This is a genomic window from Mucilaginibacter sp. cycad4, from assembly GCF_034263275.1.
Lineage (GTDB): Bacteria > Bacteroidota > Bacteroidia > Sphingobacteriales > Sphingobacteriaceae > Mucilaginibacter.
Genome location: NZ_CP139559.1, coordinates 4,151,179 through 4,208,849, shown reverse-complemented (window position 1 = coordinate 4,208,849; position 57,671 = coordinate 4,151,179). Strand labels below are relative to the sequence as shown.

Annotated in this window: 51 protein-coding genes and 1 pseudogene (1 of these 52 running past the window's edge); 33 read left to right on the top strand and 19 right to left on the bottom strand. The window is 42.4% G+C overall.

Going from position 1 to position 57,671, the window contains the following annotated elements:
- The 7 genes from SNE26_RS16925 to SNE26_RS16895 form a co-directional block, all read left to right on the top strand.
- On the top strand, nt 1–41 hold the final stretch of the coding sequence (locus SNE26_RS16925; protein ID WP_090533890.1) for a hemolysin family protein. Its footprint begins 1,300 nt before the window's first position; 41 of the gene's 1,341 nt are visible here — the last part of the coding sequence; its start codon lies off the left edge, out of view; it ends in the stop codon at nt 39–41.
- Between the two features lie 15 nt (nt 42–56).
- On the top strand, nt 57–767 hold the full coding sequence (locus SNE26_RS16920; protein WP_321555105.1) for a 16S rRNA (uracil(1498)-N(3))-methyltransferase: 711 nt from the start codon (nt 57–59) through the stop codon (nt 765–767).
- Between the two features lie 44 nt (nt 768–811).
- Nucleotides 812–1,426, top strand: a complete 615-nt coding sequence (locus SNE26_RS16915) for a DUF4159 domain-containing protein (protein ID WP_373695603.1) — start codon at nt 812–814, stop codon at nt 1,424–1,426.
- A gap of 162 nt (nt 1,427–1,588) precedes the next feature.
- The gene (locus SNE26_RS16910; RefSeq protein ID WP_321555103.1) at nt 1,589–2,089 is read left to right on the top strand and encodes a biotin/lipoyl-containing protein; all 501 of its coding nucleotides are present in this window, start codon (nt 1,589–1,591) and stop codon (nt 2,087–2,089) included.
- A 128-nt stretch (nt 2,090–2,217) separates the two neighbouring features.
- Nucleotides 2,218–5,310: a TonB-dependent receptor gene (locus SNE26_RS16905; protein ID WP_321555102.1), complete on the top strand. Its 3,093-nt coding sequence runs from the start codon at nt 2,218–2,220 to the stop codon at nt 5,308–5,310.
- A gap of 18 nt (nt 5,311–5,328) precedes the next feature.
- Nucleotides 5,329–6,693 carry a RagB/SusD family nutrient uptake outer membrane protein gene (locus SNE26_RS16900; RefSeq protein ID WP_321555101.1) on the top strand — a complete coding sequence of 455 codons (1,365 nt, stop codon included), beginning with the start codon at nt 5,329–5,331 and terminating at the stop codon, nt 6,691–6,693.
- Between the two features lie 169 nt (nt 6,694–6,862).
- Nucleotides 6,863–7,249, top strand: coding sequence for a hypothetical protein (locus SNE26_RS16895; RefSeq protein WP_321555100.1), 387 nt, complete (start codon nt 6,863–6,865; stop codon nt 7,247–7,249).
- Between the two features lie 66 nt (nt 7,250–7,315).
- Here SNE26_RS16895 and SNE26_RS16890 read toward each other — a convergent pair whose 3' ends face one another.
- Nucleotides 7,316–8,974, bottom strand: coding sequence for an SUMF1/EgtB/PvdO family nonheme iron enzyme (locus SNE26_RS16890; protein WP_321555099.1), 1,659 nt, complete (start codon nt 8,972–8,974; stop codon nt 7,316–7,318).
- Nucleotides 8,975–9,217: 243 nt separating this feature from the next.
- On the opposite strand from SNE26_RS16890, the gene porV reads away from it, so the two are divergent.
- Both porV and ispF read left to right on the top strand, forming a co-directional pair.
- Nucleotides 9,218–10,387 (top strand): type IX secretion system outer membrane channel protein PorV, encoded by a 1,170-nt coding sequence (porV, locus tag SNE26_RS16885; RefSeq protein ID WP_321555098.1) that lies wholly within the window; start codon nt 9,218–9,220, stop codon nt 10,385–10,387.
- Nucleotides 10,387–10,869, top strand: coding sequence for a 2-C-methyl-D-erythritol 2,4-cyclodiphosphate synthase (ispF, locus tag SNE26_RS16880; protein WP_321555097.1), 483 nt, complete (start codon nt 10,387–10,389; stop codon nt 10,867–10,869). Before porV ends, ispF begins: the two co-directional genes overlap by 1 nt.
- On the opposite strand, the gene SNE26_RS16875 is transcribed toward ispF, so the two are convergent.
- Nucleotides 10,839–10,985, bottom strand: a complete 147-nt coding sequence (locus SNE26_RS16875; protein WP_321555096.1) for a hypothetical protein — start codon at nt 10,983–10,985, stop codon at nt 10,839–10,841. The two genes, ispF and SNE26_RS16875, sit on opposite strands and share 31 nt — an antisense overlap.
- A gap of 924 nt (nt 10,986–11,909) precedes the next feature.
- On the opposite strand from SNE26_RS16875, the gene SNE26_RS16870 reads away from it, so the two are divergent.
- The 5 genes from SNE26_RS16870 (at nt 11,910) to SNE26_RS16850 (ending at nt 22,230) form a co-directional block, all read left to right on the top strand.
- Complete coding sequence (locus tag SNE26_RS16870; protein ID WP_321555095.1) at nt 11,910–15,524, top strand: hypothetical protein; 3,615 nt, start codon at nt 11,910–11,912, stop codon at nt 15,522–15,524.
- A 20-nt stretch (nt 15,525–15,544) separates the two neighbouring features.
- Nucleotides 15,545–19,300, top strand: a complete 3,756-nt coding sequence (locus tag SNE26_RS16865; protein ID WP_321555094.1) for a DUF6443 domain-containing protein — start codon at nt 15,545–15,547, stop codon at nt 19,298–19,300.
- Complete coding sequence (locus SNE26_RS16860) at nt 19,300–19,866, top strand: hypothetical protein (protein WP_321555093.1); 567 nt, start codon at nt 19,300–19,302, stop codon at nt 19,864–19,866. The genes SNE26_RS16865 and SNE26_RS16860 overlap by 1 nt, the downstream gene beginning before the upstream one ends.
- 572 nt (nt 19,867–20,438) lie before the next feature.
- Nucleotides 20,439–21,770, top strand: coding sequence for an RHS repeat-associated core domain-containing protein (locus SNE26_RS16855; RefSeq protein ID WP_321555092.1), 1,332 nt, complete (start codon nt 20,439–20,441; stop codon nt 21,768–21,770).
- 4 nt (nt 21,771–21,774) lie between these two features.
- Nucleotides 21,775–22,230 carry a hypothetical protein gene (locus tag SNE26_RS16850; protein ID WP_321555091.1) on the top strand — a complete coding sequence of 152 codons (456 nt, stop codon included), beginning with the start codon at nt 21,775–21,777 and terminating at the stop codon, nt 22,228–22,230.
- A 184-nt stretch (nt 22,231–22,414) separates the two neighbouring features.
- On the opposite strand, the gene SNE26_RS16845 is transcribed toward SNE26_RS16850, so the two are convergent.
- A complete protein-coding gene (locus tag SNE26_RS16845) occupies nt 22,415–22,756 on the bottom strand; it encodes a helix-turn-helix transcriptional regulator (RefSeq protein WP_321555090.1) in 342 nt (113 codons plus the stop codon).
- A gap of 310 nt (nt 22,757–23,066) precedes the next feature.
- On the opposite strand from SNE26_RS16845, the gene SNE26_RS16840 reads away from it, so the two are divergent.
- The 3 genes from SNE26_RS16840 (at nt 23,067) to SNE26_RS16830 (ending at nt 26,154) form a co-directional block, all read left to right on the top strand.
- Nucleotides 23,067–24,476, top strand: coding sequence for an RHS repeat-associated core domain-containing protein (locus SNE26_RS16840; RefSeq protein ID WP_321555089.1), 1,410 nt, complete (start codon nt 23,067–23,069; stop codon nt 24,474–24,476).
- A gap of 2 nt (nt 24,477–24,478) precedes the next feature.
- Nucleotides 24,479–25,159 (top strand): hypothetical protein, encoded by a 681-nt coding sequence (locus SNE26_RS16835; RefSeq protein WP_321555088.1) that lies wholly within the window; start codon nt 24,479–24,481, stop codon nt 25,157–25,159.
- Between the two features lie 632 nt (nt 25,160–25,791).
- Nucleotides 25,792–26,154: a hypothetical protein gene (locus SNE26_RS16830; protein ID WP_321555087.1), complete on the top strand. Its 363-nt coding sequence runs from the start codon at nt 25,792–25,794 to the stop codon at nt 26,152–26,154.
- Here the strand turns inward: SNE26_RS16830 and SNE26_RS16825 are convergent.
- From SNE26_RS16825 to SNE26_RS16795, 7 genes are all read right to left on the bottom strand, one after another.
- Entirely contained in the window at nt 26,147–29,602 is a 3,456-nt protein-coding gene (locus tag SNE26_RS16825; protein ID WP_321555086.1) for a glycosyltransferase, read from the bottom strand. The two genes, SNE26_RS16830 and SNE26_RS16825, sit on opposite strands and share 8 nt — an antisense overlap.
- Before the next feature lie 65 nt (nt 29,603–29,667).
- Entirely contained in the window at nt 29,668–29,829 is a 162-nt protein-coding gene (locus tag SNE26_RS16820; protein ID WP_090533873.1) for a FeoB-associated Cys-rich membrane protein, read from the bottom strand.
- A gap of 59 nt (nt 29,830–29,888) precedes the next feature.
- Nucleotides 29,889–31,082 (bottom strand): hypothetical protein, encoded by a 1,194-nt coding sequence (locus SNE26_RS16815; protein ID WP_321555085.1) that lies wholly within the window; start codon nt 31,080–31,082, stop codon nt 29,889–29,891.
- A 63-nt stretch (nt 31,083–31,145) separates the two neighbouring features.
- Complete coding sequence (locus SNE26_RS16810) at nt 31,146–32,006, bottom strand: GMP synthase (RefSeq protein WP_321555084.1); 861 nt, start codon at nt 32,004–32,006, stop codon at nt 31,146–31,148.
- A gap of 132 nt (nt 32,007–32,138) precedes the next feature.
- Entirely contained in the window at nt 32,139–33,236 is a 1,098-nt protein-coding gene (locus SNE26_RS16805; RefSeq protein WP_321555083.1) for a carboxylate-amine ligase, read from the bottom strand.
- A gap of 125 nt (nt 33,237–33,361) precedes the next feature.
- A complete protein-coding gene (locus SNE26_RS16800) occupies nt 33,362–34,534 on the bottom strand; it encodes a hypothetical protein (protein WP_321555082.1) in 1,173 nt (390 codons plus the stop codon).
- A 177-nt stretch (nt 34,535–34,711) separates the two neighbouring features.
- Nucleotides 34,712–35,419, bottom strand: coding sequence for an alpha/beta fold hydrolase (locus SNE26_RS16795; RefSeq protein WP_321555081.1), 708 nt, complete (start codon nt 35,417–35,419; stop codon nt 34,712–34,714).
- Nucleotides 35,420–35,584: 165 nt separating this feature from the next.
- Between SNE26_RS16795 and SNE26_RS16790 the strand changes: the two genes are divergently transcribed.
- The 6 genes from SNE26_RS16790 to SNE26_RS16765 all read left to right on the top strand — a co-directional run bounded on the left by SNE26_RS16790 (nt 35,585) and on the right by SNE26_RS16765 (nt 39,954).
- Nucleotides 35,585–36,373 (top strand): alpha/beta hydrolase-fold protein, encoded by a 789-nt coding sequence (locus SNE26_RS16790; protein ID WP_321555080.1) that lies wholly within the window; start codon nt 35,585–35,587, stop codon nt 36,371–36,373.
- Nucleotides 36,374–36,413: 40 nt separating this feature from the next.
- A complete protein-coding gene (locus tag SNE26_RS16785) occupies nt 36,414–36,629 on the top strand; it encodes a DUF2281 domain-containing protein (RefSeq protein ID WP_321555079.1) in 216 nt (71 codons plus the stop codon).
- Nucleotides 36,629–37,012: a type II toxin-antitoxin system VapC family toxin gene (locus SNE26_RS16780; protein ID WP_321555078.1), complete on the top strand. Its 384-nt coding sequence runs from the start codon at nt 36,629–36,631 to the stop codon at nt 37,010–37,012. The genes SNE26_RS16785 and SNE26_RS16780 overlap by 1 nt, the downstream gene beginning before the upstream one ends.
- A gap of 93 nt (nt 37,013–37,105) precedes the next feature.
- Nucleotides 37,106–38,917 (top strand): translational GTPase TypA, encoded by a 1,812-nt coding sequence (gene typA / locus SNE26_RS16775; protein WP_114938920.1) that lies wholly within the window; start codon nt 37,106–37,108, stop codon nt 38,915–38,917.
- A 96-nt stretch (nt 38,918–39,013) separates the two neighbouring features.
- Complete coding sequence (locus SNE26_RS16770; RefSeq protein WP_321555077.1) at nt 39,014–39,625, top strand: DUF1801 domain-containing protein; 612 nt, start codon at nt 39,014–39,016, stop codon at nt 39,623–39,625.
- Between the two features lie 32 nt (nt 39,626–39,657).
- On the top strand, nt 39,658–39,954 hold the full coding sequence (locus tag SNE26_RS16765) for a YciI family protein (protein ID WP_321555076.1): 297 nt from the start codon (nt 39,658–39,660) through the stop codon (nt 39,952–39,954).
- Between the two features lie 3 nt (nt 39,955–39,957).
- Here SNE26_RS16765 and SNE26_RS16760 read toward each other — a convergent pair whose 3' ends face one another.
- The gene (locus tag SNE26_RS16760) at nt 39,958–41,043 is read right to left on the bottom strand and encodes an alpha/beta hydrolase-fold protein (protein WP_321555075.1); all 1,086 of its coding nucleotides are present in this window, start codon (nt 41,041–41,043) and stop codon (nt 39,958–39,960) included.
- A gap of 180 nt (nt 41,044–41,223) precedes the next feature.
- Here SNE26_RS16760 and SNE26_RS16755 point away from each other — a divergent pair.
- Together SNE26_RS16755 and SNE26_RS16750 are read left to right on the top strand one after the other, a co-directional pair.
- Nucleotides 41,224–41,364 (top strand): annotated as a pseudogene (locus SNE26_RS16755) (peptide-methionine (S)-S-oxide reductase); the annotation flags it as partial.
- 226 nt (nt 41,365–41,590) lie between these two features.
- The gene (locus SNE26_RS16750) at nt 41,591–42,610 is read left to right on the top strand and encodes a hypothetical protein (RefSeq protein WP_321555074.1); all 1,020 of its coding nucleotides are present in this window, start codon (nt 41,591–41,593) and stop codon (nt 42,608–42,610) included.
- On the opposite strand, the gene mtgA is transcribed toward SNE26_RS16750, so the two are convergent.
- The 4 genes from mtgA to rpsF all read right to left on the bottom strand — a co-directional run bounded on the left by mtgA (nt 42,590) and on the right by rpsF (nt 44,558).
- Nucleotides 42,590–43,261: a monofunctional biosynthetic peptidoglycan transglycosylase gene (gene mtgA, locus SNE26_RS16745; RefSeq protein ID WP_373695602.1), complete on the bottom strand. Its 672-nt coding sequence runs from the start codon at nt 43,259–43,261 to the stop codon at nt 42,590–42,592. The genes SNE26_RS16750 and mtgA overlap by 21 nt on opposite strands.
- Before the next feature lie 206 nt (nt 43,262–43,467).
- On the bottom strand, nt 43,468–43,911 hold the full coding sequence (rplI, locus tag SNE26_RS16740) for a 50S ribosomal protein L9 (protein ID WP_091166691.1): 444 nt from the start codon (nt 43,909–43,911) through the stop codon (nt 43,468–43,470).
- A 15-nt stretch (nt 43,912–43,926) separates the two neighbouring features.
- Nucleotides 43,927–44,190, bottom strand: coding sequence for a 30S ribosomal protein S18 (gene rpsR / locus SNE26_RS16735; protein WP_022833472.1), 264 nt, complete (start codon nt 44,188–44,190; stop codon nt 43,927–43,929).
- Complete coding sequence (gene rpsF, locus SNE26_RS16730) at nt 44,190–44,558, bottom strand: 30S ribosomal protein S6 (protein WP_121224209.1); 369 nt, start codon at nt 44,556–44,558, stop codon at nt 44,190–44,192. Before rpsF ends, rpsR begins: the two co-directional genes overlap by 1 nt.
- A 169-nt stretch (nt 44,559–44,727) precedes the next feature.
- Here rpsF and SNE26_RS16725 point away from each other — a divergent pair, with 169 nt between their 5' ends.
- The 5 genes from SNE26_RS16725 (at nt 44,728) to SNE26_RS16705 (ending at nt 51,354) form a co-directional block, all read left to right on the top strand.
- Complete coding sequence (locus SNE26_RS16725; RefSeq protein ID WP_321555073.1) at nt 44,728–47,076, top strand: hypothetical protein; 2,349 nt, start codon at nt 44,728–44,730, stop codon at nt 47,074–47,076.
- 31 nt (nt 47,077–47,107) lie between these two features.
- A complete protein-coding gene (locus tag SNE26_RS16720; RefSeq protein ID WP_321555072.1) occupies nt 47,108–48,532 on the top strand; it encodes a hypothetical protein in 1,425 nt (474 codons plus the stop codon).
- Between the two features lie 22 nt (nt 48,533–48,554).
- Nucleotides 48,555–49,049, top strand: a complete 495-nt coding sequence (locus SNE26_RS16715; RefSeq protein WP_321555071.1) for a hypothetical protein — start codon at nt 48,555–48,557, stop codon at nt 49,047–49,049.
- Nucleotides 49,050–49,126: 77 nt separating this feature from the next.
- Nucleotides 49,127–49,366, top strand: a complete 240-nt coding sequence (locus SNE26_RS16710) for a hypothetical protein (protein ID WP_321555070.1) — start codon at nt 49,127–49,129, stop codon at nt 49,364–49,366.
- Nucleotides 49,367–49,563: 197 nt separating this feature from the next.
- Entirely contained in the window at nt 49,564–51,354 is a 1,791-nt protein-coding gene (locus tag SNE26_RS16705; protein WP_321555069.1) for a DNA polymerase III subunit gamma/tau, read from the top strand.
- A gap of 61 nt (nt 51,355–51,415) precedes the next feature.
- On the opposite strand, the gene SNE26_RS16700 is transcribed toward SNE26_RS16705, so the two are convergent.
- Both SNE26_RS16700 and SNE26_RS16695 read right to left on the bottom strand, forming a co-directional pair.
- Entirely contained in the window at nt 51,416–51,850 is a 435-nt protein-coding gene (locus tag SNE26_RS16700) for a hypothetical protein (RefSeq protein ID WP_321555068.1), read from the bottom strand.
- Nucleotides 51,851–51,933: 83 nt separating this feature from the next.
- Entirely contained in the window at nt 51,934–52,644 is a 711-nt protein-coding gene (locus SNE26_RS16695) for a hypothetical protein (RefSeq protein ID WP_321555067.1), read from the bottom strand.
- A gap of 212 nt (nt 52,645–52,856) precedes the next feature.
- On the opposite strand from SNE26_RS16695, the gene SNE26_RS16690 reads away from it, so the two are divergent.
- From SNE26_RS16690 to SNE26_RS16680, 3 genes are all read left to right on the top strand, one after another.
- Nucleotides 52,857–54,086: an NADP-dependent isocitrate dehydrogenase gene (locus SNE26_RS16690; RefSeq protein ID WP_321555066.1), complete on the top strand. Its 1,230-nt coding sequence runs from the start codon at nt 52,857–52,859 to the stop codon at nt 54,084–54,086.
- A 138-nt stretch (nt 54,087–54,224) separates the two neighbouring features.
- Nucleotides 54,225–55,205, top strand: a complete 981-nt coding sequence (locus tag SNE26_RS16685; protein WP_321555065.1) for a type I phosphomannose isomerase catalytic subunit — start codon at nt 54,225–54,227, stop codon at nt 55,203–55,205.
- A 25-nt stretch (nt 55,206–55,230) separates the two neighbouring features.
- On the top strand, nt 55,231–55,701 hold the full coding sequence (locus SNE26_RS16680) for a hypothetical protein (protein WP_321555064.1): 471 nt from the start codon (nt 55,231–55,233) through the stop codon (nt 55,699–55,701).
- A gap of 49 nt (nt 55,702–55,750) precedes the next feature.
- On the opposite strand, the gene SNE26_RS16675 is transcribed toward SNE26_RS16680, so the two are convergent.
- Together SNE26_RS16675 and SNE26_RS16670 are read right to left on the bottom strand one after the other, a co-directional pair.
- Nucleotides 55,751–56,158 carry a response regulator gene (locus tag SNE26_RS16675; protein ID WP_321555063.1) on the bottom strand — a complete coding sequence of 136 codons (408 nt, stop codon included), beginning with the start codon at nt 56,156–56,158 and terminating at the stop codon, nt 55,751–55,753.
- 15 nt (nt 56,159–56,173) lie between these two features.
- Nucleotides 56,174–57,646, bottom strand: a complete 1,473-nt coding sequence (locus SNE26_RS16670) for a PAS domain-containing sensor histidine kinase (protein ID WP_321555062.1) — start codon at nt 57,644–57,646, stop codon at nt 56,174–56,176.
- Between the last annotated feature and the right edge of the window lie 25 nt (nt 57,647–57,671).

The window sequence follows — 57,671 nt, the reverse complement described above, 5'->3', positions numbered from 1 at the left end:
AATTACTGATAAATGAAGAAGATGCAGTAGATTTACATTAATCTGCTTTTTCCATAATGCAACTTTTTTATACACCCGATATTGACGCCTCGCATCCCCAATACTTTCTAAGCGAAGAGGAAAGCAAACACGCTATCCGTGTACTGCGCCTTGAAGCAGGTGATGAAGTACAGTTGATTGACGGCAGGGGAGGCCTGTATACCGCCCAGATCCATGACGCCCATCCTAAGCGTACCATTCTTAAAATTACATCCGTAACTACCGAATTTGATAAACGCAACCATTACCTGCACCTCGCGGTAGCGCCAACCAAAAATATAGAACGTTTGGAGTGGTTTTTAGAGAAGGCTACAGAGATAGGTATTGATGAGGTGTCGTTAATTATCACCCAACGTTCGGAACGTAAGGAGGCCAAGGCAGAGCGTTTAAATAAAATTATTACAGCGGCTATCAAGCAATCCCTTAAAGCATATCACCCGCTATTAAATGAGCCATTAACGCTAAACCAACTACTCGACAAGCCTTTTGAAGGGCAAAAATTTATTGCCCATTGCGGACCCGGAGATAAATTCAGCCTGAAAGACGAAATAACTCCGCAAGGCCGTTATTTAATATTGATAGGCCCGGAAGGGGATTTTGCTCCTGCTGAGATTGATAAGGCTTTGCACAACGGGTTTAAACCAATATCTTTAGGTACAAGCCGCCTGCGTACGGAAACTGCTGCGCTGGAGGCTTGTTTTGAGGTGAACTTTTTAAACAGGGTATGAAAAGGGTAGCGTTAGCATTGGTTATTTTATTTGCGGCTATAGCCATGAGCGCCTTTAATGCGCCTGCCTATAAAATTGCCCGCCTTAAATACAGCGGCGGCGGCGACTGGTATGGCGACCGCACAGCCTTACCTAACCTGATCAAATTTTGTAATGAAAACCTAAAAACCAATTTTGATGATGACGATGAGGTAGTTGAAGCAGGTAGTGCTTCTTTGTTTAATTATCCTTTTACTTTTATGACAGGGCACGGCAATGTGATCTTCTCCGACCAGGAAGCCCGTAACCTGCGTAAATACCTCACGGGCGGAGGCTTTTTGCATATTGATGATAATTACGGACTCGACCAATACATTCGCCCGCAAATGAAAAAGGTATTTCCCGAGCTCGATTTTGTTGAGTTACCGGTTAATCATCCCATTTATCATCAAAAATATGACTTCCCGAACGGCTTGCCCAAAATTCATGAGCATGACGGCAAGCGTGCCCAGGGCTTTGGTTTGATATACAAAGGCAGGCTGGTTTGTTTTTACACCTATGAGTGCGATTTAGGCAACGGATGGGAGGATTATGGTACATATGCCGGCGATACCCAGGAAGCCCGCCAAAAAGCCCTTAAAATGGGCGCAAATTTAATTCAATATATTTTCACTCAATAACAGCCGCTTTCAGCCTGTAGTCTTTTACGCATCTTTTTTTATACTATCAAATAAGGGGGCAGTTTGCTTATTCAATATTTGTGGTTAATAATAATATGTTTAGCTTTATAGCAATCCCTAAACAAATTATATATTAACCGCTTATCTTCAAATCTAAATCCTATGTATAAATTAAGTATTAATGACCAATACAATATTGAAGCTGAAAGAACCGTTGCAGCAGGCCTACTTATTAACGGGGTTAAAAGTGAAGCCGACATTAAACAGTTAAGGCCGGGAATCTACCATATTATTGAGAGCAACCGCTCATACAATGTCGAGATAGCTAATTTTAACGGTGACGAAAAAACGGCTGAAATAAAGGTTAATAATAATATCTATCATGTTACCGCTAAAGATCAGTTTGATATACTGCTTGATAAACTTGGATTTAGCGATTTAAACAGTGCCAGGATTAGCGAAATAAAAGCCCCTATGCCGGGTTTAGTTTTGAAAGTATTTGTAAATAAAGGAGATATCATAAAAAAAGGTGATAATCTCTTTGTGCTTGAAGCCATGAAAATGGAGAATATTATCAAATCGCCGGCCGATGTAACGGTAGAAAAAATATTAATAAAGCCCGGCGATAAAGTTGAAAAAGGACAAATATTAATGCAATTTTAACTGAGTGTTATTGTCTTAATGTGCGATAATAACATTTTTGCAATGGATGCAACGTGATTTTAAGGCTTTTGTTGTTTTTGCACATTTTTTTTACGAACTTACTTTCTTAATTAACAATATTAACTTTTATGAAGAAACATCTACTAACAGTCATGTTACTGGTTTCTTGTATGACTATGGTTTTTGCTCAAAACCGGGTTATTACAGGTAAAGTAACCGACCAGAAAGACGGCTCGCCCTTACCGGGAGTAAGCGTAACCGTAAAAGGCGTAACCGGGTTGGGCACCCAAACCGACATTAATGGCAGCTACAAATTAAGCGTACCTGCTACCGCCAAAGTTTTGGCTTTTAATTTTTTGGGATTTAAACTATCCGAACAGCCAATCAGCGGTAACGTCGTTGATGTCCAGCTAACCAGTGATTCAAAACAGTTGACAGAAGTTGTGGTAGTTGGTTACGGTACTCAAAAAAAGGCTAATATCACAGGGTCAATATCCTCAGTATCTGCAAAGGAAATTGAAGGCACCCCAACCACCTCTATTGAGCAGGCTATCCAGGGTAAAACAGCCGGTGTATATATTCAATCAGGAAATGGAAAACTTGGGCAAGGGATTCAAGTTAGGGTACGTGGCTCATCTTCGATATCTGCAGGGTCGGAGCCATTATATATTTTGGATGGTATGCCTATAACCACCGACAATTTATCAAGTACGGATGCTCCAACTAATCCTTTGGCTGATATCAACTTTAATGATATCGAATCTGTACAGATATTAAAAGATGCATCGGCAGCTGCTATTTACGGTGCACGGGCTTCTAATGGTGTGGTTGTGATAACCACAAAAAAAGGTAAGGCAGGCACTCCTAAAGTTAACTTTTCAGCATCATATGGTAAAAGTACGCCGTCAAGGCACCGTGAATTTTTGGACGCCAAGCAATTTGTACAGATAATGCAACGGGCCGGTGAAGGTGCAGCCAAGCAGGATTTCGCCGCTGGATTTTATGATACACTTGATGATGCCATCGCCGATTATAAATCATACGTTGAAGATAATCTTACTTTCCTTTCAGGTGGTACAGACGATTGGAAAACGGGCAAAATCAATACAAACTGGGAAAAGGCCGCGTATCAAAGCGCACCTCAGCAACAGTATGATTTAAATATATCGGGAGGTAACGACAAGACAACTTATTATATGGGCGGGCAGTACCTCGATCAAACCGGTATATTGATAGGTAACAGCTTTAAAAGGTACTCAGGACGTTTAAATTTAGACAGCAAGATTGATAAAAATTTAAGTATCGGCATGAACTTAAGTTTTGCAAATACCATCAATAACAGGGTGTCAAACGATAACGCGTTTAGTACACCTTTGCAATCAGTGGCTTTATCCCCAATAACACCATTAATTGACCCGCGCAGTGGCTTAATAAGCGGTACCCCTCCGGGCGAATCAGAAGATTTTCCATTGTATTATAACCCGTTGATCAGCAAGAATAATGCGTTTTATCAGGCGACAGTTTACCGCACTATTGGTAACGTATATGCCAATTGGGAGATAGTAAAAGGTTTAACATTCCGTTCGGAATTTGGTATTGATCAATTAAACCAGGCTGAAGATAGTTACTATGGAAGTGCTACTTTCCGTAATACAGGTACTAACAACGGTTTTGGTCAAAATACAACCACACAAGTATTGAACTATAATACCAATAACTATTTTAGTTATAAAAATATTTTTGGTCAGGATCATTCATTGGATTTAACGTTGGGAACAACCTACCAGAAATCCCGTACTGTTGGTAACGATGTACAGGGGCAGGAGTTTGCCTCTGATGCTTATAAAAAACTAACCGCGGCAGCAGTAATTGTTTCAGGTGCATCATATGATAGCCCCTACAGTTTTTTAGCCTATTTCTTTAGGGCCAATTATGCCTATAAAGGAAAATACCTGTTTTCGGGAAGTATCCGCGAAGACGGATCATCAAGGTTTGGTTCAAACAATCGCTATGGATTTTATCCATCAGGCTCGGTAGGCTGGATACTAACAGAAGAGGACTTTTTGAAGAACAATAACCTGCTTAGCAATTTAAAAGTTAGAGCAAGTTATGGTTTAACAGGTAACGCTAATATTGGTAATTTCTCATCATTAGGTTTGTTTTCCGCAGCAAATTATAATGGAGTAGGTGGTCAGCGTTTTTCACAGATAGTTAATCCAAACTTAAAATGGGAAACAACCGCAGCACTTGACTTAGCTGTTGATTTTGGTTTCTTTAACAACAGGTTATCAGGTAGTTTTGATTATTATAAGAAAAATACCCGCGATCTTTTATTAAACGTGAACCTTCCCGGTACGTTGGGCATATCAAGGCAACTGCAAAATCTTGGTAAACTATCTAATAAAGGGTTTGAGCTCGAATTATCATCAGATAATTTTGTTGGTAAGTTCAAATGGTCAACCAGCTTAAATGCTTCATACCAAAAAAACCTGATTAAAGATATAAAAGGCCAGGTTATAACTGATAATAATATCAATTATGTAATGGCCGGCCAGCCGATAGGCGTATTCTACATGCCCGAATATGCAGGGGTAGATCCTGCCAATGGAGATGCATTATATTACAAAAACGCAAAGGGAACCGACGGAAAGCTGGACCGTACTAAAACAAATGATCCTACTCAGGCACAAAATGTTGTGGTAGGCTCACCTACACCTAAGTACTACGGAGGTATTACAAATACATTTGGTTACAACGGAATTGAATTGGCGGTAACATTCCAGGGAGCGTTTGGCTACAAAGTGTATAACAATGGAGGCCAATATATGAGCACAAGTGCAGGGAACGGCTTCGATAACCAAACTATCGACCAGTTAAAATACTGGAATAAGCCCGGTGACATAACCGATATACCTGAGCCACGTTTATTTTATGGAAATGGCATCAGTACTTCAAGCAGGTACCTTTCAGGGGCCAGCTATGTTCGTTGCAAAACAGTAACATTAGGTTATACATTGCCAAAAGCGGTGGTTAGCAAATTGAGGCTGCAAAAAATAAGGGTATATGCCAGTGCCTATAACCTGTTTTTAATTACCAAGTACAAAGGATGGGATCCTGAAGTAAACTCAGACGAGTTGCCAAGTAATGTTGATTTGAGTAATGACTTTTACTCGGCCCCGCAGCCCCGCACTATAATATTTGGTATTAATATAGGCTTATAACATTAAAAAAACACAGAAATGAGAAAGATGAAGTTTATATATATATCGGCGACAGCATTAATGGTATGCTTAAGCGCATGCAATAAGCAGCTTAATATTAAGCCGGTTGAATCTGTTGATCAAAACCAGGCTATTAAGACCGCCAAAGATGTTCAGGGTGTTTTAGTTGGTACTTATAATCGTTTAGGACAGGTTGATCTTTATGGCGGCCGTATATTTATGGAGCCTGATTTGTTAGCGGCGCAGGCTGAAATAACCTGGACTGGTACTTATACAGGTTTAACGCAAATTACGGTGCAGGCGATAACAAGAGATAATAGTTTTGTTGAAAATACCTGGTTGGATGCCTACCAGGTAATAAATCAGGCCAACACCGTGCTTGCCAATTTAGATAAAGCTGATAATGCAGATGATAAAGCAAGATGGGAGGGGGAAGCTAAATTTATAAGAGGCTTGATGTACTTTGACTTAGCCCGCTTGTTTGGAAAGTCATGGAATGATGGAGATCCATCAACTAACTTAGCAGCCGCTATTGTATCAACTCCAACTACCTCTGCTGATAGCGAGGGGGCTAAAGTTGGCCGGTCTACAGTTAAACAGGTTTATGATCAGGCTATTAGCGATTTAACGGCTGCCAAAAGCAAGCTGCCGGAGGATAATGACTTCTATGCCAATAAATACTCTGCCTCGGCAGTCCTTGCAAGGCTTTATCTGCAAAAGGGCGATTATACTAATGCCTTAAAGGAAGCCAATGCTGTTATTACATCTGGGGCGTTTTCGCTTGTACCTGATTATACTAAAGAGTTTTTGCTGTCAAGCAAACCATCGCATCAGGAAAATACTACTGAAGATATCTTTGCTATACAGGTTACCCAACAGCAGGGTATAAATAGTTTGAATGAATTTTATGCCTCATCAGCAAACGGAGGGCGTGGCGATATCAAAATAACCGACGATTTTTTAGCAGAATTTGAAGCCGACGATGTAAGAGGACAGTTTTATACTATTACCTCGGTTAACAGGACTAAGAAGTTTGATAACCAATATGGAAATGTTCATGTGGTGCGCCTTGCGGAGATGTATCTTATCCGTGCCGAAGCTAACCTCCGTGGTGGAACATCCACAGGTGCAACGCCGGCAAGTGACGTTAATACCATCAGGCAGAGGGCTGGCCTTGATCCTTTAGTAACTGTAAATCTTGCTGCTATATTAACGGAGCGCAGGCACGAACTTGCATTTGAAGGTGGATTTTTTCTGCACGATGCAAAAAGACTAAAACAAAGTGCAGGCGCACTTCCTTACAATTCGCCGAGACTGGTGTTCCCGATCCCCCAGCGCGAAATTTTGGCTAATCCTAAATTGGTTCAAAATGACGGCTATTGATTAGTAAATAAAACTTTTCCCAAATAAAAATCCCGGATAACGTATTGTTATCCGGGATTTTTATTTGGGATATATATATTAAAAGAGAGATGACCACACAATGCGATTCGGCTGTTATTGATATACCAATCAATAAATAAAACATAATGAAACATAAATTAAATAAACCATGGAAGATGACCAAATACTTGCGGCCCTGAATGCACACTGGCAGGCATCAGCAGCCGGCGATATAAACGCCGAACATGATATCTACGATGATGATGTTATTTGTGATTATCCCCAGTCGGGCGAACGGATTTTTGGGCGAAGTAATTTACAGGCATTGCGCGGGCATCATCCCGGTAAACCATCGGGTTTCCGTGTCAGGAGGATCCTCGGAAAAGGTGATACCTGGATCACGGAATATATTATTAACTATCAGGAACAGCTGGCTTACACGGTAAGTATTATGGAGTTTCGTAATGATAAGGTAATACATGAAACGCAGTATTTCGCCAATCCCTTCGAAGCCCCGGCCTGGCGAAGCCAATGGGTTGAGCCGATTGATGGATAGATACAACTGAAAACAAATAAGGCCTCTCATTACTGAAAGGCCTCATTCAAATATCTGTTATAAAAATTATTTTGTTTTAAACGGCTTCGCTTTTTTAACCGGGTAATGCGGTTTGCCATTAGGGTTAATTTCAGGAGCGCCAACTAAGGTCATTGCGCAGCGGAAACCAACTTCGGCGCTTGCCACGTCCTGATCCATAAAACGGCGGGTAGCGGGGTTTAACCAAAACGCCATATCGTTCCATGACCCGCCCTTGTATACCTTAGAGTGGTCGTTAACCAGTGTGGTTGTTCCGTAAAGCGCCTTGTTAACTTCATCTTTTTCGCCCCTTGCATCCGGATCGTAAGCTTTACCCGAATTTTTAGGCAGTAATGAATCAACCGGCAGCGAACCTGTTTGAGTAGTTGCAAGCGGCGTGTTTGGATTGGCGCTTTGCGCGGCTGTATTCTGTTGCTGTAATGCTAAAAGCTCGCTGTATTTTAGCTTTTTATTAGCATGTGCAGGGTCTTTGATTGGCTTGCCGTATTTATCTTTTGCATACAGTCCTTTGCTTGGATCCGCAAGGCGTTTGTTTGAAAACTCGTTACCACGGAAAGGGTTAAAATCTTCAAACTCCTCAAATGATGTTTGACGATAAGTATCAGCAACCCATTCGTTAACGTTACCCGCCATGTTATATAGGCCAAAATCATTAGGAGCATATGAACGTACAGGGGCGGTAATGTCTGCCTTATCGTTCAGGTAGCCGCCAACACCGGCGTTGTCGCCGCTGCCGCGTTTAAAGTTTGCCATGATCAAGCCACGGGTTTTGCTTTTAGCCGAACGTACGCCCATGCCATTCCAGGTATATATTTTGCCGTCGTCAATGTTTTCAAATTGAGTGTTTCCTGCAAGGGCTAATGCTGCATATTCCCATTCGGCTTCTGATGGCAGGCGATATGCCTGTTTAAGGATACCGTCTTCCATACGTACAGGCCTAACGGCTTTGCCTCCCTTGCCTGTGCCCGCCTGGGCATTAGGGCTCAGGTTAGGCATCATTTTTTTACCGTCGACACCTGCACCGGTCATCTGACCGTTTAAATAAATATCTGTATTGAATGGTTGCCCGTTAGCTGCAACGCCGGCATCACCGCCGCCGCCTTTTTTACCCTGGTCTTTCCAGGCTACCAGTTTCCCGGTTTCACGTAAAATGTTTTCGTTGGTACGGTCGGTACGCCATGAGCAATAATCCTGTGCCTGGTCCCAGGTTACACCTACAACCGGGTAATCCTGAAAAGCAGGGTGGCGCAGATAATTATCTACATATGGCTCGTTATAAGATAACGCATGGCGCCAAACCAATGTATCAGGCACCGCATTGTAATATAACTCGCGGTCCTGCGGGAAAGTAATGTTTATCCAATGCAGGTAATCAAGCCAGTCCTGGTTTGATACTTCGGTTTCGTCCATGTAAAAAGATGGTACGGTAACCCTGCGGCGTACGTTATTATAGTCGTAAGTTATGTCCTGGTCGGCACTGCCACCCATAACAAAAGTACCACCCTCAATAGGTACCAATCCCGGTCCCGGAGATGGGTGACTTTGCCTGAAACGCTCATAACCGCCGTTATTTTTATCGTTATAAGTTATACCCGTTTTTTGCGATTGCTCACGTTTACTGCAGCTACTCATCACGGCACCTAAAGCCAACAATCCCAGAGCAGTTTTAGTAAAAAGTATTTTCATATTTTTACAGTTATATTAAGTGGTAAATTTATAAAAAAATGGATACAGTGCTTATGCTTATGAACCATTATTTCGAAATAAATAGTACAATTATCGGAGGTTTTAACGAAAAATTGATGAAATTAGTTGCGTTGATTTAATTTTTTGATTTAACTTTCAGCAAAAAGTGCGGACTTGAAAATGTAAAGCAAGTCATGGCCCTATATTTATAAAATACAAATTGTTACAACCTAACTCCTACAAATGAAGTTTTTTACATTGCGAGGCCTTGCTATTATTACCCCATTTTTATTACCGCTTGCTGTCGCTGCGCAAACAAATCCTAACGGAAGTAATATCAATGCAATTCCCAGCGAAGTCCCTTTTTTAAATATTTCACCTGATTCGCGTTCGGGGGCTATGGGGGATGCAGGCGTAGCTTTGTCGCCGGATGTAAATGCAAATTTCTGGAACCCGTCAAAGCTTGCGTTTTTGGAAAGTAACGATGCGTTATCGGTATCATACAGTCCCTGGTTAAGGCATCTCGTGCCCGATATCAGTTTGTCATACCTCAGCTATGCCCATAAAATTGATGAGCGCAATACTCTTGGTGCGTCGCTCCGGTATTTTAATTATGGTTCTATCCCGCTTGCCGATGAAAATGCCAACGATCAGGGTAATTATACGCCAAACGAGTATTCGTTAGATGTTTCATTTGCCCGTAAGTTTGGCGATAATTTTTCATTGGGCCTGACTGCGCGATACATTCATTCCAATATATCAAGTATCGCGTTTGCAACCAGCTCGGGCCAGACTACCAAAGCGGGCAATGCCTTCGCTGCAGATGTTTCGTTATATTACACCGCGCCTTATGGTGATGGCAATACTTTTGCTTTTGGAACACACATTTCCAATATTGGTACCAAGATCAGCTACAGCGATGTGGGTAATAAATATTTTTTGCCGGCTAACCTGAAATTAGGCGTAGCCAACACCTGGCAGTTAGATGATGTTAATGAGTTTACAGCAACCTTTGATATCAACAAGCTGCTGGTACCCACACCACCCCTGCGCGATGCGGATGGTAAGATCATCAAAGGCAAAGATGATAATGTATCGGTGCCTGCGGGCCTTTTTCAATCGTTTGGCGATGCACCAGGTGGTTTTAGCGAGGAATTGAAAGAGATCAGCTTTTCGCCGGGCGTTGAATATTGGTACAATAAACAGTTTGCTGTAAGGGCGGGCTATTTTTATGAAAACCCCAACAAAGGCGACAGGCATTATGTTACCATGGGTATTGGCTTTAAATACAGTATTTTTGATTTCGATTTCTCGTACCTGGCGGCCAGCCAGCAAAATAGTGCCCTGGCCAATACTTTGCGCTTCACTTTGTCGGCAAATTTTGGCGGTACAACAAATGCTTCAAGAAGATAATGGGTAAAATTAAGGTAGGTTTTGGGTTTGATGTACACCAGTTAAAAGAAAGTCACCCGTTTGTTTTAGGCGGAGTTAAACTTGAGCACCATGCCGGCGCTTACGGCCACTCAGATGCCGATGTATTATTACATGCCATTTGCGATGCCCTGCTGGGGGCAGCAAACCTGCGCGATATAGGCTTTCATTTTTCAAATAAAGACGACCGCTGGAAAGGCATCAGCAGCCTGATCCTTTTGCAGCATGTGGTTGCCCTGATAAAGGAAAAGGGTTTCACCATCGGCAATATCGATGCCATGGTATGCCTTGAAGCGCCAAAGATCAACCCGCATATCCCCGCAATGAAAACCTATATAGCCGAAGCGGCCGCTATTAGTGAAGAGGATATTTCCATTAAAGCTACTACTAACGAACAAATGGGCTTTATTGGCCGTGAAGAAGGCGTTGTGGCCTATGCGGTTTGTTTGATTGAAAGGGAGTAGGGGGCTGTAGTTGCAAATCGGGCCTGCCCGCTGCGGTTATCTTCAAAGCTTACCCGCGCGTTGCCCTGGTGATCGGTAATGATAAACACCTGCTTCAGCGTATGGTACTGTTGCATCGTTTTGTACACGTCTCTCCGGCGTGGCTTTTTTGACGCGTATTTTTGTTTTATGACGCAAGCAGGATGCTTGTATATGGTTTTAGGTTGAAGTACGCTATTGCTAAACTTCGACCAGTGAGGGGCAAAGAATGATAAACTGCGCGATGAAATTAACACTGACAGTTTGTTAAAATGAATCGGTATTGAACAGGCTGCTGACAGCAATATCAACGGGTAGCACGGCAAAGGACAACCCGCACGGGAGCATTTACCTAGGCTAACCTGGGCAGATATGACAATATCACCGGCGCAAAAACACAAGATTGATACGCTTGCCTATATCTGCAGCTTTTGCCGGTAGACCGTGTTAATGACAATGCAGGGTACGCCGGAGCGGCCGGGTTCCAAGACTTGGTAAAGGCAGATCACGAGTATACTTATGAAGGCACGGTAAAGGTTGCGCGATCCAAACAAAAATACCGGCAAACCAGATAATAAAATAGGAGTAAGCTCATGAATGTTCGGTGATAGCTTTTGTATTCGGCCAGGTGAGGACAGCGTTCGATGGTAGTCGTAATAATTAAAACCATATATTTTATTTACTTAAAAGTAATATTGAATTAACATGGTGGCGTTATTTTAGCGCTTGATTGAGTGCAAGACTACTTAGCAATCATGTGTTGACTGCGTGGGTCTATGAACTCAATTGATTAAGCGGAATATTTTCCTGATTTAGATATTCCTGAATTTGATAACTGTTATTGCAAAGATACCTGTGCTATTTACAGGAGCATTAAAACCGAAACTTATCACATGAAGAAAGACTGTCAAAACAACTTCTTGATTATATCCCGACGAATATTCAGCTGTATCGCTTTTTAGTGTCATTCTGCAGACCCAGATTGTCTGCTGCATCCTATTTTTTTACCTTATCTTAAAAAGATGATCTCTATTTCATCGCGCGTTTTTGCGCGTAAAAAATTCCTTGCGTTTTTGTTATGTACAGGTATGTGTCTGTCGGTTGCTTTTAAATTGAAGGCACAAACACCTTACATTAAAAGTTTCGAAAAGAATCTCACCCCTTCTCCCATGGTCGGTACCTTAGGTACTTTCGGTGGGATCGAAGTACGTAAAACTACCGGTGGTATGTCAAAAACAATTCCACTCCTCAGCGCCAAATCTGGTGACTTAACCTATCAGCCCTCCCTGGAATATTTTTCAAACGGTATAAGGGTTGACGATTGGGGAAGCCGCGTAGGAATGGGGTGGTCTGAAAATCTGACTGCAACGATCACCAGGGTAGTAAAGAATATTCCGGATGAGCGGGCAATAACCCGTATCGGGGATGGGAGGCTTGAGTTCGGCGAGTCTGGCAACATTAACTACACGCAGGCTAATTACGATAAGCTTGTTGCGATGTCCAATTCTTCATCATATACCGACGGAGAATATGACATATTTAATTTTAATATTTTCGGAGCCACCGGGCAATTCATTATCAGGAATAATCAGGCTGTGATGTTGAAAGACGATGATAGCTTCAGGATACAGATAGTCCAGACATCTCCAACCTATTTGTTTATACTGACAGATAACAAGGGTGTTAAATACTATTTTGATTCGGAAACGGAACAAACGAAGTTTAATACCGAAAACTCCTGTGATGAAGGTAGCCCTTACAGTTTACCTTATACTACTGCCTGGTTCCTTCACCAGATCGTTTCACCGCTTAACCGCGTGATCACTTTTAATTATCAGGCCGCGAGTTTCGATTATATTTATGATTTCAATGAGTATTATGTTTTCTCAGAAATGCATTACGGCAATACTGGAAACTGCAATGATGATCCCGGCAGCGGAGATCACAATTATTGCCTGCGGCGTAAATCAACCAATACCAAAATCCTGAGTTCTGTATCATCTGATAACTTTCTGGTAAATTTTTATTACGCCAGCCGAAACGATATTTATAACGAAAAATTGCTATCCAAGGTCACTGTTTCAAGTGCGAGAGGGCAGATCCGTGCGGTTGATTTTAATTATCAAACTTTTATTGCCAGTACCACATTTGAACCTTTGATCCAGTCAAGCCTTACCCCTGGACAAACCTGGGAAGTAAACGCGCTGAAGACCCGTTATTATTTAAATTCACTTACATTCACAAATTCGGACATATCAGAACAATACAAGTTTACCTATCTTAACCCGCAAAACCTGCCACATCGGTTTGCATTTTCGCAGGATTATTTGGGTTATTACAATGCCAAAGGTAATGCAGGACTGGTTCCCAAAGAGTCGACTGATAGAATGCCGACTTTCCGACAGTATGGGTTCCCTTACCCGGCAATCCATGCAACCGAAGGTATCCCGTTTGCGAACCGCAAAGCAGATATTGCGGGACTTGCTGGGGCCTTATCTACTATCCAGTATCCTACCGGCGGCAAAGATTCAATTGTTTACGGCCAGAACAGGTTCACAACGCGTGTCGATAACGCTCATCAGCAAAGTTACACAGAAGAGATCGCAAACGAAGATGCACAGTCTTACACTGATGCTTTTGCATTCATTCATTTGCCTATCACAACTGCTGTTGACTGGCGACTGGAGTTTTATCATGATCCTGATTTGCCCATTACCGAGCCGTTTGAAGAGTACCAGGCTGTCGTGGAACTGTATGATTCAGACAACCAGAAACATATCTTTCCAAACGGAAAGGATCGTATAGAACTACATTTGGGCTCTGTTTATAATTCCGGTTCCAGCACAGGGATATATCCATACCTCGGAAAAATGGTTTTAGAGGGAAATAAGGATTACGAGCTACGTTTTGAAATGACTGGAAAACACACTTTCCTGAAGTCCACCGTAAACTACACAACGAGTATTTCCAATGATATCCGTGATTCTGTTTATTACGGCTACCGCGTGGAAAAGATCATTACCAAATCAAAAACGTCACCGGATATGGTTAAAACCTATAACTACAACGTTTTCAAAAAAGCGGCTAATAGTTTTATGCTGACCGATTCCAGCTCGCTTAACACGAGATCGTTCAATGACTTTTGTACAACCAGCTTTTACGTATGCGATGAGCTCAGGGATGCACTTGGTAATCCTGTTTATAATGGCACCGGAATGGGGCTTGCGATAACGATGTACCGCTTAAATTCGAAAAACAACAGTGATGTTGGGGTATTCGGTGGTTCTCCATTTGCATATGAGTATGTTACTGAATTTCAGGATTCTAATCAATTGTCATTTTTGGCAAACCGCTTTGCAGTGCGCGCGAATAATTCAGCTTTCAAAATGATAGGTGATATAAACTCAAGTAGCTTTCAGACTACCGGCAATGGTGAAGTAAATTTAATAGCAGCTGATTTAACAAATCTGGCATGGAATAACGGTTTACAACTAGAGCAATATGCCGGTACTAAGTCCAACAACAGTTACCAGATTCTGAATGCTAAATCATGGAGATACTCAGCAGATTCGACAATATTCTTTAATTATGGTGCATCAAAGATATTAACCGCCCCGAAGTATTCAACTGATATTAAGTTTAATATGAGTGTATACACACTCAAGAGCTACGAAACCTACAGCCATTGGGTGCGGCTTGATACATTGGCAGAAACGAATTATTTGGCTAAGAACGGCGTTTTTCAGCCAGTTACCGAAAAACTTGTATATGTTTATAACCCGACTGATAAAGGAATTGAGGAAGAGTGGAGGACTGCCAGCAACCAGGCAACTTATATCAGGCAAAGCTTCCGGGCTGCTAAAATGGTCTCATTGGGAGCTGATACTGGCGGGATCTTTCAGGAAATGCTCAACCGTCATATGACTGACTTGCCGGTGGAGCGAAAGCAGTTTAAAACAAATTTATCAACCACGCCTATTGAAGGTGAGAAGATCACTTACGGCTATTTCAGAACCAGCCAGTTTATATTACCAAAAACAGTGTTATCAAGCCAGGCTGGCCTCGACTATGTCCCCCGTATTCAATTGGAAAACTACGATGACAACGGCAATATCACCCAGCAGCGGCAGGAAGCAGGTGCGTCGAGCGGATATCAGTGGGATTACAGCGGACAATATCCTGTCGTCAATATAAAAAACAGTTCAGTTGGCAACGTTTTTTACGAATCATTTGAACAGGGCGCTGGCAACGGCATAGTAGAAGACAATATGACGGGGCATTACAGTCATACCGGAGCTTATGTAAAGGACCTTTCAAGCCTAAGTCCCGGTAACTACCGATTACGATACTGGCAGAAAAACGGATCGGCTTGGAGTCTTGTTTCCACTCCGGTTACGGTGAGCGGCAACAGCTATCAGATTAATCTTAATGCGCAGATAGATGATGTTTGTTTTTATCCCGCGGCTGCGCAGATTGAAACCTATACTTTTGATCCGTTGGTAGGGATGACAAGCAGAACCGACCCTAAGGGTTTGGTGACCTATTATGAATACGACGGATTAGGCCGCCTGCAAAACATCAAAGATTACCAGGGCAACATCGTCAAAAGCTTTGATTACAACTACCGTCCACAATAACCACCTTATCACAACCCAAAATGCACTTTTATCACAAAAAATATAGCAAATGGATCCTGGCGACTGCAGTCCTGCTGCTGGGCATTCAGGCAACCCGGGCCCAAACGAAGACGGAGAATTATGTAAGGACAAGGACGCCTAACCGGGCGATTACGAGGAATGGGAAGCTTGATACTTTAAGTACAAACAAAGATTCGGTACAAACAACCATTCAGTATATCGACGGCTTGGGCAGGCCCCTGCAAACGGTACAGCGGCAGGCCTCGCCTACGGCCAAAGACGTGGTACAGCCCTTTGTGTATGACCAGTACGGGAGGGAGGCAATAAAATACCTGCCGTATGGCACAACGGCAACAGGCGACGCGAGCTATAAGACCGATGCATTAACACCTGGATTGGGCGCAGCGAAATTCTATCACCCGGCAGGCAGCACCGGCACGCAGCAAACCAACGGGATCCCGAACACGCTGTTCCCCTTTGCACAAACCGGCTTTGAGGCCTCGCCGCTGAACCGGGTGGTGGAGCAGGGGGCGCCCGGGGCAGCCTGGCAGCTGGGGGCAACGCCTGATGCCGGCAGCAGCAGTCATTCGGCCAGGATGGTTTATACCACCAACGACCAGACCACCTTCAGTACAAGCAATGTGACTGCGAACAACGGCAGCCGCAAAATAGCTTTGTACACGGCCACCATCAATGCCAATCAAAGCCGTACGCTGTCGCGGGCTAACAGCAACACGGCCACATATGATAGTAACCAACTGATGGTAACGATCAGCCGCGGGGAGAACTGGCAGCCTTCGGATGGCTGTTTCGGCACGACGGAAGAGTATAAGGACAAAGAAGGGCATGTGGTGCTGAAGAGGACCTATAACCTGAAAAAGACCTATAGCGGGGGAACAGAAAGCAAGGCAGGGGAAATACTGTCGACCTATTATGTTTATGACGACCTGGGCAACCTGTGCTTCGTGCTTCCTCCCGGATCAAGCCCCGATGCGACGGCGGCCATTTCGCAGTCGACAATTGATTACCGCTGTTACCAGTACCGGTATGACGAAAGGAACCGGCTGGTGCAAAAGAAGGTTCCGTCAAAAGGCTGGGAATATATCATTTACAACAAGCTGGACCAGCCGGTAGCCACCCAGGATTCGGTACAGCGGATGAAGGTGCCGCAGGAGTGGACGATCACCAAATACGATGCGATGGGCAGGACGGTACTGACCGGCATTTACCAGCATACCGGCACAACGGCAGGTACGGATTACCATGCCGCCCTGCAGGCGATAGCGGACACCACCAGCGCACAATGGGAAACGCCTGTATCTACAGGCAACGGGTATACAGCAAACACCTGGCCCACATCGTGGACAACCACATTGAGCCTGAATTATTATGACAGCTATACCGGGATCCCCGGCTTTCCGGCAGCCTATGACCAGACAGCCAATACCGCCTACAGCAAACAGACCACGGGACTGCTGACGGCCTCAAAAGTACTGGTGCTGAACACCACGGGAGATTACCTGTGGAGCGTGCCGTATTATGATGACGAGGGAAAAACCGTCAGGACGTTCAGCCAGCATTATGTAGGCGGGGCAACTACGCTGAGCCCGTATAATTATGATGATGTACAAACTACCTACAGCTTTTTAAAACTGCCGACGATGATAAGGCGGTTTCACTATTTGAAAAGTGCGGGCGGCACGGCAAAAGTACTGACGCTGACAGAAACGAACTATTACAGCTATGACCACATGGGGCGGAAACGCCTTACTCAACATCAAATGCGCGACGGCAGTAATCTCTCGCAGGCGACGATGAGACTTGTTGCGACCGACTACAATGAAGTCGGGCAACTAAAAATTAAGCACCTGCATTCGATCAACAGCGGCGCAAACTATCTGCAAAATATCGACTACCGTTATAACCCGCGGGGTTGGCTGAGCAGCATCAACAATGCGAACCTGAACACCGATGGCGGGCTGACCAACAGTGATGCCAACGACAAGTTCGGTGAAGAGCTGGGCTATGATGAATCGACCACGTCAGCACAGCAATACAACGGCAACATCGCTACAGTGCAATGGAAATCAGGGCAGCACAGCATCGGCGGTATGCCGGCAACCCCGGTAAAACAGACCTATGATTATACTTACGACCACCTGAACAGGCTGCGGGCAGCGGTATCAACAACCAATACGCCAAAAGATGGGTTCTATGATGAGAACGTGGTTTACGACAACATGGGCAACATTCAGAAGCTGAACCGGTATGACAGGATCAATAATGCCAGAACGGTGATAGACTCTTTGAATTACAGGACATACAGCTTTTACCGGGTAAGCCGGATTGATGATACCGCCAGCTATGCAGGGCCGGCAGGGTTCCGGGATCTAAGGAAAGTGGAGAGCGAATATATCTATGACGGGAACGGCAACATGCGGCGGGACCTGAACAGCGGCATCAGCAGTATCACTTACAATATGCTTAACCTGCCGCAGACGATAGTAAAAGATGACGGCAGTACGGTGGTGTACATCTATAGCACTACGGGCAACAAACTGCGTAAACTCTTTACTGCCGGGGGCACTACAACGACCACGGAATACGACAACGGGATCCAGTACGATAACAGCACCACAACAGTATCGTTCATCCAGACGGAAGAAGGCCGGGCAAGGCACAGCGGGACAGCCTATATCTATGAATACGATCTGAAAGACCATTTGGGCAACACTCGGGTAACGCTGACCCCTGACCCGGCAGACCTAACCCAGCAAACGGCGAAGATTTTGCAGGAGAATGATTACTATGCATTCGGGTATGGGATCCAGTCGATGCAGCCCGCCACTTCTCCCAAAAATGAGTACCTTTATAATCATAAGGAGCTGCAGGAAGAGACGGGGCTGTATGATTATGGCGCGCGGTTCTATGACCCGGTGATTGGGAGATTTGGTTCCATTGATCCATTGGGAGAAAAATATTCCTATCAATCTTCTTATGCATATGCAGCAAATAATCCTATTAGGTTTATTGATGTAAATGGAGAAGGTCCGGGTTATCCGGAAAGTCATCCAGTCAGTCAGGCAATTATTAAATATAACCCTTACATTTATCAAGCTTTTCAGTATGCTAATAACACATCCAATATTCAATTACATAACTTAGCTAGAGGAGTAGCAGGAGGCGATGCATATGGCAAATCTATAGGCGCCATAGGCGAAGGCCTTTTCGCTCAAAGGTTAACAAGTTCGCCATCAGAGACAGGATCGTCTTTAGCTTTCGGACAGCGATATGGAGGCTATCAGGTGGATTTAATGCAAAGGACAACCTTAATTAGGGAAAATGAAGGTGCTTATGGATTTGAATTAAAAGTTAATTCCACTGATATTAATGGAAATGATATGTCTTCCAAAATTTCTGTGTTAGGGAACTCAAATAGTAATTTTGGGTATGGATCAATAGCTTATGAAGTGAAAACAATTGATCCTAGTGGTTCAATTGATAACATTTATAAAGCATTTGTTGGTGGCGTAAACCAAGCAATTGATCGAACTAAGGCTGCTGATGCGTCGATGCTTGTTTTTGATAAAGCAGCTTTTGGTAAATTGCTAAACTCACCAATGGGTAAAGAAGCGTTAAAACAGTTGGGGCGATTAACAGGAATTCAAAATTCAGAAGGCGAGCAAAGAGGATTTCTTCGATTAGAAAATAACTTAAGTTCAGATTCCCAACGAGCACTATATGGTTTAAAAGATAAACTCAAGAATATTCCATAATGAAACATTATATATACATTATCATTGTACTTTTAATGTTTTCTTGTTCTGAGAAAAAGGATAAAGAAATGGCGTTTTACAATATTGATCAGGCAATTAAAGCTCCAAAAGAGACTAAAGCTCTTAAACTAAATAATGATGACCTTATACGATTTGAAGGTCATATAGAGCAGTTTTCTAATCTAGAGACTTTGATGATTAGTAACAAAAAGTGGATTATCATTAACTATGATGGAAAGGTCGATCCTGCTAGCATGACAGTGATTAGCTTACCCTCAAGCATAGCAATGTTAAAAAATCTTAGGACGTTGTTGCTTGATAATTATTATATTGATGAGTTACCTAATAATATCTCATCTTTAGATAAAATTGAGTCAATGAAGTTTGCATACACCCATAAAGCCGACTTAAAAGCAGAGGTAAATAAAATTAGAGCTATTAAAAGCTTGAAAGAAGTAGATTTGACTAATTCAACTATTACCCCTAAAGTAATAAGGAATGCATTTAAAGAGGCTCCTAATATAAAGTTAATACTTGTAAACAGTGATATAGAGCCGCAGTATTAAAGTAATACAAACGCCCGGTAGCATGCTGGGCGTTTGTATTTATAGGGCTGCCACATTATTCTGAAAGAAGTCTTTAAACCCTTCGCTGGCGCACGCCTGTGGCGTGTGACCCATTGAGTAAACGCTCCGGACTTGCGGTATCGACAACCGGTACAGCCCCATCGCTGGCGCACGCCTGTGGCGTGTGATAATTCAATGGCTGCCTTTACCGACGCATGGATATCGGGCAGGGTAATCAGGTAAAAGCTATTTGGCACTATTGCATAAGTTCATGAATATGCAAATCCCGGATGGATAATACATCCGGGATTTTTTGTTGATAGGCTAAATTGATTTTGAGCACTCGTATACCGCAGACACAATAACAATAACCCAGGTTAAACAAACCTATGATTACGGCTATGACCACCTGACAGGCTCAAGGCGGGCGTATCGACAACCGGTACAGTCAGGGATAACCTGTACGGCGAGAACGTGATAATAACATGGTCAATATCAGCAGTTTGTGAAAGTATGACAATATCGGGAGCATAAAACGGCAGGCGTCACATACTGGCTGACGCAGGTGGACGATGCCTCACTCTATACGGGGCACTGCCGGCTTTACTGAACTGGTGAAGCCGGCTAATGAATACATCTATGACGGGAACGGCAATGAGCTGCGGGACCAGAACAGCGGCCTGAGCAGCATCAGCTATAACATCCTGAACCTTCCGCAAACAATAGTAAAAGATGACGGCAGTACGGTGGTGTACATCTATAGCGCTACGGGCAACAAACTGCGTAAACTCTTTACTGCCGGGGGCACTACAACGACCACGGAATACGACAACGGGATCCAGTACGATAACAGCGCCACAACAGTATCGTTCATCCAGACGGAAGAAGGCCGGGCAAGGCACAGCGGGACAGCCTATATCTATGAATACGATCTGAAAGACCATTTGGGCAACACCAGGGTAACGTTAACCCCTGACCCGGCAGACCCAACCCAGCAAACGGCGAAGATCCTGCAGGAGAATGATTACTATGCCTTTGGGTACGGGATCCAGTCGATGCAGCCCGCCACTTCTCCCAAAAATGAGTACCTTTATAACCATAAGGAGCTGCAGGAAGAGACGGGGTTGTATGATTACGGTGCACGTTTCTACGACCCTGTAATAGGTAGGTGGACGACCGTTGATCCACTGGCCGAGATCTCAAGGAGGTGGACTCCGTATAATTATGGATCAAACAATCCAGTCAACCGGATTGATCCTGATGGGATGACTGATTTTACATTCAATAAAAAAACTGGCGAAGTAAGCCAGGTGGGTGAGAAAAATGACGACCCGGATCGTATTGTCAGAACAAATCGAAAGGGTGAAGTTGTTCGCAATAAAAAAGGAGAAGCCAAAGTTGCTGTTGGTGGAATTGAAAAAGGAATTCTTAAGGATGGTCAGAACTGGCGGGATAAAGACCAGGTAATCAGTGTAGGAGGAAAAGGCCAACCGTCTGTTGAAGGAGTTAAATCTTTTACATTAAATCTTTCAGAATATTTAGGAAATGAAATTAAAGGTTACTCGTACTCATCAGACGGTTCTAAGAACGTTACAGATATGGTTTTAGGTGGGTATAAAAATAACACATTAACGAGTTCGCAAGGTTCGGTAAGGGAATTACTACTTAAGTACGGAGCTAAGTTTTCTTTCAATAATATTTTGCAAGATTTTCATACGCACCCTAATGGTGAATTAGGAGCCACTCAATCGGCACCCGGACTTTCACAAGACGTTACAGGACTTCAAAGCGATAAGCCTCAAATTCCCAACGCTACTTTTATTATTCTGTATAGAATTCAAAATCAAGCAACACCTGCAGAATACGATTATACCCATGAATATATACCTAAGTCAAAAAAATAATAAGATGAAGAAATTATTAACGACACTTACTTTTATTATGCTCGGTGTTTCAACCTATAGTCTTTATGCTCAAAATAAAACTATTAAAGGAAAAGTAATCGATGATAATTTGAACGCCTTGCCATACGTTTCGATTGCATTTAATGACAGTATTGAAGTTGGAAAAACAGATCTGAACGGTTTATTCCAAATATCAATCCCTGCTACTGTAAAAAAAATATCATTCAATACCGTTGGAGTAGAGTTAGCGTCTATAGAGCTTGCGGATAAATGTGATGATGTAGAGGTTATAATGATGTTAAGATGTACTTGTGATTTTATGGCTCCGAAAAAGGTAGATAAACTTCGAATGAAAAGATTTAAGAAGCTATCACAATTACATAAAGAAGCATTTGAGAAAGGCATATTTAAAACCGATAAGGCTTGTTATATACAGGAGTTTATACCGTATTACAGGTAGTGTATTAAAGTCGTTGGTAACTTAAACCTTCAAGCCCATCCCTAATGGTTGGGCTTTTTTATTGTAGTAGCTTCCACCGCTTTTGGCGGTAGGTTAGGGCTAAAAAGCCAACCGCAAAGCCGAAGAAAAAAAACTAATGCAAAGACAAAGCCCCGATTCGGGGCTTTGTGCGTTTATAGCATTCTTACTTTACGTATTCCTGAATATGCCTCTTAGTGAGAAAAGCATCAATAAAAGTCTTAACCAGGTGCTTGTCTTCGGCGTTTAATAACTCCACTTCCTTAAACTGTTTAAGCAGCTCACGGTCGGTTAATTGCGCTGTTACTGCCGAATCATTCACATCCTCATTCACCAGATAATCAGTAGTTGTTTCCAGTGCTTTGGCCAGCTTGGAAAGCATATCTGCTGCCGGTTTGGCTTTGCCTATTTCATAGCGGCCAATCTGCACATAAGAGTTCAGGCCGACGATCTCGCCAAGCTCTGCCTGTGTCAGTCTTTTTTGGGTACGTAACCTCAACTGGCGCAAGAATGCCTGGCAAAGGCCAAAGTGTTGGTGTTCTCATGTCTTTACTATGATATGCAAATTTCGGATATAGGCTTTACCTGTTCGGCGAAGAGCTGAGCTATGACGGTGCCACGACGGCAGCGCCTCAATACAACGGCAACATAGTCACAGTGCAATGGAAATCGGCGCCGTACGTAGCGGGAGGAACAGCAATAACTCCGGTAAAACAAACCTATGATTACGGCTACGACCACCTGAACAGGCTGAGGGCTGCGGTATCGACAACAGGTACCCCGAAAGGTACTACGATGAGAATGTGGTGTATGACAACATGGGCAATATCAGCAGCCTGGGCAGGTATGACAATATCGGGAATGCAAAAACGCAGATCGATACGCTGACCTATACCTACAGCTTTTACCGGCTGAACCGGATCGATGATGCCTCGCCCTATACGGGCACTGCCGGTTTTACCGAGCTGGTGAAGCAGGCCAGTGAATACATCTATGACGGGAACGGCAATGAGCTGCGGGACCAGAACAGCGGCCTGAGCAGCATCAGCTATAACATCCTGAACCTTCCGCAAACAATAGTGAAAGATGACGGCAGCACGGTGGTGTACATCTATAGCGCTACGGGCAACAAACTGCGTAAACTCTTTACTGCCGGGGGCACTACAACGACCACGGAATACGACAACGGGATCCAGTACGATAACAGCACCACAACAGTATCGTTCATCCAGACGGAAGAAGGCCGGGCAAGGCACAGCGGGACAGCCTATATCTATGAATACGATCTGAAAGACCATTTGGGCAACACCAGGGTAACGTTAACCCCTGACCCGGCAGACCCAACCCAGCAAACGGCGAAGATCCTGCAGGAGAATGATTACTATGCATTCGGGTACGGGATCCAATCGATGCAGCCCGCCACTTCTCCCAAAAATGAGTACCTTTATAATCATAAGGAGCTGCAGGAAGAGACGGGGTTGTATGATTATGGGGCAAGGTTTTACGATCCGGTGATTGGGAGGTGGGGGAGTGTGGATCCGCTGGTTGAAGATGGACAAGAAAGTACAACACCTTATGGTTATGTTTTTGATGATCCTGTAAAACTAAATGATTCGGACGGCAGGGCACCGGCGGGTTGCTGCAAAATGTTAACTGGTGCCACAGTTGGTGGAACAGCGGGAGGGATTTTAACAGCATCGTTAATTACTGGCGGTGCGGTAGCTGGTGGTGGAACAGCAACCGTAGTCGGGGCTCCTTTAGGTTTGATTGTTGGTGGTGGCATTATTTTAGGCGGAGCAATTGGCGCCGGAGCAGTTTGGCTTTGGGATCATGCTCATCATAGTGAAAGTACAGAGCCCTCGCCGACCCCTGAAAGTACTACAACTAACAAAAAAGGTCGTGGTTCTAATAACGAAAAAACCAATGCGGCTGCGAAAACTGGACAGGAAGCACATAGACAAGAAGAAAAGAAATTGGAAGATGAAGGTGCGAAGACAGAGCAAACGATGACATTAAAAGATGGATCGGTAGTTCGTAAAGATGCTGTCATGCCGGATGGAACGGCTATCATTATAAAACCTAATACCCCATCTGGAGAAAAATCAGCAAAAAAGAGAGAAGAAAAGATGAAAAAAAATGGTATACCTACAGCAACTATTCTTTATGATCCATTCAGTCCAGCATATCAGCCAAGTTCTCCTTCTTACATAGGCCCTAAAAAGAAATGACCATGAAGCTAACAAAGAATAAATTAATTCGTTTGACTAAAACGGGGTTAAACAGTCTGGGATATAGAGAAATACCTGATAGTACCACGGGGGCTCAGGGATTATATATCAAGACAGCCGATGTTAATCTGTTTTTAACTGTTGGACTCACTATATCAAGATATTATGACTCGATGTTTACAGCCTCATATTATCTTTCTAAGGTAACCTGCTGGGGAGCCGTTTGGGGAGATATACCGAATAACTCTTATGAAAGGGTAGGTAGCTTCTTAACTAAAGGAGAAAGGGATATGTTGTTAGAGGAAAGGTATCGCAAGGAAGGAGTGAAAGATGCTTGGTGGGACGGGGAGGATGACGAAGCAATTAAAGCATTCATAAAAACGATAGAAATTACCGAAAGTCGTTTCCTAAGTCAACCAGGCTTGTGTTATGATGTTATGAATAGTGTTGAAGTAAATGAATTAGCCGGTCTTTCAAAAGCGACTATTCATTCTATAGAAACAAACCATGAAGATTTGTCATCCTTTAAGTTTATGCCTCCGAAGCCTATTGATAATATTCCAATTGAGTGGTTTAAAGCTGCCGAAAAGACCATTATTGAGAAGGGGGCTATTTTGAACATTAACACTGTTAAAAGATTAGCAGCAGACGCTTATAGACAATTTATAGTAGTTCATCTTTAGGTAAAAAGCTCAATTCTTTACGCCGCCGCACGTATGCAACGTTGCCAAATTGCGTGGTGTACTTCGATTTGGCGCGAGTATGAAGCGCTGGGATTGTGGGTTCGGTACTCCTAAGCTGTCGTACGCCTGTGGCGTGTGAATTATAATGCTGCTTGAACAGCACTCAATAGATATAAAGTAATGAGTATAAATCCCATCGCTGGCGCACGCCTGTGGCGTGTGATAATTTCAATGGCTGCCTTTACCGACGCATGGATATCGGGCAGGGTAATCAGGTAAAAGCTATTTGGCACTATTGCATAAGTTCATGAATATGCAAATCCCGGATGGACGATACATCCGGGATTTTTTGTTGATAGGCTAAATTGATTTTGAGCACTCGTATACGGCAGACACAATAACAATAACCCCGGTAAAACAAACCTATGATTACGGCTACGACCACCTGAACAGGCTGAGGGCTGCGGTATCGACAACAGGTACCCCGAAAGATGGGTACTACGATGAGAATGTGGTGTATGACAACATGGGCAATATCAGCAGTCTGGGCAGGTATGACAATATCGGGAATGCAAAAACGCAGATCGATACGCTGACCTATACCTACAGCTTTTACCGGCTGAACCGGATCGATGATGCCTCACTCTATACGGGGCACTGCCGGCCTTACCGAACTGGTGAAGCCGGCTAATGAATACATCTATGATGGTAACGGTAACCACCTGCGCGACCAGAACAAGGGCATCAGCAGTAACAGCTACAATATGCTGAACCTGCCGCAGACGATCACCAAAAATAACGGCAGTACAGTGGTGTATGTTTACAGTGCATCGGGCAATAAGCTCCGGAAACTGTATACCGCAGGCGGCACCACCACGACCACGGAATACGACAACGGGATCCAGTACGATAACAGCACCACAACGGTATCGTTCATCCAGACGGAAGAAGGCAGGGCAAATGGCGGCGAGGTAAATCAATCCATTTTTAACTAAAGTGCTTATACAGTAAATACACGATCACAGCAATTATTGCAACACCGATAACAATATAAACCGGCTGCGATTTTTTACCGCCATCGCCACCAACTTTTACATTACCGGTGCGCTTAAGTACGCCCCATCCGCTCAGTTCGCCTTTTAGGGCTTTTCGCAGCGATTTAAACAGCACATAGTACATTAGCTGCCGCCACATAAACCTTTGCGGGATAATGTAGATGAGTTTCTTGTAGTCTTCCTTTTCCATGCGGAAAGCGATGATACCTACTATAAAATCAACCAACACAAATGCTACGTAATATAGCAGCATCTTCTCTGGTTTTTCGCCGAACAGGGCGAACAGCATCATCAGGTCTGCCAGGGGGGAGAACAGCGGCAATATGATCTGGAAAATAAGGATGTTAGGCATCCCCACCATTCCAAAAAACTTGTATTTTTTATTAAACAGTGCGTCGCGGTTTTTCCAGAAACTTTGCATTACGCCAAAACTCCAGCGGAAACGTTGTTTCAGCAGCATGTTTATTGTTTCGGGCGCCTCGGTGTAAGCAATGGCTTCGGCACAATTACGCACCACGTAGCCTTGCTTAAGTATACGCATGGTGAGGTCGCAATCCTCGGCAAGGGTATCATAAGTAAACCCGCCTGCGCGGAAAATAGCCGATTTACGGAACGCACCTATGGCCCCGGGTACAACGGTAATACTGTTGATGAGATCGAATGCACGGCGGTCCATGTTTTGCGCAGTGATATACTCTATCGACTGCCAGCGTGTAATGATATTGGTTTCGTTACCAACTTTAACGGTTCCGGCTACGGCGCCTATTTCCTCGTCTGTAAAGTAGGTCATCAACTGGTAAACAGCATCAGTTTTGAGCTGGGTATCGGCATCAATACAAACCACAAAATCATTTTGGGCATGGGTAATACCAAAGTTTAGTGCCGACGCTTTGCCGCCGTTGGGTTTGGTTAAAATTTTGATCAGCGGGTTGCCTGCATAAGCGGCTTCCACAACCGCAAAGGTTTTATCTTTTGATCCGTCATCAACAAAAATGATCTCGAACGATGGATAATCGGTTTTAAGCAGACTTTGTATAGTTGCTACTGCATTAACCTCCTCGTTGTAGGCAGGAACAATGATGCTTACCGCAGGCATTACATCCGTATTGCGATCAAGCTTTTTGGATTTTTTATCCACGCTTCGCTGTCTCACAGCCAAAATGCCGATTAGCACAATGCGGCCAATGGCCAGGAATATGGCCGACAGGAATATATAGATCAGCACCCAGTTTATATAGTAATAACCATGAATAAAAACGTCATAGGCCGGGCCGAAAATGCCTGTGCTTGGATCCGGTTTAATGGGCGGCATCAGGTCGTCTTTAGTTTTACCCAGCACATCGGCAATAGTGGTAAACTCGTAGCCGTGCGATTTAAAGTAGTGAATGATTGCGGGAAGGGCTTTAACGGTTTCTTCACGGGTATCACCTCCGGCATCATGCAGCAATATCATCGATCCGTTATCTTTTTGCCTGATGGTACGGGCAATAATGCTATCGGCAGTTACGCCGGGCTGCCAATCCCAGGGGTCGATAGATTCGCCAATGGTGATATAACTCTGACGGCGGCTTTCAGCAACCGGGATAACCTCGGCAAGGGTTTGCGGTTCGGCATCGGCATTAAACGGCGGGCGAAACAGGATAGTGCTTCGGCCGGTTACCGATTCAATAAGCTTACGGGTAGAGTTAAGCTCCAGTATTACCCTCTTTAAACTGATGGTTGAAATATCGGGGTGGAAAAACGTGTGGTTGCCTATTTCATAACCTTCTTCATACTCGCGCCGGAGCAGCTGTATGTTTTTTTCGGCCATAGCACCTACAACAAAGAATGCTGCCGGTACTTTTTCGGCTTTAAGGATATCTAAAATACGGGGTGTAAAATCAGGATCGGGGCCATCGTCAAAAGTTAAAACCACTTTCTTAGGGGCATAACCATACCTGCGGATCACATATTTAGTGGGAAGTTTTATATAATGCTGATCGAGGATGGTAAATGTAGCCGGGTCCATTTTTACGTCGATCACTCCAGTAGTAGGGGTGGTAATAAGGTCAAGCACTTCACCATCGCCATCATAGTCCACATTTACACGGTTGTTTAAACCTACAGATGTAAGTTTGCGCATATCCACACCCGTTTTTTTCAATGAGTCTATCGACAGGTTTTTCTGGAAAAATGTCCACAGGCGTGGATCTTCGGCCCCTAAACGCCATAGTGCCACGCCGCCGGTTGCCCAGTCATCGGCCATGCGGATCACGTTAAAATTCGTTGCCGCATCGGTAAAGTAAATGGTATGGTCAAGGCTGTCCTTGTCCATATAAGTAAAATGCAGGTTGGCCGAATTAGGATCAAAAGTGATCTTGCTTTTTTGCTCCTCTGCAGTACTGATAGCCTGCTGGTAACCAATGGTTTTACCAACACTGCCTTCGGGCCAGTCATAGGCGCCGCCCGCAAATGTTAAAATTACTTTTTCTGACGGAACCTTCGAACATACCTCGTCCAGGATCTGTTCAACCCAGCGCTGATTTGAAAGATCGCCGGCATTTGTAGCCTCATAGTGCTCATCAATGGCCATGATGAACAGGAAATCGTTTACATGCTGAAGCCTTGTAATGTCAAAAGTTTCATCCTCGGGAACCACGTTTTGCGTAACCAGGAAGCCTTTGGCATGCAGGGTTGCATATAGCTCATTTTGAAAGGCTATGTAATTTTTGCTGTTTCGGTCGCGCAGCTCATCAAAATCAACATTAATACCCTTTAGCTTATTTTTAGTGAGCGAGTTAACTATGCTGTTAATGAAATTACTGCGGAGTGTTTTATTGTTAACAATCCGGTCAACATCTTTAGTGTCATAGCCGCCGTGGGTGTTATTGTAGTTTACATAGTTTGACAGCGAAACAACAATGGGTTTGTTATATTTTTTATTGAGGTTCATTAGCCCGGTATCGAGCTTGGTTACAACGGTATCGGTTTTAGGTACTATAGAAAAGCCTTCGCTTACTACCATATCCAGGTGACCGATGTTCACCACCAGTGAGTTATAAGCCTGTGGTTCCCAGGCACGATAAAAAGCGGCGTTTATACGGTCTTTATTGTTTGGTTGTTTGATTTGATGAAGTTTCCGGGCCCGTTCAAGTGCTTCTATCTCAGACTTTTGAATTTTGAACGATTTAAACTTTGTTGATCTTTTTAACTGCTCAAGCTCCTCTTTGGTCATTTTTTTGGGAGCAGGGTTAAGGTTGGGAAGCTCAGGGTAATAAGTTGAACGGATAGTAACAACAACGGCTATAATGCCGATAACCAGTGCAGCCAGCAGTACACGGCTTAACCATTTAAAACGGTTCCACCTACCGGGGTTATCAGCTTGAAAAACTTGCTTGCTTGATGACATTAAGGAAAATTACTTTACTAAAGTATGGGTTACTTATGAAGATTGTATGAAATAGGAGTTGAGCATTATTTGGTGGTTTTTCCAGGTTCAATGCCTGAAAAATCAACACCGCATTTGCAATTGCCGCCACAGCTTTTTTTGGTAGTAAGCGCCCTGTACATCATACGGCCGATGTAAAAAACAGCGCCTGCAAAAAGTATCGCGATAATGATGATTTGCATATTCATAAAGACAAAATTAAGCATTATTTAATATATACGTACAGACAGGGCAATTAGTACAAAGTTTAACGAGGCATAAAAGCAACTGTGCCGCCAACCCAGTTATAATCTTTATTATAACGTACGCCTATCATTTTTCCACGGCTTAACCGTGCAAGGTTTATGGCAAGTGTGGGTTTTTCATCCCCATTTGGCCAAAGGTAAAGCAACCTGATCTCGGCCTTTACGCCGCCTTCCGGCGATTGTACAACAGGTTCGTAATTTACCTTTTGCTGTAAGATCCAGTTCTCAGGATCTGTAATGGCTTCTATATCGTTGTTTCTGATATCAATAATTACTCCCTGACCTGCAAAAGAGAACAACGGTTTAAGCACATAGTTTTCCAAATCGGCAGGGATTTGTTCTAATTGGTGCAAAAACTGCGTTTTTGGGATGTAATCGCCTGTTAAAAAAGGCATGGTGAATTTGCTGACGCGGTAAAACCAGTTGGGGTGTGCAACCCATTCAACCTCAAGGGGCTGCCTTATATCTGCCACTTTGTTAAAAATATCCGGGTCGCCGGCTATTTCATCAAATATCAGGCGATTGTAGATGCGTTTGATTTGTTTCTTTTGATCGCCGGCCATATAATAAAGCTTTTTACCATCCTGCATCAGATCACTCAACGACACCACAGGCGTACCAATGTATTTTTGAGTGAGATGAAAATCAACCGCTGTTTTTTGCTCCGGGGCGTTTACATCCATCAATACAACTTCATCGGGTTGGTAAGGGCCGATGATGGTTTTTTTAAGCAGATCAAGGTAGCTTTGTTTATCTAATCCGCTAAAAAAGATAGTTTCATCATCAGGAAGATCATAAACCTCCCGGTAAGTATCGCCTAAAAGTACCTGGAAACCATAAAGGGAGGGGAAGCCCTGCAATTCTATGAGTTTGGGTACGATATTTCCCTGTTCATCTTTACAGATGCCAAAATCCAGCGCGATAAAATGAGGATGATCGTTTTCATTAGCTACCCGCCAAAAATCGGGGATAGCCCGCTCGGTCAATTCCTTAAAATCGGGCCTAAGGATGGTATTTATAATATCATTACCTGCGGCTTTGAGCCTATCACGGAAATCAGCAGTCAAAAAAACAGGTGTTTCCGCAACGCGGAAAGGCACGGGCTCTTTGAAGTCGTTATTGAGCTGATCAAGAAATTGACTGTATTTTTCTTCGCTGAATGTTTCGTTAAATGTTTTTCTGACCGATGGATTCATTATTAGCCCCTCTAAATCTCCCCTGAAGGGGAGGCTTTTTTATTACGGTTTATAATAAAATTATTAATCTTCTTTAACTTCTAAAAGCCCTCTCCCTTTAGGGGAGGGTTGGGTGGGGCCAACCGCCATATCCAAAAAATCAGGGATCAGCGTATGCTGGGTATATGTTATTTTATCCGGATCATCAAGGCGTTCAAGCATTTCCTTGTATTTAACCTCACCATGCTCGCTGATCACCTCCTGCTTTTTTTCTTCGCGAAGCAGCATTCCCTTCATCCCTCCGGCGTCGGCTTCGGGATGAAACTGCGTGGCGAAGAAATAATCATTATACCGGATAGCCATCATAGCCCTGGGCAAATCAACATGCGGACGTTCTTTTTCTATCGCCACCAGTTGCATACCCAGTTCCTTAAAACGTTTTTCATCCGGGTTGATCACCTGCCAGCTTCGTGAATCAACGGCGTAAAAAGGCTCGGCTAAACCTTCAAATAAAGGCTCATTTAAACCAAGTTCGGTTTTATTAACCGGCAGTACCCCAAATGAAGGGGAACGGCGCATATTGATATCGCCCAGCTTGTAATGACGGCACATTAACTGAAACGAATGGCACACAAAGAACACATGCTTTTTGTTACTGTTGTTGGATAAGTTATGATCTTCCAGCTTATCAACCAGGTTAAAATATTTCTTTTCCCATTCGGTACCCTCGGTTTCTAACGGGTTACCCGGGCCACCGCTTGAAATATAGATATCAAAATTGGTACCCGGCATTTCGCATTTGCGGCGTACATCGAAGATCTGGTAGCTTAAATTCAGATCATGTTCGGCCTTATATCGCTTCAAAATATCCTGGAAACCGCGCATACCTTCGTTCGCTATCCCATCATACAGATCAAGTATGGCCACTTTTATTTCCGGTTTCATATGCCCGAGCCCCCCCCTCTAAATCTCCCTCGGTAGGGGAGACTTTTTGTTTTATGTTAAAAAATATTTTATCCCCTTTTATTACTCCCAGCTGTTTAAAGCCCTCCCTACCGGGGAGGGTTTGGGAGGGGCTTACAACCCCTTCAGTGTTTGTGAGGTGATATAATCCACCACATCGGCAAAGTTATTGTTTTGCTGGTAAATGGCCAGTTGCCTGTCGGCACCGGTGCCATGCTCCAGTATATTGTGTACATATTGCAGGTCATCGCGCGAGCCAAGTTCGTCAACTACATCGTCTACAAAATCAAGCAGCTCCAATATCAGTGAGCGGGTATTTACCTCCATTTCCTTACCAAAGTCTATCATTTTTCCGTCGATGCCGTAACGGGCTGCGCGCCATTTATTTTCATTGATAAGCGCACGCGAATAGTTAATGAACTTCATGTTTTGTGCCCGTAGTTTGTAAAGCTTGGCACACAATGCCTGGAATAGCGCAGCAAAAGCAATGGTTTCATCAACAAGCATAGGGCAGTCGCAAATTCGGAATTCGATGGTTTCAAAGAATGGGTGTACACGGATATCCCACCAGATTTTTTTGGCGTTATCAATACAATTGGTTTTTACGAGCAGCTTAATGTAGCGGTCGTACTCCTCAATACTGCTGAAATAATCGGGGATGCCCGTACGCGGAAACTTATCAAAAACCTTGGTGCGGAACGATTTAAAACCGGTATTTCGCCCTTCCCAAAACGGCGAATTGGTTGAAAGCGCATACACATGCGGCAAAAAGTACCGCACCTGGTTGGCTATATGAATAGCCATATCGCGCGACTGGATGCCTACATGCACATGCAACCCAAAAATGAGGTTGGAGCGGGCAGCCTCCTGCATCTCATCCACAATTTCAAAATATCTTGGATTATCGGTAATCAATTGGTGCTGCCAGTGTGAAAAAGGATGTGTACCGGCAGCGCCAATACGCAGGCCAATATCTCCGGCCAGTTGGGCCACCGTGGTACGAAGCTTACCCACTTCTTTACGGGCTTCTTCTGTATTGCGGCAAATATGGGTGCCCACCTCAACCACGGCCTGGTGCATTTCGGCTTTTACCTGGTCTTCATGGATCTTTTGGGCTGCATCCACAATTTTTTGCTCATGCGATTTCAGTTCCCGCGATACGGGATCAATCACCATAAATTCTTCTTCAACACCTAAGGTAAATTCGTTCATAATTGGTTAGGGTTAGTAATGAAAACGTCATGCTGAACTTGTTTCAGCACCCCACACGCAGGGTATAGACCATGCAAGCTTAACTTACAAGTGAGGTGCCGAAACAAGTTCGGCATGACTTAATATTATTTCTTAGCCGCCTTTTTAGGCTTAATCGCTGCTTTTTCTTTTACAGCAGCGGCTTTCACAACCGGTTCTTTTACCACCGGCTCCTTCGCAGCAGCAGCTTTTGTAACCGGCGCCTTAGCTACTTTGGTTTTCTTTACTTTCCCTTCTGCTTCAATGGCATGGTCAACCGCAGCTACCGATACATCGGCTTTAACAGCGGCTTTTTTAGCAGCCGCTACCAGTGGTGTTTTTGCTGCCGATGTTTTTACATACTCGCCCCAGGTAAGGTTATCGACGCCGTCCTTTTGACTTTTTGCACGTTCAATGGCGTAATCGGCGGCAGTTTCAACCACCCAGTCAAAGTTTTCCTGGCCTACGCTGGTAACTTCAGCATCAGGAGCGGGGTTACAAAAATCAATAGCATAAGGAATGCCATCGCGAACGGCAAACTCAACCGTATTAAAATCGTAACCTAAATATTGATTTAGTTTTATTACATAATCTTTAATGGTATCCAACAGTTTTTTGGAGGCCGGTGCCTTACCGTGTTCATAGCGCAGGTGGTGCGGGTTGCGGGGTTCATACTGCATGATGCGTACATGTTTGCCGCCAATGCAATAACAGCGAAAGTAATCGTCAAAAACTACCTCTTCCTGCAGCATCATCACGTGCTGTTTGGTTTTATCGTATTTGCTGAAAAAATCCTTCTCGTTTTCTACTCTGTAAACCTCTTTCCAGCCGCCGCCGTCAAACGGTTTCATATAGGCCGGAAAACCTACATAATTGAAAATGCCGTTCCAATCAAGCGGGTAAGCCAGGTTCCGGAATGACTTATTGGTAGTATCATCGGGCAATTCCTTTGATGGCAGGATCACCGTTTTGGGTACGGGTACCCCGATTTTTACAGCAAGGGCATTGTTGAAAAACTTTTCGTCAGCGCTCCACCAAAAAGGGTTGTTGATAACAGCAGTACCGCAAATAGCGGCATTTTTCAGGGCTGCGCGATAGTAAGGCACATCCTGCGAAATACGGTCAATGATCACAGCATAATCAAGCGGTTCGGCCTGCATTACCTTATCAAGCCGTACAAACTCGGCACTGATGCCTTTTTCTGCCTTTTGGTTTACACGGTCAACAAATGCTTGCGGAAACGAATCTTCCTGTCCGAATAAGATGCCAATTTTTTTCATGGTAGTAGGTGTTTATATGTTTGTTTTTCTTTGGGTTTCAGGTTGATGTAAATCTTGCTCTTTATTTTTTCATTTTTTCATTTCTTTCCTGTCTCTTAAACTCTTGCCTCTTGAATCTGTATTTCCCGTCTCTTGAATCTTATTTTCTTGTTTCTTGAATCTTGATTTCTTGCCTCTTTATTTAATTGTTGATAGATAATGCGGGAACATTTCGCGCCAGATGGGCCAGTCGTGATTCGCAAATGGGCGGATATCCAGCCAGTGTTTAATGTTTTTTTGTTTTAAAATATTTGAGAGCTGAATATTATATCTTTTGCAGATGTCATACTCGGATGTACCAAGTACAATGTTCATTTGCCAAAGATCCTGATGATTGCTGCCCGGCAAAAAATCAACCGGGTTGTTATAAAAAATGTTGTCATCATAATAGCCATCGGTAAACATTTTAATGTCAAAAGCCCCGCCCATACTAAACAGGTGCTTTACTTTTTCGGGGTGCTTGAATGCGAAATTGGCTGCATGGTATCCGCCAAAACTACAGCCGGCCACAGCTACTTTGCCAACACCTGTTTCATGCATTGCCCAGGGGATAAGCTCGTTTACCAGCATGCGATCGTAACCTGCATAGGTTTTGGCCCTATCGGCCGGGTGGATGCCTTTGTTGTACCAGCTGCGGTCGTCGATGGTATCGGGGCAATAGATCTTCACCAGGCCATTGTCAACAAACCATTTTACGCTTTCGATAAGGCCGAAATCTTTGTTTTGATAGTAGCGGCCTTTTGTGGTCGGGAAAACGATCACAGGGTAACCGCGGTCGCCGAATACCAGCATTTCGAGGTCGGTGTTGGTGTTGGGGGAGTGCCAGCGGTGAAATTTTTCGGTCAAAGCAGTGTAGTTTTTATAATGATTGTAAGTTAGGAGGTTTGTTTGAAAAAGGCAACAGCCTGATAATATTAATCCTTAGCCGCCAAAAAGTAAAAAGTATAGCTTATTTTTGCGCCCTTAATTTTAATTTAGAAAGAGATGTACCCGGGTTGGCTTGATACTGAAATGACGATAACCGAACAGGAAATAAATATAACCTCAGCACTGCTTGAGCGGGAAGTAACTTTAACCGTCCTGAAACCCGAGGATGGCGATATTGCTGAGCCTCTGAATTTACTGTTACTCAACGATGGACAGGAACTGGAGAGCCTGGGGTTAAAAAATACGCTCGAAACCTTATACAATACCAATCGGCTTAAACCGGTACTGATTGTGGCTATCCATGCCGGAGATGACCGCCTTGATGAATATGGCATTGCGGGTAAGCCCGATTTTAAAGGCCGTGGCGCAAAAGCTGCTGTATATACACAATTTATAAAAGAAGAATTGCTGCCTCAATTACAACAGTTGACCGGCTTTAATGAGTTTGATATAACGGCCTTTGCCGGCTTTTCGCTCGGTGGCTTATCTGCTTTTGATATTGTTTGGAACAACCCTGCATTGTTCAATAAAACCGGCGTTTTTTCAGGTTCGTTTTGGTGGAGAGGGAAAGATCTCGCTAAAGGTTACACCGAGGCCGACAGGTTAATGCACCAGGTAATAAGGGAAACCAAAAATAAACCGGCTATCAGCGCCTGGCTGCAAACCGGCACCAGAGATGAAACCAGCGACCGTAATAAAAATGGCATTATCGATGCCATTGATGATACCATCGACCTGATCAGGGAAATGGAAGCCAATGGTTTTAAACGCCCGGAGGAAATTCAGTATGTTGAAGTAGTAGGAGGTACGCATGATACTGCTACGTGGGGCAAGGCGATGGCCAAGTTTTTGGTTTGGGCTTTTGGGAGATAAGATTTGTTTTTTGTAAATTAGCTTTATTAAGTTTAAGAATATGGTTAGTGCTACACTTATAAAAAAGCTTGATCAATTACCACCTGACTTACAAACTCAGATAGAGAAAGATGTAGATAAGCTTTTGAAAAAGTTTACCAATGTTGAATTGTTAGATGGGAATCAGACTGTAAGGGGATATGGAAGTTTGAAAGGCAAAATTTGGATGTCGGAAGATTTTGACGAACCACTTGAGGATTTCAAAGATTATATGTAATGCAGTTGCTTATTGATACACAGGCAATCCTTTGGTTTCAGGCTTCTGATGATAGATTATCTAAAACAGCCAAACAATTAATCGAAGATCCCGATAATCAATGTTATGTAAGTATGGCGTCACTATGGGAAATGGCTATCAAGGTCGCTTTAAAAAAGCTTAATATTGAAATTGGCTATGAAAATTTCTATAGTTATCTGATTAATAAGCAATTCGAAATCCTTGATATAACACCTTATCATTTAAGTAAGCTAATATCCCTGCCACATTATCATGGCGATCCGTTTGATCGTCTGCTGATTTCGCAGTCAATCGCGGAAAATTTCACAATCATTTCTGCCGACCAACACTTTAAGGCATACCCCGCAAGTGTTGTTTGGTAAGCTTAATGTATTAATTCCCAACTATAACTTGCAAAGGTTTTTAAATCTCATATATTAACGTTACCTTTGCGCCAAATTTAGAGAGGCATTTTCATGCAAAAAATCAGAAATATTGCGATCATCGCGCACGTTGACCACGGTAAAACTACTTTGGTTGATAAAATCCTGCACAGCTGTGCCATTTTCAGGGACAATGAGCAAACCGGAGAGTTAATCCTTGACAACAATGACCTTGAACGTGAGCGTGGTATTACCATCGTTTCAAAAAACGTATCTGTAAGGTATAAAGATGTTAAGATCAACATTATTGATACTCCTGGTCACGCCGACTTTGGTGGCGAGGTTGAGCGTGTATTGAAAATGGCCGATGGTGTGTTGTTACTTTGCGACGCTTTTGAAGGCGCTATGCCTCAAACCCGTTTTGTAACGCAAAAAGCTTTGGCTTTGGGCCTTAAGCCAATTGTGGTTGTAAACAAAGTTGATAAAGAGAACTGCCGTCCTGAAGAAGTTTACGAACAAATTTTTGAATTATTCTTCAACCTTGAAGCTACCGAAGAACAACTGGACTTCCCGGTTATCTACGGTTCATCAAAACAAGGCTGGATGAGCACCGATTATAAAAAACCAACAACGGATATTTTCCCGTTGATGGATGCAATTCTGGAAAACATTCCTCCGGCCCCTATTGCCGAAGGTACTTTACAAATGCAGATCACCTCGTTAGATTATTCATCTTTCGTAGGCCGTATCGCTATCGGTCGTGTAGCCCGCGGTACCATCAAAGAAAACCAGCCGGTATCATTGGTAAAACGCGATGGCACTATCCAAAAATCAAGGATAAAAGAACTTTATACCTTTGAAGGTTTAGGTAAGGTAAAAGCTACCGAAGTTAGCTCAGGCGATATCTGTGCTGTAGTAGGTATTGAAGGTTTTGATATTGGTGATACCATTGCCGATTTTGAAAACCCGGAACAATTAGAGGTTATCAAAATTGATGAGCCAACAATGAATATGTTGTTCACCATCAATACTTCACCTTTCTTTGGTAAAGAAGGTAAATTTGTTACTTCACGCCACCTGCGCGATCGTTTGTACAAGGAGATGGAGAAAAACCTGGCGCTTAAGGTTGTTGAAACCGAATCGCCTGATTCATACCTGGTTTATGGTCGTGGTATCCTTCACTTATCGGTATTGATTGAAACAATGCGTCGTGAAGGTTACGAATTGCAGGTTGGCCAGCCGCAGGTTATCGTTAAAGAAATTAACGGTGTTAAATGTGAGCCGGTTGAAACCCTGATTGTTGACGTACCGGGCGATGTTGCCGGTAAAGTAATAGAGCTGGTAACACAACGTAAAGGAGATCTGTTGATCATGGAGCCTAAAGGCGACTTGCAGCACCTTGAGTTTGATATCCCTGCGCGCGGTATCATCGGTTTACGTAACAACGTATTAACCGCAACAGGCGGCGAGGCTATCATGGCACACCGTTTCAAAGCATATGAGCCTTGGAAAGGCCAGATCCCGGGCCGTTTAAATGGTGTATTGGTATCAATGGATACCGGTAAAACTACTGCTTTCGCAATTGATAAATTACAGGACCGCGGCAGGTTCCACGTTGATCCGGGAGTTGATATTTACGAAGGACAGGTTTTGGGCGAGCACATCCGCGATAACGATTTGGTTATTAACTTAACCAAAGGCAAGCAGTTAACCAACATGCGTGCATCAGGCAGCGATACCAACGTGCGTATTGCCCCGGCCATCAAATTCTCGTTAGAGGAATCAATGGAGTATATCCAGGCCGATGAGTACATTGAGGTTACACCGCAAAGCATCCGTTTACGTAAAATTTACCTTAACGAAAACGAACGCAAGATCAACGCTAAGAAATTTACCAGTCAATAATATTAGGTAAACAGTATATGAAGCCCTTCGGTTAACCGGAGGGCTTTTTTGTTGCACAATTTTGCCGGAGCTATTGTAATCGCTAACTTTAATTATATGGAACATTACGATAACCGGGTTGATGCCTACATCGAAAAATCGCCCGAATTTGCAAAGCCAGTTTTAAACTACCTGAGGGCTGTAGTGCATGAAGCCTCGCCTATGATAATTGAAACCATGAAATGGAGCATGCCATTTTTTGACTATAAAGGTGTGGTATGTAATATGGCGGCTTTTAAACAGCACTGCTCGTTTGGGTTTTGGAAGGCATCTTTATTGTATGATCCTCAAAAGGTATTGAGCCTGGCCGATCAGGCTGCCGGAAGCTTTGGCAGGTTAACCAGTATTAATGATCTGCCGCCCAAAGAAGTGCTGATAGAATTTATACAGCAGGCGATGGCCCTAAATGAAGATAATAAACCAAGACCTGCCTCATTGAAGAAAACGCCCGCCCAGCGCGACGAGCTGGTAGTGCCGGATTACTTTGTGAAGTTTTTAGAAGCCCACCCGCAAGCCTGGTTAAATCTTAACCAATTCAGCTACTCGCAGAAGAAGGAATATATTGAATGGATAACCGAAGCCAAAACCGAAGCCACCCGCCTTAAGCGCATGGAAACTGCCGCCGAATGGCTTACCGATGGTAAATCGAGGCACTGGAAGTATAAATAAATTCTATATGGTAATATTAAAACTTAATGCCTATGTTTTTCATCGATCTTAAGTATATAGCCCCTCTTGAAGAGATTGATGCTTATATGGAAGTCCATGTGAAGCATCTTAATAAATATTATGATGAAAAGGTATTTGTTGTTTGGGGCCCGAAAGTGCCGCGCAAGGGTGGGGTAATCCTGGCCTTTGCAAGCTCAAGGGAACAAATAGAGAAGGTAATAACCGAGGATCCGTTTTACAAGCATAAGCTTGCTGAATTTATTGTCACGGAGTTTTTAACGCCCGTGTACCACCCCGATTTAATGGCGTTACTGGAGGGGGCAGAATAAGGTTTAGTTTACCTTATCCAGCCTCGTCGGTTTTTCATTTGGAAAGTTGAAAAGCATGTACATCTTATTGCCCTCTGTATGGAAAGTTATATCGGCGCGTTCGTTCTCATACATGAAGAATGATGCTTTTGCGTACGGTGCAATTACCATAGGTATTGCATTATTTTGGACGAAGTATAGCTTGCCCTTAGCAACGTAAATCTTGAATTTGTTTTTAGCGTCGCCGGCTATCTGATAATTGCCTGTGTATTGTTCCAGTTGCTTTACAGGTATATCAATAGCCTTATGTTGTTTGCAATAGGCAAATTTTATTGCATTTTGCATTACCTGGGCCAGCGCGGCGCCATGCCCTGCATTTGGGGTAATTGCGGTAGTAATATCAAGCCCTTTGCAATGCTGGTTTTCCATGTAGGCCTTAAAATCCTGAATATTTTTAGTGGTTAAAAGCTCAAAAGAGCCTACGCCTAAAAACACCCTGCAGTTAATGTCATGGTTATTGGCAAAGTATTTCTTAGCGGAAGGGATCAGTTCACTGCCACTGTTGCCGGGCGCTCCTATAAAGATCATGTTAAACAGATTAGGGTGTTCAAATAATACCATGGTAGTAAACATGCCGCCAAACGAATAGCCGTATAGCGCTTTATTATCGCTTACACGGTACTTGTTTTGTATAAACGGTATTACCTCCTGTTCAATAAACGAGATGAATTTTGGCCCGCCGGTTGCTGGGTTCAGGTCGCGGCTGCGCTGGTTAGGGCGGTTGCCGTAACCAATGCCTACAATAAGCGCTTCGGTGGTTTCATAATCCTGTCTTAACATGTTGAAGCAATTCATGGCAACGGTCATGTTCCAGTCGCCATCGGTCATATATAGCACCGGGTACTTGGTTTTGGTGGTATCATATCCCGGCGGAAAGTGTACATAGATGGTATAGTCCTCGCCAATAACTTTTGAGCTGTAATCCCATTGAACCATGTCCTTATCAGTGAAGGGAGTGGGGGAGCTGCTTTTAACCTGGCAATAGCTAATGTTTGCAAAAAAGACAAAAGCCAATAAGGGGAGGCTGAGCTTAAGTGATTGTTTTAACATGGCGATGTGGTTTATTATAAATGTAAGATAACTTTATTATACAAAAGGTTACACTATTGCTATAAAATAATGCCGTCAGGTTTGAACTTAAAGCTGTGTAAATAATGACTGAAAGAATACAGATATCATTCATTTATCTTTTGCCATTTACCCATTTGTGGCCTACCTTTATTTTTTAAATGGCCAGGAAAAATCGTTACCGAAGTAGTGCCGGCAACTGATTTTTGGATTGCGGAGGCTGAACACCAGGATTACCTTCAAAAAAACCCTTATGGTTACACCTGTCACTTTGAAAGGCCTGATTGGAAGTTAGCTGATTAACTAAAAAGACGTTAACCCGGATACCGGTCGAACTTTAGCGACAGTGTAACTTCGACCCAAAATGGGTTAAGCTTTCAGCTTAACTGACTAATAGTTACAGGCTATGGGTTTATAGGTGCAGTAACTCCGGAAGCAGGATGCTTCCATTGTTTTAGGACGAAGTTACGCTGGCGCTAAACTTCGACTAGAATAGATTTTAACGTCGCCCCGTATTTGTGTATTTTTATTGAATAAACCTAAAACAGTGATTTATTTCGTATTAATTCTTTCGTTCTTTTTAGTACTAATTCCAACGGTCATTTCTTATAGAAAAGACCGAACAAATGAGGCCGCGATTGTTTTAGCAAGTGCAATAATAGGGGCTTTTTTAAGTCTTTGTACGGGATATTCTGCTCACAATCAATCAGTAAGAAATTCAGATAGTGCCAATGCCTGGAATGCTCGGTTTGTAAACCTTCAGACAAAAACCTTAGATACAGCAAATACAATTATTGATTCGTTAAAAATAGCCGTAACCAATTCAAGGAAATTAATAAAATCAAATGACACCCTTTTAACGGGCCAAAATACTAATCTCAAAAAATTAGATGATCAATTAAAACTAAGTACCAAAATTCAAAAAAACGTTAACGCCTCAAGTAAAAAATTCATAAATGCGCTGGCGAAGACTTCAGAAAAGATAAATAATAATCTCACTGGTGGTAAAGGGTTTTGTAAAATACTTATTAATACGGTTGGAACCCAGTCCGCTGAAATGGGTATCGTTAATTTATCGGACAATGCAATTCCTAATGTTAAAGTATCAGCCGAATATTATTCAAAAAGTGAAAAATGTCCTTTTCGAATTATTCACGGTTATACGATTTACGATTCTCTTTGTATAATGCGAAATATTGGTGAAGTAACAATACCGCTGATAAATATCAGGGACACGATACCTATGATTGGCTCACAATATTTTATTGGAAATACACAACCTGAAGCTAAATTTATCATCAGGTTTAATTTACCCAATCAAATATATTGGCAGTTGTTGATATTCAGAGTAGATGGATTTAAAATTCGCCAAGCGTCTGTATTACTCAAGGTCGAAAATAACCGACGAAATATTTTTTATTACGAAAATAGTTTTTCAAAAACTTTCAACTGGAATGCCGCTTTTCCCCGGTCGTTGGACTTCATAGCCAAAAATCTGTCAACTATTAAGGAGGATGACGGAAGTGGCCTAAAAATCCAAAGGCCCTAACCTGCGCATATTTTTCATGATCAGGTATTGCCTGTGCCTCAAATATTTGGTTGGGTTGGTAGCCGACCATTTTAACGGGCTCGGGAAAATCACTGCTATGGCGGCAGCTTCCTGCCGGGTTAAATCGGAAGCCGGTTTGTGAAAATAGGCCTGTGAAGCGGCTTCAACACCGTAAATGCCATCACCCATTTCAATTTCGTTCAGATAAACCTCCATGATGCGTTTTTTGCTCCAAAAGGTTTCTATCAATATGGTAAAATAAGCTTCGATGCCTTTACGGAGTATGGAACGTCCTTCCCAAAGGAAAACATTTTTGGCTACCTGCTGTGATATGGTGCTGCCGCCAATCAGTTTTTTGCTATGCGAGTTTTTTTCGATGGCTTTTTCGATGGCGTTAAAATCGAAGCCGTGGTGCTCCAAAAAGGTCTGGTCTTCGGCAGCAACGGCGGCGCGTTTCATATTGTCCGAGATCTCGTCAAAATCCTTCCATTTTTTATCTATCTTCCAGTCTTTACCTGCCGATTTGCGCTGAAACCCACGCTCGATCATTAACCAGGTAAAAGGAGGATTTATAAAACGGTAGCCAATTACACCCAAAAGGCTTAAACCAAAAAACAGGATGAATATTAGTTTAAAAATCCTGAATATCAATTTAGGGATGCCATAAAACTTTGAATCCGATTTTGAATTCCGTTTGCCCGACTTTGATTTTTGGTTGTTTTTGCCGAAGAATTTGAACACTGTTATAAAATATTTCCTGATAAAAGAAGAGGGTGCTTTGCTTTAGCAAAACACCCTCTAAAATTCTAAATTTTTTCCAGAAATCCGAAATCTAAAATCCGGATTCCGAAATATAATTATTCCGCTACTACTGCAAACGGAACCTGTACTTTAACTTCTTTGTGCAGGTTGATGTTGGCAACGTACTCACCAACAAATTTTGGCTCCTGGTCAAAAGTGATACGACGACGGTCAACTTCAAAACCTTCTTTTTTCAATGCATCAGCAATTTGGATAGTGTTGATAGCACCGAAGATTTTGCCTGTTTCGCCGGCTTTGGCACCAATGTTAAGTTTAACGCCTTCTAAACGGGCTGCAATAGCATCAGCATCCTTGCGGATTTTTTCTTGCTTAAATTGAGCTTGTTTAAGGTTTTCGGCTAACACTTTACGTGCGCTTTCAGTAGCTAATATGGCGTAGCCTTTTGGTAAAAGGTAGTTACGGCCATAACCTGGTTTCACATTTACGATATCGTCTTTATCACCCAGGTTTTTTACATCTTGTTTTAAAATAACTTCCATTTCTTAAATCTCCTATTATTTTAATGAATCTGTAACGTAAGGTAATAAACCGATGTGGCGTGCGCGTTTAACTGCCTGGGCCACTTTACGCTGAAACTTTAATGAAGTACCGGTTAAACGACGTGGTAATACTTTACCCTGATCGTTAATGAACTTTAATAAAAAGTTTGCGTCTTTGTAATCAATATACTTGATACCGTTCTTTTTGAAACGGCAGTATTTTTTACGGTTATCCTCCACTTTTGGAGCGGTAACGTATTTAATTTGTTCGTTAGCCATTAGTTTGCTGCCTCCTCTGCTTTAGCTGCTGGTTTTTTGTTAAAAGCACCGCTACGTTTTTTGTCATTGTAAGCAATGGCATGTTTGTCCAAAGCAATGGTCAGGAAACGCAAAACACGCTCATCGCGCCTTAACTCTATCTCCAATTTATTAATTAATTCACCCGGAGCCTTAAATTCAGTTAAGTGATAGTACCCTGTAGTTTTCTTTTGGATAGGGTACGCTAATTTTCTCAAACCCCAATTATCCTCCTGGACAATTTCGGCTCCGCCATCAGTAAGAACTTTGCTGTATTTGGCATTTGCCTCTTTAGCAGTCTCTTCTGAAAGCAACGGGGTTAGAACGATCACGATTTCGTACTGTTGCATTATACTTGATTTTTAATTATTTACCCGCTATAACGGGGCTGCAAATGTACAAATAGTTTTTTACACCTAAAAGCTTTTGCAGTGATATTTTAAAAAATTGTTTTTTATGTTTAAGTTGTTGTTAATAAGTATTTTACTTATTAACTTTAGCATACCTAATCTTATTATTATGACAACACGTTTATCAAACGGGTATTTAAAAAAAATCCCCTTATTTTTTACGTTAACACTGCTGGTAGCTACGGCTGCCGCTCAAAAAAAAGTAGCCTCAAAAACTCCCGTAAATACGGTAACTATCGCTCCCGGACCTGTAAATGCAATAGAAACGGCTGTGGATTATACCGCTCCGGCAGCCGGAGCGTCAGGAACGTTATACAGCGTTATTGATGTTCCTTTTGTTATTGCCGGCCCAATGCCCCAAAAGGATGTTTCTGTAAAACTAACGCTGCAAAGTTTTAGTCCGGCAAACCCGCAATTTCTTACTTCATCGGGCGTTTCGCAAACAGATAATGAAGTTATACCCAGAGAGCTTTTTAACGGAAGTAAAAAAGTAATAACCCTGCCTGTGCGCATCAGGTTTAATGGTGTGCCGGATATGGGAGGGGACGCATATATAAAAATAGATAAACAGGATAAGGCGTTTTTTAAAGTAACTTTTGATAAGCCGCTGACCGCCCCGGATAATCGTAAAGCAGGCAGCGGTGCGAAGAAAGCAAATACGGCCGCAAATGTAAAATCATCACAACCAATTGCGCTTGTGGATACTGCATCCTCTTTTGATTTGGATACTTTGCGCGCTAACTCAATTACAACAATCCCGGTAACCCTATACCTGATGCTTGCCAAAGGCGTTGGAAAAAGCGGTGACTTTAATGGCGCTATTAAGCCTTTAGCGGGTTTGCAAAGCCTGGAATTAAAGAGTAGTACGTTTAAGGTGCATATAGATAGTACCGATTGGGACGAGGCGGCCGATATCGTGATTACAAAAAACATTGAGGTTGATGTGAAGCAAACAGCCCTTGTTACACAGGCGCAAGACCTTAAGCTCACCATAAAAGGTATCCCTGGTACGCATACGCTTAAAATAAAACCCTATAAAACAAAGGGTAAGGATGATTTGCTGAAATTAATAGCGTCAGGAAATGCACAGATTGTAGGCCATAATACAACAATAATTACCCGCGAATCCCCGTCGCCGGTTAATTTGCTTGATACCGTTATGGTTACTGTAAAATTATCGGGTGAATATAGTGCCGAACATAACCGGTTGGTTTTTAGTTTATTGGATACAACGCTGTCTAAGCATTTTCAGATTTTGGAAAACCCGATTGAAATATCTGAAACTGAATGGAATAATGCTCTAAAAGCAGATTTTGTTAGGGATAAAAAAGATACGACAAAAAAGATAGAAACTAAACAAGCGGGGCTAATTACTATTCCAATTCACATCAGATCGGTAAACATTAGCGATTCGTTAAGCAACATAGAGCGGGTAGATATCATAATTAAAGGGCAAAAGCAAGCCTTAAGAGGTAGCCAGAGGATTAAATTAAATACCGTTGATAAACCATTTTGGGCCGAGATAGGAACAAATTTTGATTTGCTTGATAAAATTCAAACCAATAATTTTTATGCGGGTGTGTATATGTTTGATAAAGACATTGCAAGGATAGGATGGGAGTGGACTAAAGGAGCATTAAAAAGGAAAAAGATAGGTGAGAACAATCTGAGTTTTACAGCAGGTGTTTATGAAACGCAATCAATAAGCTCAGGTGCCGTATCAGATAGATTTGATTTTAAAAGCGCTGTTTCTCCTAAATTAGATTCGGTTGGAAATATAAAATCCTATTCATTTAACAGAGATACAGGAACCGTAAGCACCGTTACCAAAATTAAGAGCATAGGGATCTTTTTTTCTCCGCACCTGCGTTTAACCAGCAGTAAAACAGAAGACAAAGGGTTACATATTTTTGTTTCGGCACATTTTGAGATGCTTTGGCAGCGAGTTACATCATCTCTTGATTATTCAAAAACCAGTACGCTTTATAACGTTACGGATACCCTGGCTCCGCCTTTAAATTATGATAAAATACCTTACAAGCAAAAGGCATTCGATTTTGATTTCCGGTCGCATTATATAGGGTTGGGTATCCCATTATATATCAAGGAAACAAATTTTAATTTATATGTAAACTCCGTTTTTGGTACATCAACACAACGTTTTGTGGTTGTTGATAAAACCGGTCCTGCAAAAACCGGGCAATACAAGCCTCTGGTTCAGGAGGGCGTATATGATGATTTATTGAATTTTTCCCAGCCGGAAAAACGGTGGAACATGTTTTACCTGTTTCAGTTCAGGCTAAACGAAGTAGCTTATGGCATCACATTCAGTGGCGAAATAAGAGGGCTTTTTCTTAACAGGTCAAAACCGGTAGTTACATTGGCCTTAAGCAAAAAGTTTAACCTGTCGGGTTTGTTTAAACCGTTGGTGGCGCCCTATGGGGGGGCTTCCAATTAGTTCTGAAGTAGTACCAACAATTTTCGTATACATGCACAAAAACTCAAAGCCCAATCCCGCCGAAGTATTGAACAATGCAGTAACACCAGACAATATCAACTGGGTTACCGAAAATACCGCTATGCTTATAGTGCATGGTATCGGCAACCAACTGCCTATCGAAACGCTCGATCATTTTGCAAGAGGGTTTGTAAAGCGATATCGCAAGGCATATGGCGAAGACATTTCCTTAAGCCATGAAGTAGTTACTAAGACCGGAGATAATGGTGTTTGGTTTGATAATGTTTTACGCATACACTACGAGGGCAGCAAACACTTTATTGATATTTACGAATACTATTGGGCTAATTACACAGAAGACAAAGCCAGCTGGAGCGATTTAAATAAATGGTTGCAGGGCGTGGTGAACGGGGCAGAAAAGTTTTACAAAAGAAACGGGCAGATAGGTAAGCAGTATAAAGACAAAAGCCCGTTTTTTGATACCCGAACAGGTGATTTTAAGGTTGGTATTTACCGCTTATTTATATCGGTAGTTTCAAAAATATTTTTGGCTGTTGATTTATTGTGGCGATTAATTATCTGGCTTGTTTCACTCATTCCTTTTCTTGGGAAACTGGCCGATTCTATGCTGCAGTCATATGCTGATGGTGTGGTTCATGATCTTACAAATATATTGGCCGATGTAGCCGTATACAATGTAGTTGACCCCAAATCGAAATTTTATGACGTGAGACGCCGAATTCAGGATGGTGCGGTAAAAGCATTAACCTACCTGATCGAGCGCCCGGCTTATTCAGGTTTTGATATAAAAGAGTTTACCAATAAATGTAAAGAGAATAAACTTTATAAGAACAAACGCGAGCAAGATGAGTTGGACCAGGAATTTGAACGGGAGCTTAAAAAGCAAGAGTTGTATTATCCCTCAGTAATAATTGCAGGGCACTCACTGGGCTCGCAGGTCGCTTATGATGCGATCAATAAATTAAACCTGCTTGTGAACATGGGCGGCTTGCTCAATTATAATGAAAACGGTAAATGCAAATTTAAAAACGGTAATGCAATTGAAAACCAATTGCGCGGTTTTATAACATTTGGGTGCCCGTTGGATAAGATAGTATTCTTCCTGCGCGAAAATGCGCCGGATGATGAATACCTGCGGCAACAAATTTTAGATAACTATCACGGTTTTAAACAGCGCCCGCTTGATTTCGATAATAATGAGCAAACCAACAAACAATATGTAGAGGTTTCGTGCGGATTAAAGAAGGTGCTTGACAATATACCCTGGCGAAATTATTACGATAATAAAGATTATGTGAGCGGAGGCCTTGATTATTATACCGGTTTAACTAATATCGATTGCCGGTTTAAAGCAGGTACATTCGGTTTTACCCATGGCAATTATTGGAACTGCGACGGCTTTTATGCAGATATAATTTATCATTATTTAACATAGTTTAATACAAAACCTAAACCGTATGGCTGCAAACGAAATTAACGATTTGGTTAACACCGATAATCAGGTGAGTGAATTAAAGGAATTTATCAAACAAAGCAAAACATCGGCAAAATTTAGTGCCAACGCTGCCGTTACTTTTATATTGCTTGGGATAATTATATTTTTTATTCCGGGCTGGCCTAAACCGGAGGGGGTAACTTTTATAGGCTCATTAACATTGTATCTGAATAGCGGAATCGGGAAGTTTGTGATCGCATCTTTAATTGAAATAGCCGCCATTTTTTTTATATCAGCATACAAAAGAAACCTGAAGCAGATTAATATTTACAATAATGAACTTATCGTTTTACGTGATTTAAATATAGCTTTAAACATTTGTAATTATGCCCCAGCAACCGACTTCGACAAAACGGAAATTGTAGATGATAGACGTATAATTACAAGGCATAAAAGCCAGCGGTCAAAGATGCAGCAAGCAGTAATTGAGGCCTTGTTAAACAGATGTGGTAAATAGAAGTTTTTTTAATAAAAACAACATTTTTCTTAAAACTTATGGCATAGCTTATGGTTTATTTAAAAAACTCATAAGCTATGCAACCTGCAACTATTCAAGCTGAAAAAGGAACAAGTTATCCGCTTACTTTCGATGAGATCCTGATGTACGGGGGAGGGGATGACCCTCTTGAGGGCGACTGGGACGACCAGGAGGATGAAGACTTTGACGATATACTTGAGGATAAAGAAGACCTGCATGAAATACAGGTTGATAACGATAAGAGCGAGCCCGACCCCGAAGATGATGATCATTTGCCCGATGATGATTTGCAATAAACAGCAGGGGTATTAAAAGTAGGGCAAGGGAACGGAAATAATTACCCATCTGCCTTATTCTTTTGTCCAGATGTTCTTCGCCGAGCGGATATGGGTTTTGTTTTATCTGGCAGATGGTGAATGCTTTGGTACCGGTGTTCAAAATTTTAGCAAAAGCGCTCTTTCACTAAACCTATTTTCTCACTACCTTAGCACTTGTGGATAATTTCATTGTTTCGGCCCGTAAGTATCGCCCGGCTACTTTTGAAACCGTTGTTGGTCAGCAACATATAACCAATACGCTCAAAAACGCTATAAAAAATAACCAGCTGGCACAGGCATTTTTGTTCTGTGGCCCGCGTGGTGTGGGCAAAACTACCTGCGCACGGATCCTGGCAAAAACCATTAACTGTACCAATTTACAGCCCAATGGCGAAGCTTGCGGCGAATGTGCTTCATGCAAGGCCTTTGAAAACGGAAATTCTTTTAATGTTCATGAGCTTGATGCTGCTTCAAACAACTCTGTTGATGATATCCGCAGTTTGATTGAGCAGGTGCGGATCCCGCCGCAGGCGGCACGTTACAAGGTTTATATTATTGATGAGGTGCACATGTTATCGCAGGCAGCGTTCAATGCTTTCCTGAAAACGTTGGAAGAGCCGCCCCATTATGCCATATTTATATTAGCTACTACCGAAAAACATAAAATCCTGCCAACCATTCTTTCGCGCTGCCAGATCTTTGATTTTAACCGCATCAGGGTTGAGGATATGGCTGGTCACCTGGCATCAATTGCCGGCAAGGAAAGCATAGGTTATGAACCCGACGGCCTGCATATCATAGCCCAGAAAGCCGACGGAGGTTTGCGCGATGCCCTTTCGATGTTTGACCAGATCGTGAGCTTTTCGGGTGGCAAAGTTACTTATCGTTCGGTTATCGATAACCTGAACATACTTGATTATGATTATTATTTTAATGTAACCGAAAGCCTGCTTAAGGAAGATACCGCCAAAGTATTATTATTTTTTGACGAGATCCTTTCACGCGGGTTTGATGGTGCGCATTTTATAGCAGGCCTGTCTGAGCACTTTAGAAACCTGTTGGTTGGAAAGGACCAATCAACATTAAAACTGCTTGAGGTGAGCGAGGGAATTAAAACAAAATACCTGCAGCAATCGCAGCAGGCATCGGTGTCGTTTTTGCTCTCGGCCATGAATATTGCCAACCAGTGCGATATTAGTTATAAGCTCAGTAAAAACCAACGGCTCCAGGTTGAACTGGCGTTACTCAAGATGTGCCACCTGCCATCGGTGTTTAACCTGGCAACCACGCCACTCACTGTAACTTCCGCGACTGACGGGGGATTAAAAAAAAAACCTGATACCTCAACAGTAACGCCTGTTAACGGAGCGCAGGCAAGCTCTGCTGTAACTATAGTGAGCGAAGCTGCACCGGTATACAGCGCCCCCCCCAAAGAGGTTATAACTCCATTTGTACCGGTAAAAGAAACAACATCACCTGCTGAAAAGCCTAAGGTGGTGATGCCTTTACGAAGTACGCTCACGCCTTCATTAACGGGGGAGATTAAAACCCAGGAAGCGTTACTTGAAGAAGAAGACCCGTATTTAAAAGGCGAGGATAAAGAGGATTTTACCATGGATGCCTTTTTGCAATGCTGGAGCGATTTTGCTGCATTTGCAAAAAAGGAAGGTAAAAAAACTTTGCTAACCGTTCTTACAGCCGGCGCACCGCGCATGCTAAAGCCCTATGTTTTTGAAGTAATAGTAGGCAATATGGTGCAGGAAAATATTTTCAGGGATGAAAAGCCTGTCATGCTTAATTACCTGCGCAGTGCACTTAAGAATTTTACTATAGAAGTAAACGCCAGGGTTGATGAGCAAAAAGTAGTACGCAAACCTTATACTGCGCCCGAAAAGTTTCAACATATGGCAGCACGCAACCCGGAGTTGCTGGAGTTAAAAAGCAGGTTTAATCTCGACTTTGATTAAATTGGATTGACTGTTGAGTTGCATAATTAATTAAAATTCACAACTCAACAGTTAACAAAAATTATCTCAGGGGTTCCCTGTCATTTTTGGGATATCCTTCTTCGTCAAGGTCGTCCCGGTCATCTTCTGGGGTGTGAGAAAGGGCGGCATCAACCGGATCAATCTCAACGCTCTCTCCGTTATCAATGTGCATTCCCAGTTCATCTACATCGGTTTCAAGCGAACGGTCTTCATCAAACTCGCCGTCAACGTCATAGGGGTTGGCCTCATCATAGGTGGAGTTAAAATCCCCGCCGTTTTTTGCGGTAGTATGATACGGATCGGGATGGTCATAATCCGGGTCGTCGCTTTTGACATCGTATTCGTAGCTGTTATCGTCTGGATTATAGCTCAGGTCTTCCTTATCAATGGTTTCGCCCAGTTCATCTTTCAGGTTTTCGTCGCGATCAGGCAGATCATCATTGAAACCTGCATCGTCTATTTGATCGTTGTTCATAGGTTTGTGCTTTTATTATATAAATATACGCAGTAAAAATCCTGCCAAAAAGCAAATCAAACAAAAAAAGATTTAACCCAAGCTTAATAATGGATTTGTTTCCGGTAAGATGTAACGCCGCCAATGGCAAATTTAAAACCTAATGTAACTTGCGAATATGCATCATTATGCGCACCGGCAACGTAGGCGTCAAGGTTATCGCCCATAATAAAGTTGTACTGATAACCCAGGTCAATTTTAACGGCAGGCTGGTTATAGCTGTTAAAAAGCTTAAACTCATAACCCAACCTTACCGGTATAAATATTTCATTTGTTTTAGGTTCGTAGGGTAATACCTGGCCTTGCTCAAATAAAAGCGCATCATCTGTTCTGTACACAACATTATTATTAATGTATCCTAATCCCGATGACAGGTAAAGATTTTTAAAAGCATTGGCTATCGCACTTCTCGAGTAGTCAATTAATTCGCCTGCCTGTACCTGCACCCTGAAAGAATAAGCGCTGAAATGGTTTTCAAATTGTCTTTGTGTACTGGTAGCCGGCGAACCGCCTTTTAAACGGCCTACCTCTACATTAAATACATAATTTACAAACGGGCCTTGATTGTAAGTGAAGTTAAGGTTTATTGATGGCGTTGTTTTTAAGGTTTGCACATCGGTGGAACTGGCCTGGTTGATACCTGCGGCAAAGCCAACATCATATTGTGCATAATCAAAGCCTATTTGGGCTTTGGCTAAAAAAGATACAGAACACAACAGGATTATAATGGAGGTTTTTAGTATAGATTTTATCATAAATAAACGGCAGCACCTGTTTAAAAGGAGCTTGTTTTATGGTAAGCGTTTTAATTTTATAAAAATAGCACCAAAGTTTATAAAAACAACAATACCGGTGCTAATAATTGTCATTATAACGAAATCTATAATTTTTCATTGCATCATTTGGCAAAATTGATAAAGTCAATTTTATATATTTGGCCGTTTGTATAACAAAAACCACATCAGGCATGTCAAAAATAAAAGTAGAGAATCCGGTAGTTGAACTGGATGGAGATGAAATGACCCGCATTATCTGGAAATTCATCAAAGACAAATTGATTACCCCGTACCTTGATCTTGATATTAAATATTACGATCTGGGTATCGAGTACCGCGACCAAACCGACGATCAGGTAACTATTGACGCAGCTAACGCTATTAAACAATACGGCGTTGGTATTAAATGTGCTACTATTACTCCCGACGAAGCAAGGGTGAAAGAGTTTGGGTTAAAACAAATGTGGAAATCGCCAAACGGTACTATCCGTAACATATTGGATGGCACTGTTTTTCGTGAGCCGATTGTTATGGCCAATGTACCCCGCCTGGTACCTAACTGGACAGCGCCTATCTGTATTGGCCGTCATGCTTTTGGCGATCAGTACCGCGCTACCGATTTCTTAACCAAAGGTAAAGGTAAGCTTACTGTTAAGTTTACACCTGAAGATGGCAGCCCTGAGCAGTCATTTGAAGTGTTTAACTTTAAAGGTGACGGTGTTGCATTAACCATGTACAATACTGATGAATCTATCAAAGGTTTTGCTCACGCCTGCTTTAACCAGGCATTAATGAAAGGCTGGCCTTTATATTTGTCAACCAAAAATACCATTCTTAAAAAATATGATGGCCGCTTCAAAGATATTTTTGAAGAGATCTATCAAAACGATTACAAACAAAAATTTGACGCTGCCGGCATTACTTATGAGCACCGTTTAATTGACGACATGGTTGCATCGGCCCTGAAATGGAACGGTAACTTTGTTTGGGCTTGTAAAAACTATGATGGCGACGTACAGTCAGATACTGTAGCACAAGGCTTTGGTTCATTAGGCTTAATGACTTCAACCCTGGTTACTCCTGATGGTACTGTAATGGAAGCTGAAGCTGCCCACGGTACTGTAACCCGTCACTATCGTGATCACCAGGCCGGTAAACCAACCTCAACCAATCCAATTGCATCTATTTTTGCATGGACAAGAGGTTTAGAGTTCCGTGGTATCCTGGATAAAAACACTGAACTGATCAACTTCTGCAAAGCTTTGGAAGAAGTTTGTATTGAAACCGTTGAAAGCGGCAAAATGACCAAAGATTTGGCCATCACCATTAAACCAAAAGTGGAACACGGTACCGATTACCTGTACACCGAAGAGTTTTTAGCTGCAATTGACGAAAACCTGAAAAAACGCTTAGGTAAATAATTGCCGGGCATTTTAAATATGGAAAAGCTCATACATTATGTATGGGCTTTTTTTGTTATACAATGTGCCAGGTAAACCAATTTAGCATTTTCAATTGTCTATTTAACTCCTAACTTAGCGGTCAAAATATACAACACTATGTCGGCATTATATCCATTAAAATTTAAAACCATATATAAAGACAAGATATGGGGCGGTCAGAAGATCAAAACCTACTTGCATAAAGATTTTGGCGCTTTACCCAATTGCGGCGAAACCTGGGAAATATCGGGAGTGAAATCTGATGTTTCGGTGGTAGCTTCGGGCGCCCTGGAAGGTGAATCATTAGCCGATTTATTAGAGCAATACAAAGACGAACTGGTTGGTAAAAAGGTTTATGACCACTTCGGCAACATCTTCCCTTTACTGGTAAAATTTATTGATGCCAATGATGATCTTTCGGTACAGGTGCACCCTGACGACAAGTTGGCGAAGGAACGCCATAACTCGTTCGGTAAAACCGAAATGTGGTATATCATTGAAGCTGATCCGGGTTCGACACTGATTACCGGTTTTAACCAGGAAATGACCGAAGAAAAATATGTTAATGCTTTAAACAGCGGCCATATCATGGATATCCTTAACAAAGAGGAAGCTGTAGCCGACGATGTTTTCTTTTTACCCGCAGGCAGGGTGCATACTATTGGCAAAGGTTTGTTGATTGCCGAAATTCAGCAAACATCCGATATCACTTACCGTATTTACGATTTTGACCGTGTTGATGATAAAGGCAATAAACGCGAGTTACATACCGAAGAAGCCCTTGCCGCTATTGATTACAAGCATTATCCCGAATATAAAACCCAATACGAGCCTAAAAAGAACGAAACTGTAAAGCTGGTTACCTGCCCTTATTTTACTACCAATGTGCTTGATTTTGATGAAAGCACATCGAAAGACTATTCGGCCCTTGACTCATTTGTGATCCATGTTTGTGTTGAAGGCGGCTATACTGTAAAATATAACAATGAGGCTTACGCCGTTAAAATGGGCGAATGCATCCTGTTACCGAAAAGCATCGATAAAGTTGAGCTGGAAACAACAGGTGGTTTTAAAATATTGGAAAGCTATATTGAATAATAGCACTCTGTTGTTACCTGCATTTATGAAAAAACAAATATATTTTTTAAGCCTGGCCATAGTAGCATTGCTTGCCGGTAATGCCTGCAAAAAAGAAAAGGGTGAACCTATAAGCGTTTATGCCGGTAAGTATTCGCTGATATCAGAAACGAATATAAACATCACCACCGGTCACTCTGATACCTATACAAACACCGTATCGCCGTGTATAAGTGATAGCCAAACTAACCTGAAAGGCGATGGCACATGGACGGCCGCCTATGTAGGCGCTGAAGATTGTTATGTTTCAAGGACTGATAATGGTTACACTATTATTGGGCAAAAGGGAGCGTCAGCTTCGGGCACCTGGGTGCAAAGCGGTAGCCGGATAAAATTTACTTTGTCCAATAAATCTGTTTCATACGGTGTAGTGAGCAATGTAGGCGGAAAAGTTCAACTTACATTTAAAGATACTTCTCAATACTTTATTTCTACTTCGGTATTAATGAAGCAATAAAAAAACGGAGCCTAAGGCTCCGCTTTTTTATACATTCGTTGACTTGTAGTTAAACGTTGTCAAAAACTTCTTTTAACTGATTTGTTCTTATAGGTTTGAACAGATAGTCGGAAACTTCAGAAATATTTTTAGCCCGGTAGATATCGTTAAGATCTACTGATGAGCTCACGATATAAACAGCGATCTTTTTCCCCGTTTGGGGTTTTATTTTCGCAAATTCAAGCATAAACTCCCATCCATCCATAACCGGCATATTAATATCCAGTAATATTACATCGGGTAAGTTATTATGATCTTCGTTTGCTTTTTTTAATGCGCAAATGGCTTCTTCTCCATTTACAAAATGGCTTAATTGGGTATTCAGTTCCTTTATGCTTATTAATTTTTTTAGGCCGTAAACGTAAATACTATCATCATCCACAATCCAGGTTTTAGCCGGACTTCGCTCTGTAATCATCTATTGGTAATTTAATTATACCAACCTGATAGTAAATTTTGTGCCAACGTTTACGGTGCTGTCAACTTTAATGCTTCCGCCTAATGCTTCAATCTGGTTACGGGTAATAAACAAGCCAATCCCCTTGGCATCCGTATTTTGATGAAATGTTTTGTACATGCCAAAAATCTTATCGCCATAGCGTCCAAGGTCGATACCAAGGCCGTTATCTTCAAAAATGAGATAAATATGGTTTCCTTCTGTTAAGGTATAGCATTTTATAATGGGTTGCCTGTCGGGATGACTGTATTTTAAGGAGTTGGTAAGCAGGTTTTGTAAAATACTTTCCATATAGGCCGGTATATAGCTGATCTCCCGGCATTGCGTAAAGTCACCTTCAACATGGGCGTTTATGGTCTCGATATTATTTTTTAACGCCGAGCAAATGTTTTTGAACATTGGCTCTAATTCAACCATTTTTCGCTCTTTGGTAATTTCGGTCTGAATCTTAACTATTTCGTTGATGTGTTCGATGGTAAGATCGAGGCTGTCGCTGATGGTTTTAATATGCGAAAAGATCTCCTCCCGTTCTTCAGTTGTTTCGGTTTGTTCAAACAGGTTTACCATAAATTGAAGGTTGCCCGTATGCGAACGAAGATTATGTGAAACAATGTACGCGAAGTTTTGCAGGCGGCGATTTTGGTCGGTCAGTAAATTTATTGACTGTTCAAGTTTTAGTAACTTTCTTTTTTCGCTGTCGATATCCTGGATAACCCCTTTAACCGACGTGCATTTACCAAGGTGATTAATCACAGGTACAGCTTTTACCTTTAACCATAACATATTGTTTTTGGCCGAACGTAAAAGTAATTCTATATCAAAAGGCCTGCTGTGTTCAACAGTTTGGTTAATAGCATTTTGTAAAACAGGCCGGTACGGAGGTTCAAAAAAACTAATAAACTCTTCAACGCTCAGGTTTAAATGATTTTGAAGATCAAATAAATCATATACCTGTTTTGACAGCACAATGGTATTGATATTTTGCGGATCAATTTCCCAGATGCCTAACCGTGCTGTTTTGAAGGCATCATCATTAGTGATTTGGGATAATAAGTCATTTTGTTTGTAACGGTTGATATTGATAAGCGAACCGTAAACTATACTGCCATGCTCATCGTCAAGCTTCCTTATCGTGGTTTCAAACCACTGATACCCGTTTTTTTTTGTTAAAAAACGTAATTGAAGCGGCGGCGTACCTTCAGTTATCCTGTTGTTAATGGCATTAAAAAGAAACGGTTTATCGGCGTGGTAAAGCAGGTAATCAAAAAATGTATAAGCATCGCATTCAATTTCATTGAATTGATAATCTAATAGCGCATAGAAGCCTGTTGACCATTTTACTTCCCTTGTATTGAAATTATACTTCCAGATCCCCGTATCCAGATCATTGATCAAAGGGGTAAGGTATATGTCATCGCCGGAAAGTTTACCCTTTTCAAAAAAACTCATATCAACAATCTGTTCACTAATTCAA

Excerpts from the sequence above, each read along its gene's own strand:
- SNE26_RS16920 (WP_321555105.1), top strand. The coding sequence starts at position 57 with ATGCAACTTTTTTATACACCCGATATTGACGCCTCGCATCCCCAATAC.
- SNE26_RS16915 (WP_373695603.1), top strand. The coding sequence starts at position 812 with ATGAGCGCCTTTAATGCGCCTGCCTATAAAATTGCCCGCCTTAAATAC.
- SNE26_RS16910 (WP_321555103.1), top strand. The coding sequence starts at position 1,589 with ATGTATAAATTAAGTATTAATGACCAATACAATATTGAAGCTGAAAGA.
- SNE26_RS16905 (WP_321555102.1), top strand. The coding sequence starts at position 2,218 with ATGAAGAAACATCTACTAACAGTCATGTTACTGGTTTCTTGTATGACT.
- SNE26_RS16900 (WP_321555101.1), top strand. The coding sequence starts at position 5,329 with ATGAGAAAGATGAAGTTTATATATATATCGGCGACAGCATTAATGGTA.
- SNE26_RS16895 (WP_321555100.1), top strand. The coding sequence starts at position 6,863 with ATGGAAGATGACCAAATACTTGCGGCCCTGAATGCACACTGGCAGGCA.
- SNE26_RS16890 (WP_321555099.1), bottom strand. The coding sequence starts at position 8,974 with ATGAAAATACTTTTTACTAAAACTGCTCTGGGATTGTTGGCTTTAGGT.
- porV (WP_321555098.1), top strand. The coding sequence starts at position 9,218 with ATGAAGTTTTTTACATTGCGAGGCCTTGCTATTATTACCCCATTTTTA.
- ispF (WP_321555097.1), top strand. The coding sequence starts at position 10,387 with ATGGGTAAAATTAAGGTAGGTTTTGGGTTTGATGTACACCAGTTAAAA.
- SNE26_RS16875 (WP_321555096.1), bottom strand. The coding sequence starts at position 10,985 with ATGCAACAGTACCATACGCTGAAGCAGGTGTTTATCATTACCGATCAC.
- SNE26_RS16870 (WP_321555095.1), top strand. The coding sequence starts at position 11,910 with ATGATCTCTATTTCATCGCGCGTTTTTGCGCGTAAAAAATTCCTTGCG.
- SNE26_RS16865 (WP_321555094.1), top strand. The coding sequence starts at position 15,545 with ATGCACTTTTATCACAAAAAATATAGCAAATGGATCCTGGCGACTGCA.
- SNE26_RS16860 (WP_321555093.1), top strand. The coding sequence starts at position 19,300 with ATGAAACATTATATATACATTATCATTGTACTTTTAATGTTTTCTTGT.
- SNE26_RS16855 (WP_321555092.1), top strand. The coding sequence starts at position 20,439 with ATGCCTCACTCTATACGGGGCACTGCCGGCTTTACTGAACTGGTGAAG.
- SNE26_RS16850 (WP_321555091.1), top strand. The coding sequence starts at position 21,775 with ATGAAGAAATTATTAACGACACTTACTTTTATTATGCTCGGTGTTTCA.
- SNE26_RS16840 (WP_321555089.1), top strand. The coding sequence starts at position 23,067 with ATGGGCAATATCAGCAGCCTGGGCAGGTATGACAATATCGGGAATGCA.
- SNE26_RS16835 (WP_321555088.1), top strand. The coding sequence starts at position 24,479 with ATGAAGCTAACAAAGAATAAATTAATTCGTTTGACTAAAACGGGGTTA.
- SNE26_RS16830 (WP_321555087.1), top strand. The coding sequence starts at position 25,792 with ATGATGCCTCACTCTATACGGGGCACTGCCGGCCTTACCGAACTGGTG.
- SNE26_RS16825 (WP_321555086.1), bottom strand. The coding sequence starts at position 29,602 with ATGTCATCAAGCAAGCAAGTTTTTCAAGCTGATAACCCCGGTAGGTGG.
- SNE26_RS16820 (WP_090533873.1), bottom strand. The coding sequence starts at position 29,829 with ATGAATATGCAAATCATCATTATCGCGATACTTTTTGCAGGCGCTGTT.
- SNE26_RS16815 (WP_321555085.1), bottom strand. The coding sequence starts at position 31,082 with ATGAATCCATCGGTCAGAAAAACATTTAACGAAACATTCAGCGAAGAA.
- SNE26_RS16810 (WP_321555084.1), bottom strand. The coding sequence starts at position 32,006 with ATGAAACCGGAAATAAAAGTGGCCATACTTGATCTGTATGATGGGATA.
- SNE26_RS16805 (WP_321555083.1), bottom strand. The coding sequence starts at position 33,236 with ATGAACGAATTTACCTTAGGTGTTGAAGAAGAATTTATGGTGATTGAT.
- SNE26_RS16800 (WP_321555082.1), bottom strand. The coding sequence starts at position 34,534 with ATGAAAAAAATTGGCATCTTATTCGGACAGGAAGATTCGTTTCCGCAA.
- SNE26_RS16790 (WP_321555080.1), top strand. The coding sequence starts at position 35,585 with ATGACGATAACCGAACAGGAAATAAATATAACCTCAGCACTGCTTGAG.
- SNE26_RS16785 (WP_321555079.1), top strand. The coding sequence starts at position 36,414 with ATGGTTAGTGCTACACTTATAAAAAAGCTTGATCAATTACCACCTGAC.
- SNE26_RS16780 (WP_321555078.1), top strand. The coding sequence starts at position 36,629 with ATGCAGTTGCTTATTGATACACAGGCAATCCTTTGGTTTCAGGCTTCT.
- typA (WP_114938920.1), top strand. The coding sequence starts at position 37,106 with ATGCAAAAAATCAGAAATATTGCGATCATCGCGCACGTTGACCACGGT.
- SNE26_RS16770 (WP_321555077.1), top strand. The coding sequence starts at position 39,014 with ATGGAACATTACGATAACCGGGTTGATGCCTACATCGAAAAATCGCCC.
- SNE26_RS16765 (WP_321555076.1), top strand. The coding sequence starts at position 39,658 with ATGTTTTTCATCGATCTTAAGTATATAGCCCCTCTTGAAGAGATTGAT.
- SNE26_RS16760 (WP_321555075.1), bottom strand. The coding sequence starts at position 41,043 with ATGTTAAAACAATCACTTAAGCTCAGCCTCCCCTTATTGGCTTTTGTC.
- rplI (WP_091166691.1), bottom strand. The coding sequence starts at position 43,911 with ATGGAAGTTATTTTAAAACAAGATGTAAAAAACCTGGGTGATAAAGAC.
- rpsR (WP_022833472.1), bottom strand. The coding sequence starts at position 44,190 with ATGGCTAACGAACAAATTAAATACGTTACCGCTCCAAAAGTGGAGGAT.
- rpsF (WP_121224209.1), bottom strand. The coding sequence starts at position 44,558 with ATGCAACAGTACGAAATCGTGATCGTTCTAACCCCGTTGCTTTCAGAA.
- SNE26_RS16725 (WP_321555073.1), top strand. The coding sequence starts at position 44,728 with ATGACAACACGTTTATCAAACGGGTATTTAAAAAAAATCCCCTTATTT.
- SNE26_RS16720 (WP_321555072.1), top strand. The coding sequence starts at position 47,108 with ATGCACAAAAACTCAAAGCCCAATCCCGCCGAAGTATTGAACAATGCA.
- SNE26_RS16715 (WP_321555071.1), top strand. The coding sequence starts at position 48,555 with ATGGCTGCAAACGAAATTAACGATTTGGTTAACACCGATAATCAGGTG.
- SNE26_RS16710 (WP_321555070.1), top strand. The coding sequence starts at position 49,127 with ATGCAACCTGCAACTATTCAAGCTGAAAAAGGAACAAGTTATCCGCTT.
- SNE26_RS16700 (WP_321555068.1), bottom strand. The coding sequence starts at position 51,850 with ATGAACAACGATCAAATAGACGATGCAGGTTTCAATGATGATCTGCCT.
- SNE26_RS16695 (WP_321555067.1), bottom strand. The coding sequence starts at position 52,644 with ATGATAAAATCTATACTAAAAACCTCCATTATAATCCTGTTGTGTTCT.
- SNE26_RS16690 (WP_321555066.1), top strand. The coding sequence starts at position 52,857 with ATGTCAAAAATAAAAGTAGAGAATCCGGTAGTTGAACTGGATGGAGAT.
- SNE26_RS16685 (WP_321555065.1), top strand. The coding sequence starts at position 54,225 with ATGTCGGCATTATATCCATTAAAATTTAAAACCATATATAAAGACAAG.
- SNE26_RS16680 (WP_321555064.1), top strand. The coding sequence starts at position 55,231 with ATGAAAAAACAAATATATTTTTTAAGCCTGGCCATAGTAGCATTGCTT.
- SNE26_RS16675 (WP_321555063.1), bottom strand. The coding sequence starts at position 56,158 with ATGATTACAGAGCGAAGTCCGGCTAAAACCTGGATTGTGGATGATGAT.
- SNE26_RS16670 (WP_321555062.1), bottom strand. The coding sequence starts at position 57,646 with ATGAGTTTTTTTGAAAAGGGTAAACTTTCCGGCGATGACATATACCTT.